We start from the raw sequence: 57671 nt of genomic DNA on the forward strand, positions 1-57671 counted from the left end.
CTCTAGAGTACGATACAATTTAAAGAAGAGACTTGGGCGAATACTATCTGTTCCACCAGTCCAGACTTTATTAGCAGTTACTTTTGTTTTTGGAACCTCATAAGTGTTGGTTACTTGTGTCTTGTCTGCATTGTAAGAGACGACGTAGTTATGATCGTTAGATGCGACTTTCTCTCCTTCTTTCAAAGGAAGTTCAGTAGTATCTTGAAGCTCACGAACAGAATAGATTAGTTTTGTTCCATCAACATCATACTTAGGAAGTTGTTTCGCCCACTTGTAAGTATAAACACCATTGGATTCTGTCACTTCTGGAGTATAGCTACCAGAAACAGGTTTAGAATCCTCAATAGTCTGTCCTTCTTTATGGACATACAAGCCGAGCTTAACTTTCTTATAATCTGTAGATTTCCCACCTACCCAAGTCTTAGTAGCTTCAAAGTCAACTGTCTCACGTTTGTTAGAGATGTTTAGAGGAACACCCTCTTTTTTCATCTCTACTTCAAACTCTTGACTATTAACGATGTAACCCGACTTCGTTTTCTTTTCTTTGACAATATACTTGCCATCATTGAGGGCCTTTGAGAGAGCAACTCCGTTTTCATCCGTTACTACGGTCTCAACTACTTGATTCTTTGCTTTATCAATAATATCAAACTCAACACCCTTTAGCTTAACCTCTGCATCAGCTTCATCGAATTTTGTGATTTTAATTTTACCAGCAATATCAGCTGTGACTGACGCACCTGCAGCCTTAACCGTTTTCAGCGTTACAGCACTCTCTTTACTTGTATTAATCTTATCACCCCATTTTTTCCACGTTAACTGGGGCTCATTATCAATCAAAAATTGTGCTGAATTCTTAATCTCAGAGGTATCAGCTGGTGAAGTTGTCGCATATTCAAGAAAGAAACTCTTCTTTCCCATATTAGTTGGCATCAGCAATTTAAAACTACGCTTACCATTTGTCAGTGTAAGCAAAGCTGTATTATCAGAGTCCTTTTTATATTCTTCAGGATCAGTCGTTATTTTATAGGGTTTAATTTTCCGTTTAAGATTGGCAAAATTCGTATTTGTTGTATCAAACTCCGCTTCATTTAGTGCAAAACTACCATCTATATAAGAAGCAAATGCCCCTAAACTAATATCATCAGTTATTTCAATGGTTTTATTCTTTAAATCCTGTTGAGATCGGTTAATCCGTACATAATAACCTGCTTTTGCAAGACTTCCGTGATTCCAGCCGCCTTTGTAAATGACCTCTCCTTCAACAGGAGCCTGTTGCGTTTTCAAAGTCTTGAATGTAATTATTTGCGTTTTACCTCCCGGCAAAACGTAGGTAACTATCTTATCTTCTTTTGTGACTGTCTCTTTTGCACTAGCAAAGAAATCCCCACGAATATTCTGTTTATCCTCTACTTCACTATTAAAAGTGAACACCAATCGATGTTTGGCACTCTCTACCCTCACATTCCCTATAGTCTTTCCTGATATTTTATCTTCCAACTTGAGGGTTCTATCCTCTAAACTCAGATTAGAAGGAGCTTCTACTATAAAAAAATCTCCCTCCTTAATCTCATTTGCTGTTACGTTTGGAAATGAAAATTCTCCCGAATACTTTAATGCAACTGTAGTATCATTTTCACCATGATAACCCGTTGACTCATCTCCAGTAGAGGCAATCGCTAATTTCAAGTTCTTAAGTATTACCTTATTTGTAATATCAGTTGCCGCATGTGCTTCACTCGCTGGGAAAAGCATCATCAAGAGGAAAAGAGGGAACACTAGAAAACCGAGATATTTTTTTATCTTATCCATTATGACAAACCTTTCTATTTGTATATCGATAAAAAATTAAGTATTCAATTCTACGTACGCAACACCTCCACAATATAGTGACGTATCCATAATAACACCATGCTCTATTCTTGATAAAATTATATTCACTTACAGCACATAATATAATAGAACTTATCAGGTTTATTATATCATATATATTTTAATTAATTTATTTCATTACTAAAGAATTTATTTACGAAATGTCAACTTCAAAGAATTCATTCCTTTGATATTTCTACTCCCTTTCAATAAATAATGTCCCTTTATTCATAAAACTAAATATAGCCAATTTATTAATCTATATGCTGTTATAAGATTTAATATAGTAGAAATATATTAAAGCAAAAGTTTAGAACATAACAAAAAGTGAACTAAACAGAATTCTGATTGCCCCAGAATAGTTTGGTTCACTTTTTATTTAATCTATTAGATTTTCAAAATTCATAATGAAGAGTTTTTAAAATATAAATCTATTTTGTCCCCATCTCTTCATATCGTAGAAATTCTAATCCTCTTTTTTGCCTTTAGTGGCTACTAGTCCTGCACTCAAACCAAGAAGAGCTAAGCCTGCTGCTAGGGCTGCTTGACTTTCTGCACTTCCTGTATTTGGTAACTGTTCTTTTTGAGCTTGACTAGCTGCATTTGAAGCAATTTCTTTTGTATCTGCTTTTTCTGATACTTGTGGTTTTGTAGATTCTTGAGGTACTGGTTTAGTTGTTTCACCAGCCGTACCCACTTCTACGATGCGATCCTGAGCCATGACTTTATCATAGCTTTCTTTTTCAGTTCGTTTGCCATTTTCAACTTCAATCAAGTGAACACAGATACCTTTTTGACCTTCTTGGAGAACACGGGTTTGACCCGCTGGAAGTTTATCGTTCTTTTGTTCCTGAACCTTGAAGTCAATTGTTTCTTCTTCGATTACAAGTTCTGGTCTGTTAAGGACAAGGTTCTTCACTTCATCTTCTGGAAGGGAGGTTCCTAGTTTCGTTCCAATCAAGACGATGCGGTCTGTCGGAGCTTCTACCACTTCACGAAGTTTTTCTTCCTTACTTCCATCAGGATTAATCGCTGTGAAGATCCGTTCTTTACCAACTTTTCCTTCTTGTTCTACACGAGTTTCACCTAGATACAGTGTTGAATCCTTTTTCTCAACTGTCTTGTAGGCCAAATCTTTTTCAACAAATTCGAGTTTTGGAAGATCTTCTTGTACAGCAGCAACTGTCTTCTCAGAAACTGGTTTTTCCTTAGTCAACTGAATACGGTATTCCTTGACTTGTTTTCCACTTTCTGAAACAAGGCGAACAAGTACTGGAAGGCTATCATCTCCGCTATCTACAACTGTTGAAGCTACTTGATTACTTTCTTCGACTGAGACTTTTGGACGTTGACCTTTATAGGTGATTTGGTAGTCTTGACGATCTTCAGCGAAGTCAGGAAGTTCTTTTCCATCTACAAAAATCTTCGATTGGGTACTTTCTTGAGGCAATTCACTCGGTGCAAGGAAGGTCATCTCAATCATCGCAACACCGCTCTTGTCTGCTTTACGCTCCATACGCCATCTCATGGCTTTGGCTTTGACTGCTTTAAATGTTACATTGATTTCATCACCGGCTTCAATGTCTTTATCCGCACGATAAGGCACAGCTTCCCAATTTTCTGGATTGTTGAATGGATGGGCTGCATCATAGGCTTGGTAATTCGAATAGTAGGTAGGCACTTCAAACTCTGGGCCAATATAGCGTTCCAAAACGAGTTTAGATGGTGCATCCGTACCACTATCTGCAAAGAAATGAAGTTTGGCTTGCGCAACAGTCCGTTCTACAATCTTACCATTTTCACGGAAGATCACACCTGCTGATACTTCTGGATTAGAAGATGGTGTTGGAGACCAGTTTGTCCAACGACGATTTTCTGAATGATCTCCATCATTGATATAGTCTACACGGTCATGTGAACTTGGATCAATATCATTAGTTGCGGAAGCAAAGGCCTGGTTACTGTTTTCATCATAGTCAGGGTTATTTGAGAGTGCTTCACCAAGTTTGTCTGTCACTCGTACAGTGAACTCAGCAACAAGATCACTACCAAGGACACGGCCTCGAACAGTAAATTGACCTGCTTTTGTCAGATTTTCTGCTGGAACTTCTTCCCATTCAACTGCCAAGTCTTTTGTTTCGTAACCGTCTTTACCTGTGAAGTAAACAGGAACCTTAGTTGGCAATTCAAGCGGTTGCCCTACTTGTAGCAAGCGAGCTTGTTTGACCGCGGCAACTGGTTTACGAGAGAGCAAATCTTTATTGCTTGTAAAGTGTAGACGGTATTCTCCTAGGATGTCGCCATTTTCAGCCTTCGCGATAACACGAACTGGCTCACCTTCACGAACGCTTGGAACGACGGTAGCGAGACCATTGTTGCTAACACTTGCTGTTACTGCAGGAACTTTTCCATCTACAGACTCAAGATAGTAGTCTGTCAAATCTGGGTTAAAGTTTGCTAAGTCTTTACCGTCAACTTGGATTTTCGTTTGCCCTTGTTTGGCTGCTGCGACTTGTTTTGCAAAGATTTGTACTTCTGTGATAGAAGTTCCTTTCTTGCTATCAAGTCGAACCATACGAATGCGAACCGCATAGGTCTCAACTTTATCAAAGCTGAAATGATTCATTTCTCCAGCTTTTAATTGAGCTGGTGCTTTGAGATTGCTTACCTCTTTCCAGTTTGCAGGATCGTTAAAGGCATGGTTTTCCTCACCTACAAAGCTAGGGTTTTTAGGCGCTGTTGGAACGGTCTTACCGACATAATATTCAATCACATAAGACTTCGGTACACCAACTCCGTGGTCTTCGTGGAATCCGACACTTAGATTATCAACTGAACGTTTGCTCAAAATACCTGAATCTCCGAATAGGACACCAACTGAAGCTTCTGGATTAGTACGGTTCCAGTTTGTCCAACGGTTGGCTGGTCGGTCGTTAAAGGAGATCAATTTATCGTTGACGTTTGAAACAGGATCAGTTGGATTTGAGTCTGAAGCAAAGGCAAGTGGCAATTCTGAACCGGTCCATTGGTCAGAAATGTTTGCACCTTTCTCGGTTTGAGCAGATACGCGAACATGAAGTTTAGTTGTTAATTGCGTACCTTCTAGGTGGCCATTAACTGTAAAGACACCTTCCTTGGCGTATTGGTCTGGACGAATCGTATCCCAAGTAACCTTAGCTGATGAAATGTGGCCATTTGAATCGTAGGTACGAACGCTTTCTGGTAATTGTGGTGCTTCTGCGATTGGTGTTGTCACACTAACTTCTTCAACTGAAACGATACCTTCTACAGAGACTTTTGCACGCGCCTCAAGGTCAAGTCCTTCAACTTTACCTAGAACTTCAAAGGTTTGATAGTGGTCGAGTTTTTCTTTTGGAATGGCTTGCCAAGTGACTTTGTGGGCTTTAGGGAAACCTTTGTCATACTCAACTGTTACTGTTGATGGAAGACTTGGTTCCTGATGCAAATCTGTGACTATATTTACTGGACGGATAGATTGCGCAACCTTCTTCTCAGTATTGGCCTGGATCGTGAGAGCGATTTGACCTGTAGCCCCCTCATATTCTGCTTTGAGAGTGACTGTTCCTGGCTTATGCAACTCAAGCATTCCTTTACGAACTGCGACTTCCCCTTCACCACTTGTAGAGAAGTTCACCTTATCTGCTGGTAATACAGCTTGCGTTCCATCTTGATAGTGTGCAAGGACAGATAATTTTACAGTTTGGTCTTCTTTGAGGCTGTTAGCTTGTTCCACTTGTAGGCTCAAATGGTCAATTTTTGGCGCTTCTTCAAGGAATTGAATTGCATACATTTGAAGAGGGCCACCATCATTTGGTTGAACAAAGATGCTTGCACGCATACCGTTTGCTACGCTTGCTTGCAGCACTGTAACAGAAGCATTTTCAGCACTTGCTGTTACTTTTGGCAACTTAGCTCCATAAGCAAGAGTGCGGTATTGCATTGGTTTTTGAGTAGTAAGACCTGTGACAGCTTCATCACCAACCGTTACAGTTGGTACTGCAGGTGCCGCAGGATCACCTTCTTCTACCACAAGGGTAGCGTGAACAGTCTCACCACCCAGTTGACCAGTCATTTGAATACGTGATCCTGCAACTGACAGTTTAGCTTTATCTGCTTCCGAAATCTCCCACTTATCAACTTCGTATTCTTGTACGCTTCCATCCGTAACAGCAATAGAAACGTATTTATCAACAGCGCTCAAGTCTGTTCCTGGAGCAACACGCTTAACAGTTGGAAGCTCATTTGCGATTGCTAGAATTTCGACACGGGCCTCAACTTCGCGTCCGTCTGCCATACCTTTAACAGTCACAACTCCTGCTTGGCTCACATCAACTGAAGGCCAAGTGACTGGACGTTTTTCACGACTGCCATCACTGTAGATAAAACCGACTGTCTTCGGCATTTTTGGCTCTTTCTCAATAACAGTACGTACTTTTGGTACTTCTGTCCCGAGAACAGTCTTTTCTTGTCCTTCTTTCTTACCTGTGAAGACAGTGACTTGGTCTGATTTCAAGAGATCAGAGTGGGCAGTAAGGGTGAATTTACCTGCTTGTTCAGTTGATTTAACAATGGCAACCCCTTTACCGTTAAAGGCTCTACGGATCCAAGAACCATCTGGTTGCGCCTTGTAGCGTTCACGGCTGGCTTGTTCCCCATTATCGACACCGACCAGTTGACCTTGTCCATGCAATTGGAAACGAACCAAATTATTGGCAGTTGGTACCACATTTCCTTCACTATCTACGATTTCGTAGTAGATGTATGTCAAGTCTTTTCCATCTGCTGCGATTGCGTGTTCTTCCTTGACGAGGCGAACACCTGCTGGTTGGCCTGCAGTCGTGATCTTATCACGTGCAATTTCGTTTCCAGCTTCATCGCGAGCTACAGCTTCTAAAGTACCTGGTTGGTACGCAACCTTCCATTCAAGATAGAGTTCCTTAGCATTGGCACCTTCTTGGTAAGTGCGGCCATCACTGGTTTGTTTTTTGTTAAACTTCTTAACTCCGAGAGATTGACCGTTCAAGAACAATTCTACGCTTGCAGCGTTTGAGTAGGCACGAACTGGAATTTTACCTTCTGAGTCAGCAACATTCGCTTTTAGACTAGGGTCTTCCCAGTTCCAGTGAGGAAGAAGGTGAACCATTGGTTTCTTCTTGGCAGAAACCCATTGGCTTTGGTAGAGATAAAAGTCATGTTTTGGAATACCGGCTGTATCTACGATACCAAAGTAAGAGCTCTTAACAGGAGTTTGGTTTTGGTTGTGCCATGGTGTAGGCTCACCGATATAGTCCGTACCTGTCCAGATAAACTGTCCAGCATAGCCAGCGTTGTCACGGTCAAAGGTCCATGAAGCGGTTGCCGTTTTACCCCAACCCACACGATCATTTCCATAATCTGACTGTTCATAGTTACGATAAGCTTGGTTGCTATGTACCAATTCTTGTTCAGGACGATAATAGCTACCACGTGTACGGGTTGCTGAAGATGTTTCTGAACCATAAATCAACCAGTTTGGATGTTTCGCACGAAGTTTCTTGTAGTTGTCTTCTGAGTAGTTGAAACCAACTGCATCCAGTTCATTAGCAATTTTCTCATGATCACCGCTACCATCACCAAAGCGGAACTTATCTGCTCCCATAGTGACATAACGTGTAGTATCAACATCTTTAATCACTTTTACTAAGCGTTTAACCGTTGCAAGAGAGTGAGGTTTACCATCGGCTTCACCGATTTCGTTTCCGATAGACCACATGAAGACAGCTGGGTTATTTTTATCTCTTTCGACCATGGTACGAAGATCGTAGTCAGACCATTTTTCACCTTTTCTAGCTTCTGGGTGAGTGGCATCTTTTTCAAAGAAACGTCCGTAGTCATATGGTTTCTTGCCACCATACCACGTATCAAAAGCCTCTTCCTGAACCAGCAAACCAAGTTCTGCTGCGATTTGCAAGGTCTGTGGACTTGCAGGGTTATGAGTTGTACGGATGGCGTTAACGCCCATCTCCTTCATTTGTTTGAGACGACGGTATTCTGCCTTATAGTTTTCTTCTGCTCCAAGCGCTCCGTGGTCATGGTGCAAGGAAACACCATGGAATTTAATGCGTTCACCATTCAAAGAGAAACCTTCATTTGGAGTCCAATGATAGTAACGGTAACCAAACAAATCTTTCTTAGCATCGACTAATTGACCATCACGGTAAACACGCGTAATCAATTCGTACAAGGCAGGTTTATCATTTAAAACTGTCCAGAGTTTTGGTTGTTCAACTTCTAAAATCGCATCAAGACTTGTTGACTCATGTGCTTTCAAGGTACGGCTAGCTGTACGAACCAAGCCTGTTACAGCCTGACCACCACGTTCAACGATTTGATACTCTGCCACCAGTTCATGGTCTTTATCATCTGTATTGACGATTTTGCTAGCTACATGAGTTTCAACCTTGCCATGTTGCTGTTCTTCAAGTTTTGGTGTTAAGATAGTTGTTCCATTTTTCTCAACATGGACCTTATCTGTCACTTGCAAGGTCACATCACGGTAGATACCACTACCTGAGTACCAACGGCTACTTGGTTGTTTGTTAACCGCATGGACAGCAATCACATTCTCACGACCATCTTTGTGGAGGTATTTAGTAATATCGTATGAGAACTGGTTATAACCATTTGGATAATGCCCCACTAACTGGCCATTGACATAGACTTGAGAGTCCATGTAGACACCATCAAAGGTCACACGAACATTTTTCTTGAGATCTTTTTCATCAAGTTTAAAGGTCTTGCGATACCAAGCTTCACCACCATTGAGCTGTCCACCCTCGTTTTGGGCAGGTGACTGATGGTCAAAATCGTTAAAGATACTCCAGTCGTGTGGGAGATCCAATTTTTGCCATGTTGATACGTCTGCATCTGATTTCACAGCTTCTTTAGGATTCGCATTGAGTTTAAAGTGCCAATTTTGATTAAAATTCACTTTTCTATCTTCAATCATTTGATTCACTTCTTCATTTGTCGCAGCTTTCAAATCTTCCTTAACAGGTTTTTCTTGACTTGAAGCTTGAGATTCTACCTTTGGAGCTGTTTCTTCAGGTTTTAGTGACGCTTTCTCCTCTTTTGGAGCTACAGGTTCATCTTCTTTCTTCTCGGGTTTGCTTGCTTCAATTTGAGTAGCTTGACTTTGATCTACACTTACAGCCTCGTTATTCTCTACTACTGCTTGATCATGTTTTTCCTCCACTGCTGGACTTTCCTCTTTTGGTTGTTCTACATTGCGCGCAATAGGAGTTTCATCCGCAAAAACTGGTGATTCTCCAACAACACTTCCTCCAAATAGAACCGCACAGGTTCCAATCATGACAGAGCAAGCTCCTACGGCAAACTTACGAATGCTGTAGACTCTTTTACGATTCCAATGGCCTTTTTCCATAAAATCCTCCTTTAGTAACCGCTTCCATTTTCTTGTAAACGTATTACTTTTTCATAGCCTTTTACCCTTATTCTATAAAATAATATAGGAAATTTCAATACCCTAAACACAAAAAATCATATTTTTGATTGTTTTTTCTATAATTTGTAGAAAAGTTTAAAAATCTGAATGTAGATTTAGTGAATGGTTTTACTAAAAAAGGCGGTGGGACAGAAATCGATAGACAAAGTCTCGATTTCGTAGTCCCAGCCTCGCGAGGATGATTAGGAGCTTTTTGGAGTCTAAAAGACGAACAAAAAGTTCAATCAGCTACCGCGTCAAAGTTTGATTGCTAAAAAAGTGAGGTCGGGATCTTTTGTCCCAACCTCTTTTACGGACTATCAAACTGGGATTTCCTTATAGATTATTGACTAGATTTTCCCTTTTCCAAAAGATTGACCATCTCATTTTTACGCTCTTCTAGCTCGGCAATTTGCTGGAGTAAAAGTCCTGAAAAATCACAATTAAGCTCTTCAGTTTCGCCACTATTATACCAATCCAAAGCTACTATGTGATTGTCCTTATCAAAGCAGAAAATTACATCTCCATCACCGATGATAGACAGAAATGAAATATAATCCTCAAAGCCCAGAGCGTGTAATTCCTTGGTTTTAATTCGAATATCTAAGAAATCTGGGATGCCATTTGCAATTCCCAAGACCTTAATACCTCGACAGAAGGTCCAAAATGGTGCTACATCGTAAGCCTTGGCTCTTGGCCATAGCTCTTCTCTGACTTCCATAAAGAGACCTCCCAGAGATGACATGGTGAATTCCCTGAAATCTTCTGGCAGACGAATGCCGTATTGATTTTCAAAATCCTGAACATCTTCTTCCGATGGTTCATTGCCCATGCAGGCGACAACCTGATAAGTTTCCTTATCATAGTGACGAAAATACTCATAAACTTCCTTGAGTGCCATTATTTTAATCCTTTTTACTCAGAAATAGTAACTACAAATCCATCTGGCAATATGACTTGCTGACCATCTTCAAACTGGCAATGACTCGCTAAATCAACTGAATCTCTGTCCAAGATAACATTCTCCTTAGACTGATTAAAGATAGCCTGAACTTCTTTTCCTTCGTAGGTCCATTTCAAGGAAAGAACATATGGTTTCACTTCTTGCAAGCTATAGGAACCATGCTGAATAATGCTTGCAACTTCTTTACGGACTTGGATTAATTTCTTCATGAAATTTAGCATATCATTGTCCTCAGACACACGGTCCCAAGGCATGACACGACGGCAATCAGGGTCTGGTCCACCAATTAGTGCTAGCTCTGTTCCGTAATAGATACAAGGAGTCCCTTTTTGAAGGTAGAGGAAGGTTAAAGCAGCCTTGACATGTTGGAGATTTCCTTTGGCAGTTGTAAGAATACGCTCTGTATCGTGAGAATCCAGGAGATTTAACATAACCTCTGAGATTTGTTGCTTGTAGTACATTGACTGGCTATTGATTTCTGAAATGAACTGCTCTGTCTTTTTATGCTGACGCAAGAAATAATCCTTGATACTTTCAGAGAGCGGGTAGTTCATGACTGCATGGAACTCATCTCCTTTTAGCCAAGGCTGAGACGTATGCCAGATTTCACCTAAAATATACAAATCAGGCTTTTTAGCGAGAACTACCTTTCTAAAATCTTTCCAGAACTGATGGTCAATTTCATTGGCAACGTCCAAGCGCCAAGCATCGATATCAAAATTCTCAATCCAGTAAGTTGCAACACTGAGAAGATAGTCTTTGACTTCAGGATTTGCTGTATTTAACTTAGGCATATAGCTAGCAAAGGCAAAGGTATGATAAGGGAGTTCTCTTGGATTCTGAAGTTTATCCTCTGTAATTGGAAACTCTTGAATATGGAACCAATCTTTATAAGGGGAATTTTCTCCATTTTTTAGAACATCCTGCCATTGGGCAGACTGGTAGCCGATATGATTGAAAACAGCATCTAGCATAATCTTAATGCCACGTTTATGAGCTTCCTTGACTAAATTAGCAAAGACTTCTTTGTCTCCAAAGTGACGGTCAATTTCAAAATAATCCGTCGTATCGTACTTGTGATTGGTCGTTGCTTCAAAAATCGGACATAGATAAAGTCCAGTGATTCCCAAATCTTTTAGATAGTCTAGATGGTCGATAATCCCTTGTAAATCTCCACCAAAAAAGTCATCCCTATTAGGTGCAATGGCAGCATCCCACTCTCGAGCTCCATCTGGAGTCAAATTAGGATTTCCATTAGCAAATCGTTCTGGGAAAATCTGGTACCAAACGGTATTTGAAACCCAGCTAGGAACCTGACATCCGTCGATTTCATGAATATAGGGAAGCTTAAAGCCATTTCCTTCCGCATCCAAGTTTTCTTGAGTATGTTCCACACAACCCTTATCACCGTAGAAAATACCCTGACCTTCCTCATCAAGGAGTTCAAAGAGATACTGAATCCGTGCAAAATCAACCGATACTGTAACCTGCCAATAATCAAATAAAGCATCCGAGGTTGCTTTAGTCATTTCTTTCTTGGCTTCATACTTATCCTCGATGAAGATAAAGGGATCTCCATAATGTAAAATGACCTGCTGGACATCATTTTTCTTGGTTCTGATTCGGATATGTAGCTGACCTTCTTTGTAAAGATAAGCATACTCTGATTCTTGTCTATGATAAATGGCTGTTAATTCCATATTTTGTCTCCTAAATAATCATCATCAACAGAAACGCAAACGTTTTCACAATTGCTATTTCTAGTATACTATTTTAAGATTCGATTTGCAATACTTGGTCAAATTTGACAAGAAAACAGCTCAAAATAAATACTGTAGACTAATCAAGAAATATCAGCACCTATCTATAAAAAGCTCCCAAACTCAGCCTCACAGCCTAGTCAATCCGACAAAGGGCAAGTTCTTTTAATCCTCTGTCGTACAGGAAGGTTAAACAAAAGTTGTCTGTTATATTTTGAAGCTTGTGTTTACTCATTCCTCTAGGCAAGGCTATATCGCACAATTCTCTCGTTGCCAGAGAAAATAGCTTTTGCTTGCCCTTCCAATCATCATTCTTAAGTAGGGGGCTCAGGATAATATAAGGCGAATCCGTAAAAATTCCATTGACACCAGCTTTTTTACCTAAAGCCTTTAAATGTTCAGATTCTAATAACTTTTCGATAATACGACCATCACTAGAGATTTTAACAAGAGCATAATAGTCCATGCCCCATTTATTGACAGAGGTTTGACTTTCTCCAGAGCTAAAGGCATAGAGCTCTTGCTTCCAAGATTTCATACTATCGATTTTAGGACAAAAACTTGAGTTCGTGTCGTGGTGATTTAACTCTTTTTTATCAATATGCGAATAAGTGGTCCACTTCGCCTGCTTTTTCTCTCGATCAAATTCTAAAAGGGCAAAGTTTCTTGCCTGATTTGTATAAACTTGATTTTCAAAACACACGGGTATCTGGTCGCTATCTGATACGATTTGAAAATATCTCTCTTGTGCCTTTTTAGGAAGTATACTTTGCGGATCCTTTATGGCAATAATTTCTGGATTAGAAAAATCACCAGTATAATAGACTATTTCCTTGCCAGCCTTGATGATGCCAATATTTTGTCCATCTGTAAAGAGTAGAGGCTCTTCCTCCCAAACATGGTCACAATACCAAGCATCTATCTCCTTCACACCCAAAGGTGATACTTCAAGCAGACAGTAGAGATTGAAAGCTTCCTTCTCACTGGTCAAGACAAAGGCTCTACCATCATGTAACATGACAGAATTGAAAACACTATTGTAGTCCTTGTCTAGTTCCCATTTATTCAATAGACTTAACTTTAACTTCCCCATTTTCTCTCTCCTAATCCATCACCACTCGTTGATGGCAAATAGAATGGCTGATCTAATATTTCTTAGCAATTGATCTGAAAGTTCATCGTATACTTGACCCAGTCCCTTATCTTGTGCCAGCCATCCAGGTTCATCATTCCAGGATCCCATTCCTCCAAAAACATCCGCTGAGCTTGCAGCTCTAAGTATGCTTAGATGTTGCAGTGGAATTTGAGGTTCTGCCAGCCCTTTACCAGATTCTGGGTCTAGCAAAAAATTTCTAGCAGATTGAAAGACTTTGGCAAAGTTGTCACATTCAATTTTAATTGCTAGATTTTCTATACGAGTCAATATGTCCTTAAATTCTTCGATATTATTTTCATAGTGAGGAATGTCTTGAGAAGACCTTTCCCATTCATACTCGGTGTAGGTAACATCCCAGCCTCTGCCTGGGGAAGCAGATTTCCAATTTGGTAGGAAATAACTTGCCTTCCCATCTTTATCAAAACAGAGAATTGAACTCTGTGTTGTATTGGAGAAGCCTAAAATACCTCTGTCTTCAACTGAAATAGGACAAAATAATTGTAAGTCCTTCAAACCTTTTTCCTTAAGATCTTCAAACCAATCAGATACAGAAAGTTCTGTAGCTTCCCCATTTTTTGACGGCAAAATTTGAAAGCAAATCTTATTGATATATTGGTCAGGATGATACAAGATTGCCTGATCAGTTTTTAAAGCCTTCCTAGCTGCTGCCACGATACAGGCTATTTGGTACATTTGTCCATTCATATGATCTCATCCATTATCCCTTCAATCAGATTTGTAAGGCTTTCAGCCGCATAGATCACCTGGTCAGGATCATGGATGTAGCAAATAACCTGACCTTCCTGAGCCTCCTGGTCTGGATCAAAATCCAGCATAAGATAACAAGAGTCACAATACTGAGCAAAAGGAAGCCATTTTTTATTAAAAAGATAGGGCTTAATTCTACTATCATGCATGTTTTCTAGGTCTTGACTAGAAAAATAGTCGGGAAATTCGGTTAACAGAGCATCTCTATTTTGAAAGTACTTTTTACAAGTCTCAATTTCCTGTAGACTCATGAGAGAAAAAGTAAAATCTCTCTGGTCAATTACACAAGGTAAAATAGAGAGGTATTTACTCCCATTTTTATAGCTATAAAGCTCTTTGAAGTCACTAGGTAGACGAATGCCAAATATTTCCTCAAAGGCTTGAAGCTCTTCCTCAGAAGCACCAGAAATGCCCTGATAATCTTCCAGATATCCTTCCTCTACAGGATCATCCAAATCCCAGTCTTCAAAACACTCACAAATATAAGTTTCTATTTTTTTAACTTGGTCAATTAGTTGCATCATTTCACCATGATTTCTTTATTTTATCTGTCTTCCAATGCTTTTTACCGCTTATAACTTGTTTTTTCTAGGAGAAGGGGTTCAGGATTTTGCTTAATCCAAGCAATAGCTAGCTGACACAGGCGGTCTAGGCGAGGCTCGTCATCAAAATCTTTCCCATGAACTTGAGCAATAAGCTCTTTAGTCTCTTCTAATTCCTGATCTGAAAGGGGGATTCCTAGAGACAAGTATTGAGGGAGAGCTTGAAGCATTTTTCTATAGTCCCTGTCCCAGTTGCCCCCACCATTGCGATCCAGTTCATCTCGAACTCGACCTGGTATACGAATAACTTCTCCCTGAACAGTTTTGGCTGCTCCACTTGAAGGAATCAAGAAAGACCATAGTTCCTCATATTGCTCCTCCCAGCTACCTTCTTTTACGAGAATCGGAGAAACTCCATCGTGGGTTATTCGTTTGGCTACCGGCTTGACATCAAACAAAGCATAAAGTTTTTCTAGACCCTGATCTGCTGCTTCTAGATAGTCGGGATTGATCCCTTCTCTATGAAATTCAAAATCTTTACCGATATTTTCGACCTTTTCTTTCATAGCAGATGTTTTCTTAGCACCTGCATCTAACAGCATAGAGGCAATTTCAGCTATTTGGGCAATATAGATTCCCCGACAGACAGTGAGAACGGAGTCTAGTGGAGTCTGTCCCCTATCATTTTTAGGGTTAACATTTGCTCCCTTTTCTATGAGAAGTGCAACGGTCTTAGGATGAAAAAACTCAGCTGCCATATGCAGAGGTGTATTTCCATAAGTATTGCTTTTTTCAATATCTGCCCCCAATTCGAGCAAGAGTTTTACAGTCTCTCTTCCCATGGTTGCCTGACGGTACAAAGGAGTCGCTCCATAATAATCAGGGATATTGATATCCAAGCCCTGTTCAACAAGCCAGATAACCAATTCATCCGGGACTCCTCCCATATGCAGAGGTGTACATAAGCTAAATCTTCCATCATGAGCGGTTAATTCACAACGGTCATAGACTGCTTTAAGGGCTTCAATATTTCCTTCATCCATTAAATCCTTAAACTCTTTTGGTAATGTAACTCTTTTCTTTGCCATTTTTAGTTTCTTTCTTCTGATTCAGCATCTAGGGCAAGCCAATGAAGTTTGTCAACCGTTTTCAAAGTCAGGACTTGTCCATCATAATCATTTTTCAACTCAAGACCGTTTTGCTCAATAGATATATGATTGTACCAGTGGTCTAGGCTGGCGTATTCCCCCGTATGAATGTTGATGAGCATGCTCGTTATGGGATTCCAAGTCCCTTTCTTAACTGTTTCTGCTAAGAGGTAGTAAGCATCTAAAAATATGAGATTTCTCCCATAGATCCAAAAGGGTAGATCAAGTCCCAACAAAGGCAACTTGGCAGAAAAAATCTCATCACCGTGTGGTGGCACGGTTTCATAATGAAATTCTATCTCACTGCCATAATAGGCAATCAAGGCTCCCTGACATCCGATATTTTGAGGGATTCCCTCCTCAGCTACTATAAATTCCATGACCTGCTCCTTCTATTTTCAATCATAAAATCCGACCAGACTCTGCCAGAATATCAAACTGGACTCATGGCCTTTTCTAGTCATCAAGTGGATGAAGTCACTTTCACAACCCTTCCAAACTGCAGATTGAGCCGTTCCCATGGCTCTAACAAATGCTAGAAAATCTGGTGTCAGCCATATTTTTTCATCATAGGTCATCTCTGCATCAACAGCATAGACTGCCCCAGATTGACAATCCAGCAAAATAGTGTAGGGATCTCCATTTGCAATGATGATCAAGCCTCTTTCTTGTAGAGTCGAGTAATCGTGGTATTCCAAATTGCGATTGATCAGCCAAGTAAGACTAGTGTCGTCCCCATATCCAAACTGGTAACTTAAAAAACCGACCTGCCCCCAGTTATAGGCCAAAATATACTTCCTAAAAATCGGATCCAAATCTTGTATTTGCAGTTGTTTTTTCAAACGATCCAGTTCAGACACAGACACTTCAGTATGGCTCAGGACAATTCCTTCTCTTATCTCAGGGTCAAGCCCTTGTATTGCTTCCTCAATAATGGAAATAATTTGGTCAATTGTCAATAATTCCATTGTCAACCTCCGGCTATACATAGGGCATTATCTAGGGTAAGCTAGCTAGTTTGGGACTTCATTTATCTAATGAACTTTCTTATCTCAATTATACTCCAAAACTATCAAATAGAGATAAACTACCAGTATTTTCAGGGATTATTTTTGATCAACAACTCCTCCTTATTAAAGCAAAAAGCCATTCCTCAAGGGAACAGCTTTCTCACTTATAATTAAAGATTCCCCCTGCCAACTTATCAGCTAGCTTAGGAAAGAGAGTATAAAACTTATGGGCTAGGTTCAATAAAACTGGGAGATTGAGTTCCCGTTTGTTTTTTCCTATGGTTTTGACAATCTTTCTAGCGACTGCATCTGGTTCTAAGAGAAAGCGGTCAACCGACTTGAGGTAGGTCCCATCTGGGTCTGCCTGGTCAAAAAAGGCAGTACGAATCGGTCCTGGATTAACCGTCGTGACATAGACACCGTAAGGCATGAGTTCGAGGCGCAGAGCATTTGAAAAACCAATGGCCGCAAACTTGGTTGCCGAGTAAAGGCTGGACTTGCTAGTCGCTATCAAGCCTGCCATACTGACGATATTGATGATATGGCCTTTTCGGCTTTCTTTCATACGAGCTGCAAGACGACGAGACAGATTCATCAGGGCAAAGGTATTAACCTCAAACATCTGATGAATGTCCTTGTCAGAGATCCGGTCGAAATCTTCAAATATTCCATATCCAGCGTTGTTGATCAAAACATCAATCTTTCCATAACGGAGATAGAGGTCAGCTACCAGAGCTTCTAGGGCTGAGTCATCAATAATATCGATTTCAATCAATTCCACATTAGAATGATTTCCATATAGTTGGGCTAGTTTTTCTTTGTTTCTACCTAGTAAGATGAGTTGGTCATTTGGCAAGAGTTTGACCATTTCTTGGGCTAAGCCACCGCTAGCACCTGTAATGAGAATTGTAGACATATTTATCCTTTCTCAATCTTCTAAATTTCCACTTCTTCCAAGTCTTTAACCACATGGACATTCTCAAAAACAGTTGCTGCATCTTTCTTGAGCTGGCTGATATCTTTTGAGAGGAAACGAGCACTGATATGGTTGAGCAAGAGGCGTTTGGCACCTGCTTCTGCTGCTACTTGTGCTGCCTGCATATTGGTTGAGTGACCGTGATTGCGAGCAATTTTTTCATCTCCTTTGCCATAAGTCGACTCGTGAACCAAGATATCGGCATTGACAGCTAGACGCACACTGGCATTGGTTTTTCGGGTATCACCCAGAATGGTGATAATTTTGCCCGGACGTGGCGCTGAGATATAGTCAGCTGCCTTGATTTCAGTTCCGTCTTCTAAAACAACGTCCTGGCCGTTTTTGATTTTTCCAAAAAGTGGACCAAATGGGACACCAGCAGCCTTAAGTTTTTCAGCATCCAAGGTCCCTTCTAGATCCTTTTGCATGACACGATAGCCAACACAGAAAATAGTGTGGTCCAGCTCCTCTGCATACACAGTGAATTTATCGGTCTCAAGGATTTTTCCTAGAGAATTTTGGTCAAACTCATGGAAATGAATGCGGTAAGGCAGACGAGAACCTGACACACGAAGACTGGTTAAGACAAAGGACTTGATCCCTTGAGGTCCGTAGATGTCCAAATCTGTCTGCTCCTCATTAGCCTGAAAAGCACGGCTAGAGAGAAATCCTGGCAAGCCAAAGATGTGATCTCCGTGCAAGTGGGTGATAAAGATTTTGCTGATCTTACGTGGTCGAATCGTGGTTTCCAGAATACGATTTTGCGTTCCTTCTCCACAGTCAAAGAGCCAGACTTCGTTAATCTCGTCCAAGAGTTTTAATGCGAGACTTGAAACGTTGCGGGCTTTAGAGGGCTGACCAGCCCCCGTTCCTAAAAATTGAATATCCATTCGATACTTTCTAATTAATCAATATATAACATGGCTGTGCGATTTTCCGATCGGAAATAACGCTTGCCAGAAAAAGCAGCAGCTTCTTGCAGTAAATCCTCTTGGCTGTAGCCTTTGAGACGTTTACGACCATCCGCCAAGCTTTCCAAATCAGTCAAAGCTGTGAGACTCTCCACACTAACAACTTCCTCTTCTCCGGCATCCTTCATGTAAATCTTTCCAGATTCTTCAAAGACGAGTTGATGAGGGAAAATTTGTGCAATCTCAAAGAGCAAGTCATCCGAGATTTCCTCTTCATTTTCAGAGAAGATTCGCCCCAAGCCCTCACTCTCATAGCAAAAGCCAAAGGATTTGCCAGATAAATTAAGACGAATAAAAGGCTTATTTTCAAAGGTGAAACTTGGCTCAACATTGTAGAGGTTCAGTTCATGACTGAGTTCTGAAAAATAATCCGTCGCAGCTTCAGGACTCTTTTTCTGGTAAAGTTCAGCAAAGTAGGCATTGACTACACTCGGAGGAGGTGTGATGAGAGCCAACTGCTCTTGCTCTGTTTTGCCAGCTAGAAGTTGATCTAGATAGACCTTATCCAGACTTGTATAACCTCCATACTTTAGAGCCAAAGTTTTAATATCAGTCATAAAATTCTTCTAACCTCCATTTATTTTTCTCGGAAATGTAGCCTGTAATCACTTCTCCATCATCTTGGTAGTCACGTTCTTCAAGAATCGCCACACTTTCTAGATCATGTATCTTGTAAGACTTAGAAAAAGGCACGCGCAGGGTAAAGACTTCAAAAATCTCCTTGATCTTCTCCAAAAACAATGCTTGCAAGTTCTCACGACTATCCTCAGACTTGGCAGAAATGAGGGCATACGGCGTTTGAGTAGGCGTGAAATTCTCCACCAAATCCGCTTTATTATAAAGGGTCAGACGAGGAATATCCTCCATATCCAAGTCTTTCATGATAGACAGAACCGTTTTTTCATGCTCCTCGTGATAAGGATTGCTGGCATCGATGACATGAACCAGAAGGTCTACATGCTTGCTTTCTTCCAAAGTCGACTTGAAACTGGATACCAATTCAGTCGGTAAATCTTGGATAAAGCCAACCGTATCAGTTAAAGTCACCTGTAGATTGCCTCCCAGATGGATGCTTTTAGTTGTCGCATCCAGGGTCGCAAACAATTCATCAGCCTCATACTGGGTCTTGCTGGTCAAGGTGTTCATGATGGTTGATTTCCCAGCATTGGTGTAACCAATCAAACCAATCTTAAAGGTACTCGACTCCAGACGCTTTTCTCTGACTGTCGCCCGATTTTTCTCAACCACCTTGAGCTGGCGCTCGATATCTGTGATTTGATTGCGAACACTACGACGGTTCAGTTCCAGCTGGCTTTCACCAGGTCCACGGGAACCAATTCCCCCAGCCTGACGGCTGAGCATAATCCCCTGACCAACCAAGCGAGGCAAGAGATACTTGAGCTGGGCCAGGTGGACTTGGAGCTTCCCTTCATGGCTTCGAGCCCGCATAGCAAAGATATCCAAAATCAACTGCATACGGTCAATGACCTTAACACCCAGAACTTCCTCTAGATTGACATTTTGCCGTGGTGTCAGACGGTTGTTGACAATGACAGTGGTAATTTCTTCTGCATCCACCATCCGCGCAATCTCTTCCAACTTACCAGAGCCGACGAAAGTCTTGGAGTCATACTTTTCCCGTTTTTGCCTGTAGCTATCTACAACGACTGCCCCAGCTGTCTTAGCCAGACTAGCCAATTCTTCCATAGAGAGGTCAAAATTGTCCATGCCCTGTAATTCCACACCAATGAGTAGGACGCGTTCCTCTTTTTTCTCCGTTTCAATCATCTAAAAACTCCTCTATCTGGCTTAAAATGCGGTCCTGCACGCCAGGCTCTCCTATCTGATAAAAGGTGACCTGCATGCGATTACGGAACCAGGTCAGCTGACGCTTGGCAAAACGACGCGTCGCCCGCTTGAGACTCTCGCTCGCTTCCTCAAGAGTTTGCTCCCCACGGAAATAAGGAAAGAGTTCCTTGTAGCCAATGCCTTTAGCAGCCTGCACATCCGGGTAATGATCAAAGAGCCACTTGGCCTCATCCAAAAGACCAGCCTCAAACATCAGATCCACTCGGTGGTTGATACGCTCATAAAGCTGACTGCGTTCATCATCCAAGCAGATAATCAATGGTTCATAAGGACTTTCCTGATTTTCCAAATCCTGATTAGAATGGGCGATTTCTAAGGCACGCATAGCACGACGACGGTTAAACTGGGGAATTTCAAGTCCTGCTTGCTCCACAAGATGGGCTAATTCATCATTTGTAAAAGCATCCAAACTAGCTCGATAGGCTAAAATCTCCTCACGAGGTGTTTCTCCACCTAGATGATAGCCTTCCAGCAAACTCTGGATATAAAGCCCTGTACCACCCGCGATAATCGCTAGCTTACCACGGTTATGAATATCCTCAATAGCCTTCTTAGCTTCCGAAACAAAATCAAAAGCCGAGTAAGACTCGGTCACCTCTCTGACATCAATCAAATGATGAGGAACAGCAGCTTGCTCCTCTGGGCTAGCCTTGGCCGTCCCAATATCCAACCCTCTGTATACTTGCTGACTGTCACCGCTGATCACCTCTCCACCAAAGCGCTTGGCCACTTCAATAGCAAGGGCTGTCTTCCCAACAGCAGTCGGTCCAACAATCACAATTATTTTTGTTTTCATCTTTTTTCCTTGAAAAATTCCCATTTTTTCGTTACTATTATTATATCACAAAAAGGTCAGTCAGAAAAATGCTACCTCTTGAGGAGCCTGACTGTTCGGGAAGATAAAGGAGGAAGACTCATGGCTAAAGGATTCGCTAAAGGTCTTGTAACAGGTGTCGCAGGCACTGTCGCTGCCGTTGCAGGTGCAGTATACGCAATTAAAAAGAAAGTGATTGAGCCAGAAGAGCAAAAAGCAGCTTTCATCGAAGAAAACCGCAAAAAAGCAGCTCGCCGTCGCGTATCACATTAAAATACAAAAGAAGTTGAGAAATCTCAACTTCTTTTGTATTTTCTTAAATAGCTAGGTCAAACTTCAGCTGTGGCTTAACCGGATCATAGTCAACTAACTCAAAGTCCTCCGCTTTGATGTCAAAGAAATTGGTCCCATCTGGTACATTCAAGACCAAACGTGGTTGGCAGTTTGACGGCTCACGGCGGAGCAATTCCTCTGCTTGTTCAAACTGATTATCATAGATATGAAGGTTGTTGATAAAATAGAAAAACTTCCCAACCTTCCAGCCGAAATGCTTGGCAATCATCATCTGCAAAGCTACGTACTGCATAGCGTTAATGTGGTGGGCCACTAGCATGTCATTAGAACGCTGAGTCAAGGTCGCATCTAGATAGATTTCCCCATCAACGCGACGGACATCAAACATGGTCTGAAAGGCGCATGGAAGGAGGCCGTCCGTCTCCTCAAAAGCTTGGTAATCCCAGAGAGAGATGATATTGCGACGGTTCCAAGGATTGGCTTCCAACTGCTTGAGAATCTTGTTGATGATATCGTGTTTCTTAACGACCGCACCATAGCGCTCACCGATGGTTCCCGTATCTCCCACTTCCCAGTCATTCCAGTAGTGAACATTGTACTTATCATTGAGAACATCTAGGCTATTTGACTGATCTTGGTAAATCCAAAGTACTTCCTTGATGGCTGATTTAATCGCAATGGGACGCAAGGTTGTGATGGGGAATTCCCCCTTAGACAAATCATACTCCGCAAAGGCACCCGTTACGTACTTGGAATTAGCAACTGTCCCATCCTTGTACTTGGGACGAGCCTGCTCAGAAAAGACACCGTCTTTGAGGATTCGTTCAATATTCTCTTTAAAAATCGTATCTGCTTTTGTCATTTACTCTCACCTCATTTATTGTCCTAACTAGTATAGCATAAAAAAAGAAAGGAGGAAAATCACTGGCTTTAAAGTAGTGTTTTTCTCCTTTTATAATCTTATTGCAATACAAGTGATGCCGCTCCGATAACTCCAGCGTCATTTCCTAGAGTTGCAAGAGCCAATTTTGTAGATGTGCGTACTTGTGGGAAGGTATTTTCGTCGTAGACTTTCTGAACACCTTGGAGAAGGAATTCTCCGGCAGCTGATACCCCACCACCGATAACGATTGTTGATGGGTTTAGGATGGAGCCGATATTAGCACACGCGATACCCAAGTAACGTGAGAAGTTACGGTAAACGATTAAGGCAAGGTCGTCTCCTTCTTTTGCAAGGTCAAAGACAGTTTTAGCTGTTACTTCTTCGCCGTCATCAATCAAACGTTTCAAGGCTGCATCACCTTCGTATTCATCTGCATAACGACGAGTCAAGTTGACAATCCCTGTTGCTGAAGCAACTGTCTCAAGACAGCCTTTTTTACCACAGGTACATGCGATTGGTTGGTCAAAGTCAACAGTGATATGACCAAGCTCTCCTGCAGCACCAGCAACACCGTGGAGCAATTTGCCTTCTGCAACGATACCGCCACCAACACCTGTACCAAGTGTCATAAAGACAACGTCCGGTTGGTTTTCACCAGCGCCCATCCAGCGCTCACCAAGAGCAGCTACGTTGGCATCATTATCGATGAAGAATGGAATGCCCAAGGCTTTTTCGATTTTTTCTTTAATTGGTTGAAGAGTTTTCCAGTTCAGGTTGTAGGCACCGATAACAGTTCCTTTCTCACGGTCAACCACACCAGGTGATCCCATTCCAATCCCTCGGAAATCCGTAGCTGACAATCCAAGCAAGTCCAAACGATGCTGAATAGACTCAATCATATCATCTACGATATGGCTTCCTTCGTCCAAAATGTTAGTCTTGATAGACCATTTTTCTTGGATTTCTCCCTCTTGAGTTAAAATTGCGAACTTGATGGATGTTCCACCAAGGTCAATCCCAATAATCTTTTGACTCATCGTCTTCTCCTTTTTAATTGAAAATGCTTACAGATATAGTATAACAGAATCGTCTGTTTTGTGCAAAGGTTTGCATTATTTCCCTAGAATTTGTTTGCTTTATGGTTTCCACAAACCAGAAGCATCCACATAGTAGCGACCACCATCAACCCGCTCATTCTTTGCCATTTTACCATCTGATTTCAAATAGTAATTTCCTTGCCAAGTATTACGAGCGTATGAACCATCTGATTTCAAGTAGTACCAGGATTGATAAGAAGAGTCATATATCCACTCACCTTGTGCCATTTTACCGTTCGCTTTAAGATAAAAAGCGCCTTGCCAAGCATTTTGGGCATAGGATCCATCTGATTTCAAATAATACCAAGCTTGGTATGATGAATCATAAATCCATTCACTTTGAGCCATCTTTCCGTTTGCTTTAAGGTAGTAACTTCCTATCCATGTATTTCGTGCATACGAACCATCCGATTTGAGATAATACCATCCTTTGTAATATGAGTCATATATCCACTCACTCTGAGCCATTGTCCCATCTGATTTGAGATAGTAATCTCCTTTCCAAGAATTTGTTACTGGATTACCATTGTCAGAATAATAATACCAATATCCATCCTGCTTAACCCATCCTCTAGAAGAAACTCTATTCTGTGGATTAGACTGGCGTGGTTTAAAGACTCCCCGAGGTGCATTTGCACGTTCACAAGCTATCCCATCACCATCACGATCTAGTTTAGATGAGTATCCAGGCTCTCCTCTATGAATATCAGAATAGCCATTTTCCCACGCTTCTGTACAATTTGAAAAGTGAATTGTATCATTAGCAAAAGTCGGTTGAGCGAGCATCATCAACGCAGAAAAGCTAGCTAGACCAGCTTTAAAAAGAACTGTTTTTTTCATCATTTCCTCCCATAAAATGATATCGTTTTCCTCTTATTTTATCAAACTTAATTCAACAATTCAACATATCCATTATGTTTTTTAGTTTATGAAGTTTATTTAGAATTCACTTCCAACTCATACAAACCTCTGACTGCGTTACAGCCATAGACAGCTTCTGCTTGGTTCAAGTCTGCCAAAGTCAAGACTTTTTCATCTACCTGTCCTGTTTCCAGCAGATACTGGCGGTAAATCCCTGGCAAAATTCCTAGACTGGTAGGCGGTGTGTAGAGTTTACCATTAATTTTTAAGACCAGATTTCCAATAGAGGTCTCAAGTAGTTCTCCTGACTTATTGTGGTAAATTTTCTCTTGCTCTCCTAGGCTTAAATGTGGTCTATGAGTTGTTTTAAAGTAGGTAAATGATTGATTCAAATCTGCTTCTTGCAGACAAAGTTTGGCTTTGCAGAAACTTGGACTGAGGGGTGTTAAGATTTGGCGACTGAGTTCCATCTCTCCAGACTTGCTGATAGTAATTCGCAAACGATAGTCTTGGTGAGAATCACAAGCTTGACACTCTTCCTCTATCTTTTGTCTCAGTTCTTCTGGGCCAAAAGGAAAGGAAAAATAACGACTCGCCTTTGTCAATCTTTTCAGATGTTGATCTTCAAATAGCAAACGTTTCTGGCTGATTTTCCCTGTAGTAATCAATTTGAAACGAGCTTGTTTACGATAGAGAACAGCCGCCTTTTGATGCACTTCACGGTATTCAGACTCCCAGGTGCTATCCCAAGTAATCCCGCCTCCAACTCCATAAATGGCTTGGCCCTTGTGAAGTTGAATGGTCCGAATGGCGACATTGAAAATTCGTCGCCCATTTGGAAGCAAGAGACCAATCGTTCCACAGTAGACTCCACGCGGTTTAGGCTCCAAGTCCTTGATGATTTCCATGGTCGCAATTTTCGGAGCTCCCGTTATTGATCCACAAGGAAAGAGAGAGCGAAAAATGGCAACCAAGTCCACATCCTCTCGCAACTGACTCTTGATGGTAGAAGTCATCTGCCAAACAGTCGAATACTGCTCCACTTGGCACAGACGCTCCACATGCTCACTACCCACTTCAGAAATACGGTTCATATCATTGCGCAAGAGATCCACAATCATCATATTTTCAGAGCGATTTTTAGGATCTTGCTCCAACCAAGCTGCTTCTTTCAAATCTTCATCGTCAGTCAACCCACGCTTAGTCGTTCCCTTCATTGGACGAGTCGTTAATTCTCGGTCATTTTGTTCAAAAAATAGCTCTGGGCTCATGGAAATCACTGCCATCTCATCATGTTCCACATAGGCATTGTAGCCCGCTTCCTGCTCTACCACCATACGATTGTAGATGGCAAAAGGATTGGCACTCAAGTCTTGCTTGAGTTGGACGGTGTAGTTGACCTGATAGGTGTCTCCCTGACGCAAATGATGGTGAATCTGGGCAATCGCCTTTTCATAGTCTGCTGCAGACGTTACTTCCTGCCAATCATAAGGCAAATTAACTTCATCATAAGTCAGAGGAATAAGCGATGTTTCCACCCTATCATGAACTGTAAAATATAACAGATACTCTGCCAGTAAAGGAGTTTTATGAACTGCTAATTTCTCCTCAAATGCAGGTGCAGCCTCATAACTGACGTAGCCCACTACATAGTAGCCTTGCTCTTGGTAGCTTTCCACTTGTGCCATCAAGTCCACCACTTCTGCTAAATCTCTCGTTTTTAACTCTTTAATCGGCTGGGTAAAAGTGTATCTCTCCCCCAAAACCCTAAAATCAATCACTGTTTTTCTATGCATATCTTAAGTATAGCACAAAAAAGCCAACCTAGAACAGCTAAATCCAGCTTTGTTTACTGATTTCTATAACGAAAAAAATTCTCTACCTTACTTTTTCTACTTTTGGCAATTCTCCATCAGATAGCACCCCTTCTTCTTGTAAAAAAATGGTCTTATTTGGAGTACTTTACACAAAAATTCAACAAAAAAGAACAGAGGAAGTCATGGTATCTATACCATTTTTCCTCTGTCTTTTGCTTTTCTTCTGTTACTATCGAATGATTTTATGACTTTCTGATAGAATCTTCTGGATACTGCGCACGCGCACCTCCGATTAGTTTGGGACGACTAGCTAGAGCCGTTACATGGGCATGCCCAATTTCTCTCAAAAGAGGGCGAATCGGAACCTGAACATGCTTAACATGCATGCCAATCGCAGTATCTCCGATATCCAATCCAGCATGGGCCTTGATAAATTCAATCTCAACTGGATCCCGCATAAACTTGAAGGCTGCCAACTGACCCGAACCTCCTGCATGAAGTGTAGGAAGGACACTGACGATTTCCAGACCAAACTGCTCTGCCACCTGACGTTCAACAACGAGGGCTCGATTGACATGTTCACAACCTTGAACAGCTAGATGAATTCCTTTTTCCTCTAGGATATCTAGGATGGTTTTCACGATGATTTCCCCAATTTCTTGACTGGATTCCTTGCCAATCTGACCACCTATCACCTCACTAGAAGAAAGGCCCAAAACAAAGATGGCTCCTTGCTTCAAATTAGCCTTGTCTATTACATCTTCTACAATCTGGCTTGTTGCTCTTTGAATGTCTTTTTCCTTCATACTTGATACCTCTTTTGTCACTATCTATCATATCTTTTTTTACTGATTTTATCAAGGCCAACTAATCATTCTGATTTTTAAAAGTAAAACTCCCAGAATAGACTGGGAGTTAGCTAATTACTATTTTATTAATGTATATTTCAACTGTCGTCCCTTTTTCGGATGCAGAATTGATCTTCATCTGGTAATTGTCTCCAAAATGAAGTTTGAGTCGTTGGTTGACATTTTGTAGGCCAACTCCCCCACGTTTGAGCTGACTTTGACTACTATCGTCAGGATTTTGGAAACCAACACCATCATCCTCAATGCGGATGACAAGCCCTGTATCCTTTTTCTGAACAGAAACTTTAATATGGCCCTGACCTTCCTTCTCCTTAATGCCATGGTAAAGAGCATTTTCTACAAGAGGTTGCAACACCAGCTTGGGCAAGACTAGGTTACCAAAAGCAGGATCTTCATCAATCTCATACTCCAGCTTATCACCATAGCGTTGTTTCTGGATAAAGAGGTACTGGCGGACATGATTGATTTCATCAGAAAGAGAAATCAAATCCTTTCCTTGATTGAGCGCCAAGCGGAAATAGGTTGCCAAAGACTTGGTCACCTGAACCACTCGCTGACTATCCTGAAATTCAGCCATCCAGATGATAGTGTCCAAAGTATTGTAGAGGAAATGGGGGTTAATCTGACTTGATAGGGCTTGAAGTTCATACTGCCGGGTCGCTTCTTCCTGCCTGCGCACATCTGCCATCAGCTGATCAATCTGATCCAACATGGCATTAAACTGGCGAGTCACTTCTCTCAGTTCATAGGCACCAGCTTCTTTGGCTCGAAGATTTTGTGTACCAGAAGCAATTTCCAGCATGGTTTCTCTCAGATCCTTCAAAGGGGCAATCCAGCGTTTGAGACTGAACCACACCAAGCAGAGACAGGCAAGAAGAGATAAGGCACTGGCCCCAAGCAAGGTCCACATGAGTTGACTCCGAACCTGGTCTAACTTCTCCAACGAAGATACGCCTATAACCGTCCAATCAGTACCTGGAATCTGTTCCTGACTGACGTAGGATTGGTGATCTAACGTATAGCCCTGCCCCGTCTCGATGTAGGGTTTCATGGCCTCCATTTCACTCGCTGAGCTATAGACAGTACGTTTAGGATGGTAGACAAATTCATGGTTTTCATTGATGATAAAGGCAAAGCCCTGCTGGCCCAACTGGAGTTGGTTGAGATAGGCTTCCAGAGTTTCATAGGAAATATCCAAACGAAGTACGCCAAGATTGGCTCCCTTTGTATCGACAAGTTCCTGAGTGACAGAAATGACCCACTGACTGTCTGATTTACGAGCTGGTGTCAAAACTGGCTTAGCTCCCTGATGAATAGCTTTTTGGTACCAATCCTCAGCCATCATATCTGAGGAAGTTTTCATCTGCACACTATCATCTGTAGAAATAACCTGACCGGATTTGGTGACCAGTACCACCGTTTTCAAGTCCTGGTCTGCCTTTAAGATCGTCAAAAACAGATCTCGGATTCCCTTGACTTGGTCTTGGTTAGGATTCTCAGCATAGGCCAACACATCCTTCTGCTGGGTCAAACTGGTAGAGGTAGTTTCTAATTTTTTGATATAAGACTGAATAAAGTGGCTAGTTTGGCTAATGGTCGTTTGACTATTGCCCTCAATAGTGGCCTCAATAGCTGATGAACTAGATTGATAGTAGAAAGTCCCAACCAGAGCTAGGAGAATAAGAAATACCAGAAAGATGGAAATAACCATTCTGACTAAAAGAGAAGAACGCTTCATCGACCTTCTCCCTTCTTAAACTGACGAGGTGTCACACCTGCAATCTGTTTAAAACGTTGGGTAAAGTAGTTCATATCCTCAAAACCAACCTTTTCGGCTATCTGGTAAATCTTTAAATCTGTGGTCAAAAGCAAGAGCTTGGCTTGTTTGACACGCTCTCTCACCAGGTAATCCTGAAAAGGCAACCCCAACTCTTTCTTAATCAAGGAGCTCAAATAAGTCGGACTAAAGCCCAATTCACTGGCTAAAGACTTTAAACTAAATTGACTATCAGCCAGATGAGACTGGATCTTCTGAGCAATATTTCCCTCAAACTGATCAGTCAATAAATCTTGTAACTGCTCTTCCTTTTCTTCCTTGTCTAGTTTTTGCTTGATTTTCCCTAACATTTCCTCAATATCCTGACGAGAAAAGGGTTTGAGCAGGTAATCATCTACACCGAGTTTGACAGCAGACAAGGCATAATCAAAATCATCGTAACCTGTTAAAAAGACCAAATGCACTTGTGGATAGGTTTCTCGTACCAGACTGGCCAACTGGATGCCATTTAGCTGAGGCATGTTGATATCGGTTAAAATGATATCTGGCACCTGCTTTTGAATCAAGTCCCAAGCCTGTCTTCCATTTTCAGCCTGACCGATGATTTCCATATCGTAGGCTGCTACATTGACTAGCTTGGTCAAGCCTTGTCTTACCAGATACTCATCTTCTACGATTAAGATTGTGTAGGTCATGCTCCGCTCCTTTACCACTTACTAGTATCAGTATAGCAAAATTCTCCTCTAACTGCTTAGGAAAGACTTCTTAATCAACATAATCTAGTAAATAGGCATAGCCTTTTTCTGCCATTTGGTCTTTGGGAATAAAGCGGATAGAGAGACTATTGATACAGTAGCGCAAGCCCCCCTTGTCCTGTGGTCCATCCGTAAAGACATGGCCAAGGTGAGAATCCCCAACTCGACTTCTCACTTCCATGCGCGTCATATTGTAGGACTTATCTTCCTTGTAGGTAGCAACATCTGGACTGATTGGTTGGGTGAAACTAGGCCAACCACAACCAGACTCAAACTTGTCCTTTGATGAAAAGAGAGGTTCGCCAGTGGCCACATCTACATAGATACCGGATTCAAATTTATCCCAATAGCGGTTTGAAAAAGCTCGTTCTGTTTGATTTTTCTGGGTAACGGCGTACTCCTCAGGTGACAAGGTCTTTTTCAATTCCTCATCACTTGGTTTAGGATATTTGCTGGCATCAATGACAGGATAGGCAGCTTGATTGACATTGATATGACAGTAGCCATTTGGATTTTTCTTGAGGTAGTCTTGGTGATAATCTTCCGCCACCACAAAATTCTTCAAGTTTTCCTTTTCAACTGCCAGAGGTTGGTCATATTTTTTAGCAACTTCATCAAAGACTTGGTTGATTACTTCCAAATCCTTATCATCTGTGTAATAAACACCAGTACGATACTGGGTCCCCACATCATTTCCTTGTTTATTTTTGCTGGTTGGATTAATGATGCGGAAGTAATGAAGCAGAATTTCCTTGAGGGAAATTTGATTGGCATCATAGGTGACATGGACAGTCTCTGCATGTCCTGTTTGGTTAATCAATTCGTATTTGGTTGTTTCCCCTCTACCGTTTGCATAGCCTGAAACGGCATCGGTTACTCCAGGCACGCGTGAGAAGTATTCCTCCACTCCCCAGAAACATCCCCCAGCTAGATAAATTTCGTGCAAGTCTGCGTCTTTACTCACTTCTGTTTTTTTCACTGTTTTTCCTCCTTGGCTAACGGACGCTTTCTCAATTTGCGAGCTATCTGTTTGCCCTGCATTTCGCATCAATAGAAAATAGAAACCGGTTATGGCTAGGAGAATGACCCCTGCCAAGACAAAAAGTTTTACTTTATCATTCATAGCCTTTCTCTACCCCATTTCTTTCAATTCTTTCAAAATCATATCCTTATCCATAAAACCTGGTTGCGTTTTGACCAGCTTGCCTTCCTTGTCTATAAAGGCTTGAGTCGGGTAAGAACGGACACCATAACTTTCCAAGAGTTTACCTGATGGATCAATTAAAACTGGGAAATTTTTATAATCCAAGCCCTTGTACCAGTTCTTAAAGTCTGCTTCAGATTGCTCCCCCTTGTGTCCAGGAGACACCACTGTCAAGACCACATAGTCATCACCAGCTTCTTTAGCAATTTCATCCGTATCTGGAAGGCTGGCTAGACAGATGGAACACCAAGAAGCCCAGAATTTGAGATAGACTTTCTTGCCCTTGTAATCAGACAAACGATAGGTCTTGCCATCTACTCCCATCAGTTCAAAATCAGCAACCGCCTGACCTTTAGTCGCAGTTTGCGAACTGACTTGTTCTGTTTTCGTTTGCTCCTTCATAGTAGACTCGTCTGCCATATTTTTAGCCGAACAGGCTGCCAAGCAACAGATTGAGCCTACTCCAACGAGACATGTTTGCCATTTTTTCATTTCTTTTTCCTCTCTATTCAAATAATGTAGTCAAAATGGAAGCATTTCCCAAAAGCACCAAGATTCCCATCACGATAATGAGGAAACCACCCACTTTTTTGAGGATTCCGAGGTAAGGATGCAGTTTTCGGAAATGTTTCAAAACATAGCTGGAGGCGAGAGCTAGGACTAAAAATGGTAGCGCCAATCCCAGCGTGTAAACCAACATGAGACCAGCTCCCTGCCAAGCTCCTGAACCACCTGAAGCCGCCAAAGCCAAAACAGACCCCAGAACTGGCCCCACACACGGCGTCCAAGCAAAACTAAAGGTCAACCCCAGTAAAAATGCCTGACTATAGCCGTTACCCTTTTGCCCCTGTCTCTTTAATTGTAGCCTTCTTTCCTTGTAGAGTCCCTGCAAATGTAAAACTTCCATCTGGTGCAAGCCCAAGAGAATGATAATCGTACCCGTCACATACTGAAACCAAGAAGCATACAGCAAATTGCCTAAAAAACCAGCTCCATAACCCAGTAAGATAAAGATAAAAGAAATCCCCGCTATAAAGGCCAGAGTTCGCAATAAACTTACAACTGAGATTGAAAATTTTCCACTAGAATCCTGAGCACCATCTTTGTCATCAAGTAAGACCCCCGCATAGACAGGTAACAAGGGTAAGATACAAGGAGAAAAGAAGGAAAGAATTCCAGCAAGAAAAACACTGATAAAAAAGATTACATTGTCCATTGCCTTCCTCCATTCTTTGATTTGATAGGACTATTATAGCTCCAAAACTCCAGAAAAAACAGGGACAATGATAGGGAAAAATAGGAATTTAATCAGTTTATTTAGAAATATGGCACAAAAAAAGCCAGACAAGGTCTGACTTTGGTAGAAACAGAAAAGAGAATCACCTGTCCTCCCTACTTATCTGATAATAAATAAGGTCCGCAACGTAGTCTTTTCTCTCCACACCATTGGCAATGGTTTTTAGATAGGACATTCCAGCCTTCTCCATCACACGGCCTGAAGCTGAGTTAAGACTGGCGTAACGAGCTCTGACTTTTTGAAAACCTGCTTGATTAAAACAGAAGTCTAACACAGCTTTCAGGGCCTCCGTCATCATACCACGCCCCCAATAGTTTTTTCCTAAAACATAGCCAATTTCACAACAAGAATCAGTATCATTCATCTCAACGATGCTGATATCTCCTATCACATGCTCTGGGTTTTCTTTGAGACAAATGGCCCATTTGTAATAGTTGGGATTGGTATAGGATGCAACCCAATTTCGAATCGAGTTCCGAGTCACCTCAACATCAGGATGAGGATCCCAAGAGACATAGATTAGATTCTCAGCAGACGAAGCCCAATTTTGAAACATGGCTTCCGCATCACTCTCCACAAATCTTCTCAAGATTAAACGTTCCGTCTCTAACATTTGCGTACCGATTGCTTTCATAATGTTACCTCGCTTTCTAAGCTTAAGGCTCAGGGTAAAAAGACTATACTCAGTAGTAGCTAGGAAACAAGTGTTTTATCTAATCCCTTGACGCAGTCGCTGTCTGGTTTGAAATGCGCTTTACCAAGCTTTTTCAAACCTAGTCATCGTTGCGGGGGTGAGACAACGAAATCGAACTCTTAGAGTTACCGATTTCTGTCTCACTCCCAAAAGTCATCAAATACGGTGATTGGTAGGTGGCGTTTGTGTTGGCCTTTGTGCCACCAGTTTTCGATAGTCGCTTGGGCTTCTGGACTGATGGTTTTGCCTTCGAGGTAATCATCAATTTCATTGTAAGTGACTCCGAGGGCGACTTCGTCTGCAAGTCCAGGTTTGTCTTCTTCCAAATCTGCTGTTGGGATTTTTTCATAAAGGGCTGGGTCTGCACCAAGCTCCTTCAAGAGTTGTTTTCCTTGGCGTTTATTGAGGCGGTAAAGAGGGAGAATATCCGCACCACCGTCACCAAACTTGGTAAAGAAACCTGTGATATTTTCCGCAGCATGGTCTGTTCCAATGACCGCTCCGCTATGGGCACCCGCAAGGGCATATTGAGCAATCATACGACTACGCGCCTTGATATTTCCCTTGTTGAAGTCTGAAACAGTGCTTCCTGTCGCTTCGACTGCAGCTGTCATGGCATCAGCTGATTCCTTGATATTCACCACCAAGCTGACATCTGGCTGGATGAAAGCAAGAGCTTTTTGAGCATCTGCCTCATCAGCTTGCACGCCATATGGCAGGCGGACAGCGATAAATTGGTAGCTGTCATCTCCTGTCTCTGCTCGCATTTCTTCCATCGCTAATTGCGCTAAGCGCCCTGCTAAGGTTGAGTCCTGACCTCCAGAAATTCCTAGTACAAAAGTTTTAAGGAAGGGGTGTTTTTTCAAGTATCTCTTTAAGAAATCAATCGAACGACGGATTTCTTCCTGAGCGTCAATCACTGGCTTGACACCCAGTTGCTGGATAATGGTCTCTTGCAAACTCATTCTTCTTCTCCTTCACCAAGAGCTTCCTTGCGCATCTTATCAATCAAATCCATCTTATCTTGCCAAATATCACGCGCCAAGTCTACTGGATAGTGCTGTGGATTGAGCACGCGTTTATACTCATCCCAAAGCTTGTCAAATTCTTTGCGAGCATAAGCCTGAATCTCAGTCAAACTAGGCAAGTTGTAAACTAATGTTCCTGCTTTGAAAATATCCACCAAGAGAGGAACGGCATCAAAATTACGAACGGTTTTTTTGATATAGGTATAGGTCGGATGGAACATCTTGATTTCAGTCATGCCGCTCACATCCACACCATCATAAGTGATGTAGTCACCTTCTGACTTGCCTTTTTCACGACTGGTAATGCGCCATACCTGCTTCTTACCTGGCGTAGACACTTTTTCCGCATTATTAGACAGTTTGATGGTATTGCGCATCTGACCATTCTCATCTTCAATAGCTACAATCTTATAAACTGCCCCAAGAGCTGGCTGATCATAAGCTGTAATCAGCTTGGTTCCCACACCCCAGACATCAATCTTGGCCTTTTGCATCTTGAGATTGAGGATGGTATTTTCATCTAGGTCATTAGAAGCATAGATCTTAGCCTCTGTGAATCCAGCCTCGTCCAGTTGCTGACGGACTTTCTTAGAAATGTAGGCAATATCTCCAGAGTCAATCCGTACACCCATAAAGTTAATCTGGTCACCCAGCTCACGCGCCACCTGAATAGCAGCTGGCACGCCGATGCGAAGGGTGTCATAGGTATCCACAAGAAAGACACAATCACGATGGGTTGCCGCATAGGCCTTGAAGGCTTCATAGTCGTTTCCATAAACCTGTACCAAGGCATGGGCATGAGTCCCCAAGACTGGAATATCAAAGAGCTTACCAGCACGCACGTTGCTGGTTCCATTGGCACCACCAATCACAGCTGCGCGTGTTCCCCAAATAGCTGCATCCATTTCTTGCGCACGACGTGTCCCGAACTCCATCAAGGGTTCATCTTCAATGACCGAACGAATACGTGCTGCCTTGGTCGCTATCAAGGTTTGAAAGTTAACGATGTTTAAGAGAGCCGTTTCAACCAATTGACATTGAGCTAGAGGACCTTCCACCTGTACAATCGGTTCATTAGCAAAAATCAAGTCCCCTTCCTGAGCAGAACGAACCGTCAACTCCAACTTGAAATTGCGGAGGTAGTCTAAGAACGCCCCATGATAGCCAAGCGACTCCAAGTAGGCAATATCGCTATCTGAAAAGCGTAAGTCTTTAAGATAATGTACAATTCTTTCCAAGCCAGCGAAAACTGCATAACCGTTGTTAAAAGGTTGCTGGCGGAAATAAACTTCAAAGACCGCCTTTTTATTGTGAATTCCTTGGTCAAAGTAAACTTGCATCATATTGATCTGGTACAAGTCCGTGTGCAATGTCAAACTATCATCTGGATACATCTGTTTTCCTTCTTCCTACTTTACAAAGGTATGAACGTATTCTACCACTTTCACACCGTCCGATAAATTAGTACTATTATAACACATTTTACCGAGATTGATAAAAAGATAACAAGCTATTCTCCACTCTCCAGTTCATCCATATCTCGCTCAAACTTTTTTTGGGCCCATTCGCCATAACTTTTAAGGCCGAGATTGCCGATAAAAACCCAAGGAAGGTAAATCAGATAAGTAATACCCCAAGCAGACAAGTATTTAACGTTCAAAGGATTGTACTGATAAATTTCGATATTGAATTGATAATTCTGTAACATCAAGAGAGTCGTAATAGCAAGAGTTACCAGCAAACACCCTCCAATCGTAAAATGAAAACGACTATAGTAGGTCACTCCAAGTTGTCGTGCACGATTGAAAAAGAAGAAAATTCCTAAAAGAAGAGTAACTAGAAGAATATTAGGATTAAAAAGAGCAGGTGCTAATACAACCACCAAATAACTTAACAAAATGAGCCCGATAAACATATAAAAAGACTCTGTCCCAGCTTTGTTAATCAGTTGTTCTTCCCTTTCGTCTAATAATTGATAATAAAAAAATCTATTTTTCATCTTCTTCCTCCCAAAATAATTGATCTAAAGTTTTGCCTAAACATCTGCAAATGGACTGACAGAGGGAGAGACTAGGATTGTATTTCCCAGCTTCAATCAAGCCTATAGTCTGCCTAGTAACACCCACAGCTTCTGCCAAATCCCCTTGTGTTAAATCACGCTCCACCCGAGCTAATTTTAATTTTAAATTTTTAGCCACTAGCGTCCTCCTTCACATTTTTAAAAAGTTGCGCTTCTTTTAAAAACATTATACCATATATCTAACTTAATGCAATATATAAATGTCATTTTGTAAGATTTTGTTAACAAAAACTCTCTATCACAAAAAATAGAGAGTGTTACCTTTAAATGTAGGATTTCAAAATATCGACGACATCACTTCTTTTCTTGACCTGATAGGCCCTAATGCCCAATTTCTCAGCTGCGTTTGTATTGTCCTCAATATCGTCTAGAAAGACACAGTTTACGGGATCTAGCTGATATTTATCGAGAATCCCCTTAAACATTGCCAAATCAGGCTTTATAGCTTTTATATCACAGGATAGGACAAAGCCATCTAAAAGTTCTTTTAAGGGAGACAGTTGCTCTTCTAGCAAGTCATAAAATACCTTTGAGGTATTGGACAAGACAAAGATGTGATGCCCCTTTTTCTTTAGTTCTGACAAGACAGGAAAGACTTCCCTATAAATATCAATGTAGCTAGGCCAATTCCAGATAACTTCTTCAACCTTCTTTTGATAGCCCCTTCCAATCATCGACACAACTTTTAGCACCAACTCCTCTCTCGTCATGGTCCCAAGATCTAATCTTAACCAGAGCCCCGACTGAAAAATAGCTTTATCTAAAACCAAATATTCTTCCTTCGTATCCGAAACGCCTTGCAAAATCTTATCCTTGTTCCATTCTAACAAGACGTTACCCATATCTAGTATGATATCCATTAGCCCACCTCCATAGTGATGTGAAGATTTCCTCTTTGCTTTATACTTTCATATTCAGCTTACAAATCCTTTTGGTAATAAAATCTTTGACCTGTATAGGGATAGTTTTGCAAGGTAAAGACTTCCTTGTAGCCATGGCTTAGATAAAAATCTGGCGCTTGAAACTGGTAAGTATTGACGAAAGCAAACTGACAGTTTCGATTCTTAGCTTCATTTTCAGCTTGCTCCAATAGTTTTGAACCGATTCCCTGTCCTCGCAATTCCTCTTTCACAAACAAATACTCGATTTCCAGCCAATTTCCGAAAGTCTCTGCTACTAAGCCTGCCAAGAGATTACCCTTTTCGTCTTCGACATAAAGATTCAGTGGCTCGCTTTCAGACTCTTCTCTTTTGGAACGATTATAAGCACGAATCAAATTCCCTATTTCTTGCGCTTTCTGGGACGCTTTATTTTCCAATCTAACGTGCATCCAAACCTCCTAATAAACTACTACAGCTTGATTATAATCCTATTTCAATAGACTGTCAAACTAGAAAAAAACTCACCAAGCAGAGTTGATGAGTCCATGAGTTATTTTCTAAATTTCCACTGGCTATAAATTCCGAAAACGATAATCCATATAGCTGAACCAATTGCTCCCATAAAGGTAGATTCTTGTAAAAAGAGGGTTACAAAGACAAAGATAAAGAAGAGCATGGTTAAAGGATTTAGAAAACGATAATGGGGCATGAGGTAGCCATCCGCCATGAAGTCTTGTGACTTGCGGTATTTTAGATGAGCCACCATAATCAAGATATAAATCGCGATGTAAACACCTGATGAGGATGCTGTTATCAAAGCAAAGGCATCTGAAACACCTGGTAGCACGTTGATAAAGGCAGCCAGAGCAATCAAGATCGCTGAGGCGATGATGGCATTTTGAGGTACATTGTGGCGAGAAAGGGTATCGACCTTGATGGCCTTTAAGAAACGATTTGGCGAATCATGGGCAATCTGATATAAGTGTCTCCCTGTTGAGTAGAGAGTTGAGTTAAGAGCAGACGCCGCTGATGTCAAGACAACAAAGTTGATTAGAGCCGCCGCCCACTTGATCCCCGCCAGTTCAAAGACCGTTACAAATGGAGAATCTGAAGAATTAAGATAAGACCAAGGAATAATGGCCATAATCGCAATGAGAGCTCCCCCGTAGAAGAAGATAATTCTGAGAGGAATTTCCTTAACAGCTTTGGGCAAGACCTGACGAGGGTTCTTTGTTTCAGAAGTTGTCACCCCGATAAACTCAATCATCAGATAGGCAAAAAATACCATTTGAAAGGCCATGACAAAGTTCATAACTCCGTTTGGAAAAAGAGAGAACTGGTCGCTGATATTTGCCAAGCTTGCAACACCATGCGGTGTCTTAAAGCCTGTCAAAACCATAAATACCCCAGTGGCAATCATGGCTAAAATCGCCACAATCTTGACCATAGCAAACCAAAACTCGACTTCTCCAAAGAGCTTAACCGCAATCAGATTGACCAAAGCCAAAATCGTTAAAAAGACAAGCTGAATCATCCAGCTAGGCCATGTGGGAAACCAGAAGCGGACATAGTCTGAGATAGCAGTGATTTCTGCCATACCGATAAAGACAACTGACAACCAATAAGACCAAACTGAGAAATATCCCCAGCCTTTCCCCAAATGACGGGTGATAAAGTTGATAAAGGTATGTTGTTCTGGATCCTGATACAGCATCTCTCCAACAGCCCTCATCATCAAAAACATAAAGGCTCCTGTGATCATATAAATCAGGATGATAGAAGGTCCTGTAAGGCTGATAGAGCGACCAGCACCTAGGAAAAGTCCTGTTCCGATTGTTCCCGCAATGGCCATCACCTGAACATGGCGATTGGTTAAACCACGCTCCATTTTATTTTTTTTCTTATTTGAACTCATATAGTCTCCTATTTATTCAAAAAATCAAAAAGGAGTTGAGCAAGTCAAGACCTCCACTACTCCATTTTCATTCTATTTAGGCTGTTTTCTCAACCTTTAAAATTTTGACATCGTAACTACCAACAGGTGTCTCAATCGTAACAATATCGCCTGTTTTTTTGCCGATCAAAGCTTGTCCAATCGGACTTTCATTTGATACCTTCCCAGCGAAAGCATCCGCACCTGCAGAACCGACGATGATGTAGACTTCCTCTTCCTCTTCACCGATTTCTTGGATGGTTACGGTCTTACCGATAGCTACCTCATCTTGGGCAACTGCATCGCTATTAACAATTTCAGCATAGCGAATTTTGGTTTCTAGACTTGAAATTTGTCCTTCAACAAAAGCTTGTTCATCCTTAGCTGCTTCGTACTCGCTATTTTCTGAAAGATCCCCGTACGAACGAGCAATTTTGATACGCTCTACTACTTCGGGGCGACGAACGAGTTTCAATTCTTCTAATTCTTTTTCTAACTTTTTCTTTTCTTCAAGGGTCATTGGGTAAGTTTTTTCTGCCATTTTTTCAACTTTCTTTTCTATTACTTTTTTAAAACAAAATTATGTGGAAAACCACATAATTTTAGTTTGAACTACTTGATTGTGTTAATTTACTATTGATATGTTCTGCAACGTTTTGGTCATGCTCTTCTTTTGTCGTTGCAAAGTACACTTTACCGTCTTCAACATTTGCTACAAAGTATAAGTACTCACTCTTTGTCTGATTTACACTTGCTTCAATCGCATCGAGGCTTGGACTATCAACTGGTCCGGGCATGAGGCCAAGATGTGTATAAACATTATAAGGTGAATCAATCGTAGTATCAATTGCAGTATCATCAGCCAAGCTAATCTTTTGGCCAAGTTTTCCTTCAGCATACAAGATAGCAATGTTGCTTTGAAGTGGCATACCAAGATTCAAGCGGTTATAGAAGACTCCCGCAATCAATTTACGATCTTCGGTCTTAGCACCTTCTTTTTCGACAAGAGAAGCAATACTGAGCAATTCATTAACTGTCAGATTCTTTTCTTTGATCGTAGTGTAATACGGTGACATGGCCTTGTCCATAGCTGCTAACATATCATCAATCAAGCTTTCAACTGTGGTGCTGTCTTTGATAGTGTAGGTTGCTGGGAAAAGGTAACCTTCAAGGCGATAACGAACGCCACTGTCTTTTGTTGGAAGACTTCCAAGAAGGTTTGGATACTTGGCTACTAGTTGGGAGATGAAGGTTTCATCTTGAGCTTTTGCCATGAAAGCATCCGCTGTAAGAGGTTCTTTAAAATCACCTTGGAGTTGACCTACTGTCTGAGCAATTTGCTCTAAGGTGTAACCTTCCGGAATAGTTAAGTTTGCAAGCACTGGTTCTTGAGGTTCAGGAGTTCCACCTTTTTGCAATTCCTGAATCAAGTCATCCGTACTCATGCTCTTCTTCAAATTGTAATAACCTGACTTCAAGTCTGAACCCTTATACTTAGCATAAATACTAAAGATAAGTCCATGTTTGACTAAACCAGATTTTTCCAAAGTGCTCCCAATTTGTTGCACATTTGATCCTTCTGGAATTTGAACTGTCATATACTCCTTAGAGCTCGCATCAACAGGTTTCAAAGAGTCTTGAACATAACCGTACCCAAAGTATCCACCAGCAGCCACAAGCACCAAGAGAACTAAAAAGGTTACTAGGAAACCTTTGGCTTTTGATTTTTTCTTTTTCTTGGTTGTTTTTTTACCTTTACGGCGACGGTTACGACGTGATTCCTCCGTTAATCTGTCTGAGGATCCAGTTGAAGCTAGCGCTTCAGCTTTATTCTCAGAAGAAGCAACTGATGTATTGGCCTCTTCTGTCTTATAAGTCACATCTATCTTGGTCGGAGTATCGTTAAATTCTTTTTCTTCAGGTTCAAGTTCAACTGGTTCCACCTTAGGTTGAACGGACTCCACTACAGGTTCTTCAGCTGGATGAATCGGTTCTACTAGAGGTTCCTCAGATTCTACAACTTCAATCTTGTCAATGACAGGCTGTCTAATCTCTTTCTCTTCTTTTTCATCCGTTTTATCAGCTTCAGCACTCGAAAGTGGAGGAACACTCGGCGCATTCTTTAGAATTTTATCGACAACAGATAGGGAATCAGCCATCAACTCTTCTGTCGAAGTATCAGATTCAGGATTTGCAGGAGTTACTGAACTAGCTTGAGATGATGAAGCTGTCAGATTTGGAATGTCTACTTCTTTCTCTCTTTTATCTTGTTCTTTTACTCTCTCTAAATCACGTAGAATCTGCTCTTTAAAGCTTAATTTTTCTTCTTCTCTTGATTTTTCAGTCAAAAGCATTACCTCCTTGTTGACAATCCATAATATTATATCTTAAAAGTTACAGAAAAGCAACAAAACATCCCTTTCTATAGCTATGATTCTCATTTTTTAAGGTTGCCAAACCATATCATACCAACTTTCACCCGCAAAGCTTGACTGGGATACCCCTTCATTCACAAATCCATTTTTTTCATAATAAGGGATGAGATAGTCATGACAGGTCAAATTGATACCTTCTCGTTCATGTTCTAAAGCGACTTCTTTCAGAGCCCTTAACAGTCTTTTTCCCACGCCCAAGGCTTGTGCCTCCTTAGCTATGGAGAGACAGGTCACAGAGATATAGCCTCCAGGTCGATGGCTATAGTCTTTTATCTCTTCTGTAAAGGACTGATCTTGTAGATGACGATGTGGGACGACTGGACCTTCGATATACCCAAGGATACGTCCCTCCTTTTCAGCTACGAGAAAACTGGTCTGAATTTCACGTAAGTGCGCCTCAAAGACCGAACGAGGAATGGCTTCTTCAAGGGAAAAATTCTCCAGCTCTATCTCTAAAATTTGATCTAAATCCGAAAATCTTGCGTGTCTGATTTTCATACTTCCTCCTGATAAAAAGGATTGGCCCAAATCAGATTCCATCCCGAAAATCTTGCGCATGAAGCTTCTGGCGCTTCTTCCTCAACAAAGCCATTCATCTCAAAATAAGAGAACAAGTCATCAGGACAAGTCAAACGAAGATACTCATACCCTCCTTCCACTGTCACTTGTTTCAAGCTAGCAAGAAGAAGGGTCCCCAAACCTTGCCTGCGATGGTCAGGATGAATAGCAAATGATCTTATTTCTATCCATGTGGGATGAAGAGACTGAGACTCTCCTAAAACATAGCCCACGAGCTGGTTTTCATCTCTAGCTACAAGAAAGGTATCCGCAATCTTACGGATACTCTCTTCTAAAAACTCGTAGCTTACTATTTCTTCTGAGGATAAACAAGATTCTTCAATTGCTACAATTTCTTCTAAATCCGATAAAGTAGCCCGTCCTATGGTGATTGGAATTTCCATTCTTTTTTCTTATTGGACGTTACTTGTCAAATTAGACAAGAGACGTTCGAATGAGTACTCATAGGTTTGGATATCTCCTGCTCCCATAAAGACATAGACTGCATTATCATGCTCAAGGAGTGGTGATACATTTTCAACTGTGATGACTTGGCTTTTCTTCTTAATTTTATCTGCTAGGTCTTCTACCTTGACGTCACCATGGTCCACCTCACGGGCTGATCCATAGATTTTCGCCAAATAAACAGCATCTGCCTGGCTCAAAGCTTTAGCAAAGTCGTCTAATAGGGCAATGGTTCTAGTGAAAGTATGTGGTTGGAAGATTGCAACAATTTCCTTGCTTGGGTATTTCTGACGAGCCGCATCTAAGGTCGCAATGATTTCCGTTGGATGGTGGGCGAAATCATCAATAATAATGGTACCATTGACAACCTTTTCAGTGAAACGACGCTTGACACCAGCAAATGTTTTCAAGTGTTCACGTACCAAGTTCAAGTCAAACCCTGCTGTATAAAGTAAACCAATAACGGCTGTCGCATTCATGATATTGTGACGACCAAAGGTTGGAATGTGGAATTGACCCAACTCTTGTCCGCGGAAATGAACTGTGAAGGTCGAACCAGTTGTAGAACGTAGAAGGTCGCTAGCTACAAAGTCATTTCCCTCAGCATCAAAGCCATAGTAATAGATTGGCGCATTGGCTGTAATCTTACGCAACTCAGCATCCTCACCGTAGACGAATAAACCTTTGGTAATTTGTTTAGCATAGTCATTAAAGGCATTGAATACATCCTCTAGACTCGTAAAGTAGTCTGGATGGTCAAAGTCAATATTGGTGATAATAGAGTATTCTGGGTGGTAAGGCATGAAATGACGCTCATATTCGTCAGATTCAAAAACAAAATACTTAGCATTTTCAGAACCTCGACCCGTTCCATCCCCAATCAAGAAGCTAGTGTCTGTGATGTGAGACAAAACGTGAGACAGCATCCCAGTCGTTGATGTCTTACCATGCGCTCCTGCAACCCCCATGCTGACAAAGTCACGCATAAAGCTACCTAGGAATTCATGGTAACGTTTGTAGCTGATACCATTTTTGTCGGCATAGGCGATTTCAACATTGTTATCTGGACGAAAGGCATTTCCAGCAATAATTTCAAGATCCCCTTGCAGGTTCTTTTCATCAAAAGGAAGAATCGTAATTCCTGCCTGCTCTAGTCCACGTTGAGTAAAGTAGTATTTTTCAACGTCTGAACCTTGAACCTTGTGTCCCATTTGATGCAACATCAAGGCTAGGGCACTCATCCCTGATCCCTTGATTCCAATAAAATGATATGTTTTTGACATGCTTTTCTCCCTTACTCAGTAATTCTTGTCAGATTCAACTCTTGGGCAACCTGACGTTCCTGTTCCGTTTGCTTATTCTTTTTATTATAGATTTGACTTTTCTTTAGAAAATCATAGTTGTTCTTTTTAGCCTTTTCCGTTTGAGATTTCGGAGTTGGAGTCACTACCTGGCCAGCTTCCTCGGCTAGAATATAGTGGGACTGGCTCAAGTTTTTACTAAACTTGGCAAGCTCACCTGGATTTTCCTTTTGAAATGGTGCTGTTGGTTGGTTTCCTTGACGAACAAGTGTTGAACCATTGTGTCGTCTAGTATGACTAACATCCTGAGTCAAATACTTGGCCGAACGTTTCTTCTTCAGATCCGCACGCGCCTCTTCTCGAGCCAATTCAGCATACGTTTTTTCAACTTTTTTAGGTTCTGGGCCTGGTTTTGGTTCCTTGCTAGCTACCGAAGGAGTTACAGCCTGTTCCTCATTGATAGGAGACCATTCCAAATAGTTCTTATCGCGGTAATCACCTTTGATATTGCTAATAAAGTCTGACTCATCGTACAAGTCCATGACTGGCATTTTGGTCAGCATGATCTCATCATCTGACACCAGTGGAAATCGATCTTGTTTCATTTTGTATTTCCTTTCAACACTTCATTATAGCGTATTGTCTTGATTTTTCAAGTGCTGGCTTCAGAAATTCCTAAAATTTCTCGAATTTCTGCCAGACTAAGACTCGCACGCGATTCCGTCCCATCCAAAACTTGGGAAACCAGGTGTTTCTTCTGTTCTTGGAGTTCTTGAATCTTTTCTTCAATGGTTCCTCTAGTAATCAAACGGTAAACCTCTACCTTCCGCTCCTGTCCCATTCGGTGAGCTCGTCCGATAGCCTGAGCCTCGACAGCAGGATTCCACCAGAGGTCCACTAGGATGACGGTGTCAGCTCCTGTCAGATTGAGACCGACACCACCTGCCTTAAGGGAGATGAGAAAGATATCCCTTTCCCCTTGGTTAAATATTTTAGTCATCTCTTGTCTGTCTTGAGCAGGAGTTGAGCCCGTAATTTTAAAGGAAGTCAAGCCCAAATTCGGGAGCTCTTGCTCGATTTTTTCCAACATTCCTTTGAACTGCGAGAAAATCAAGACCCGATGCCCACCATCTGCCACTTGTAGCAATAAATCTCGAAGGCTATCCAATTTACCACTGGCTCCATGGTAATCGTCCATGAAGAGAGCTGGCGTATCACAGATTTGACGCAAACGCATGAGACCAGATAAAATTTCTACCCGACTTCTCTGGAATTCTTGGTCTGTCACTTGGGCTAGACGGTCTCGCATCTGTTGCAACTGAGCCAGATAGATGGCCTTCTGCTGATCTTCCAGTTCATTTTTATAGACGACTTCGATCAGATCAGGCAGTTCTGTAAGAACTTCTTCTTTCTTACGCCTCATGACAAAGGGCTTGATAAACTGCGCGACTCGGTCAGCCGGTAATTTCATAAACTCCTTTTTACTTGGTAAGAGCCCCGGTAGCACAATTTGAAAGATAGACCACAACTCTCCTAAATGATTTTCGATGGGCGTACCCGACAAAGCAAAGACTGCCGGCACCACAAACTGGCGCAAACTCTGAGCAATCTTAGTCTGGGCATTTTTCATGACCTGGGCTTCATCTAAGAAGAGAAAATCAAAAGCCATCTCTTGATAAAGCTCGCTGTCTTGACGAAAGGTTGCATAGCTAGTCACATAGATTTGGTGATTTTCAGAAAGAATCGCTTCTCGATTCGCTTTCAAACCATGAACGACAGCCAAATCCAACTGTGGTGCAAATTTTCTAAATTCATCTGCCCAATTGTAGATCAAACCTGACGGTGCTAAAATCAAGACCCGACTTTCTTCGGTCACCTGACTGGTCAAAAAAGCAATAGTTTGCAGTGTTTTTCCCAGTCCCATATCATCGGCTAGGATGCCACCAAAGCCATAGCGGTGAAGCATCTGAAGCCAACGGACACCCTTTTCCTGATAGTCTCTCAAACTCGCCTGCACCTGTATATCTCCCAAAGGAAAGTCCTCTGGATGGGTCAAATCATGAGCCAAATGCTGAAATTCCTCTGTGAAGGAGATCCTATCTCGACCTTCAAAAAGCTGAGACAGACTGTAAGCTAAGGATTTCCGAGCCTGAAAAGAACCATCTTTTAGCTCAACCCCCAATTCCTGTAAATTTTGACGAATCTGCTTGGTTTCCTCATCAAAAAAGTACACTTGGTCAGAAGAACTGATATAGAAATCCTGATTGCTGGTCAGGGCTTTGAGAGCTTGATCAATCTCTTCTTGGGCAATCCCTTGGAAATCAAATTGGATTTCCAACAGTCCTCCCTTGGACTCAATCTGAACCTGAGGAGCTTGGACGCTGTAGAGCTGATTCATCTCATCAGATAAGAAGACCTGACCCAACTTCTCAAAAGCTGGAATCGTATGGTGAAAGAAAGAATAAACTGCCTCTGGCTTCAAAGCCTGTCTCCAAGACTGAAAATCAGCCTCAAAACCAGCCCCTAAACAGACTTGAAATAGCTGGTTTTCCAAGACAGCATCACTTGAAAAAGGTAATTGTTCCAGCTGTTGACGACTAGTTACCTTAACCTCTCCATAGTCAAACTGGATATTCAAGCGGATGCGGCCGTCATCCTCCCTATCAAAGTAAAAGATTGGTGAAAAGGGTCTGATTTGTAAGCGCTCAGGAGCAGAAACTGTGCCCAGCTGTCCAAACAAAGGCAGACAGGCAGCCAGACGGTCACGATCACTGTTGTCAAACTGGAGGCATTTTCTCCCTCTCTCCTCCTGAGAAAGCTCCTTGATTTCCTTTAGGAGGCTGATTTGCTTAGGATTTAAGAGATAAAGATTCCCCTTACGAAATAGAACTGCCCCTCCATAGAATACGTTAACTCGCTCACTTTCAGAAATCTCCATTTCAAAATAATCGGGATACTCCTGCACTGAAAAAGAGAACAGTTTCGCATCGGGATCTAAATCATGAAAGAGAAGATTTTCATAACTATCGATCTGGTGTTCAAAATGAAAATCCTCCAAATTTATCAGCAACTCCACTCCCTGCTCAAAAAAGGTCAGAGGGAAAAAGAGGTGACGACCTTGATTGGGGAAAAAGAGGTCTTGACTCAGTCCCTCCTCAATCAAGCCACATAAAAAAGTAAGAACTTCTTGACTAGCTGTATCAAAAGCATCCCAAGACAAGTCATTTTCATAGTGTTTCCCAATCATATATGGCTTTCGATGGACTAAGACCTTCAAAAAGAGAGGGATGTCACGAATGACATAATATTTTTGACTATCAACTAAACCGATTCGGAGAGTCCAAAGGAGACGATTGGTTCCAGCTTCCACCTGACCTTGAGCTGACAAAGTGTAGATTTTCTCTCTCTTCTGAGGTTGGATACGCTCCAAAAAACTACCACCAAAACTAACCTTGGTTTCGACCTCTTCTTGCTCTTCATGTCCTTTTTCTAAGGCTTGTAAAATCACCTGGCCTTCTTCATCATTTTTCAGATAATGCTCAAGCGCTGCGAGGTGAACACAGTAACCTCTTTTTTGAAAAAAATCACAAGCACAAAAAACCAGATCATCCTCTAAACTGTAGCGCAAGTCTTCTCCCGCCACACGAGTATAGAGGCGATTCCCTTTTTCCTTGATAATCTCAATGTTGCCCGTTTCATAGAGAGTAACACCCTCCATGCGCAACTTTCCTGGAATCAATTTAGCCATAGTTACCCCTTTATCTTATCTTTTCATTATACCACATTTTCCCCTACGAAAATAGCCTTCTAGGAAGACTTTTCTCCTAGAAGGCTGGATTTTTAAAGTGTAGAAAAAGTGGTCACGATGCGTTGGCAAACCTCTTCCAGTACTGACTTCGGCATAGCTACATTGAGGCGGGCATGAAGAGCTCCCTCCTCCCCAAAGTCCAAACCTCGGTTCAAGATAACCTTGGCTTCATTTCTCAAAAGCTCTTGCAAGCGGTCATCCGTTAGATCATAGGCTGAAAAATCAAGCCAAATCAAGTAGGTACCTTGCGGTTTCATGACCTTAATCTTGGTTTCGTTGCCCAAAACATCCACTACATAGTTAATGTGGTCCTCAATGACTTCTTTTAACTCTCCTAACCAGTCCTTGCCATAACGGTAGGCAGCTTCTGTTGCCAAATACCCCAAGCCTGAGATTTCATGCTGGTTATTGGCCAACTGGCGTTTCTGGAAAGCAACTCGAAGCTTTGGATTTTCAATAATTGCATAGGAATTCTTGGTCCCCGCAATATTAAAGGTCTTAGTGGCACTGCTCAAGATAAGGGCAAAGTCTTTAAAGGCGGGATCAATGGTGTTGAATGACTGATGTTTGTGACCAAAGAGAGCCAAATCTTGGTGAATCTCATCTGAAACCAACAAAACACTATGTTTTTGGCAGAGATGACCAATCTTTTCTAACACTTCCTTTTCCCAAACACGTCCACCAGGATTGTGAGGATTGCAAAGGATATAAAGCTTCACATCCTCTTCCACCAAATCCTTCTCCAACTGGTCAAAGTCAATCTCAAACAGACCATTCTTTTCCACCAAAGAATTGGTAATCAATCGGCGATTGTTCAGTTTGACACTGCGAGCAAAAGGTGGATAGACCGGTGTGTTAATCAGAACCGCTTCGCCTTCTTTTGTGAAGGCTTGAATAGCTGTTGAAATAGCTGGTACTACTCCCTCGATAAAGACGAGAGAATCCTTGTCAAAGTGATACCCGTGTTGTGTGGCTTCCCAGTCCTGAACCGATTCAATCAAAGCATCGCTAGCATAGGTATAGCCATAGACCAACTGATCTGCGTAGGCTTGTACAGCTTGTCGAACTTCAGGCAAAACCACAAAGTCCATATCTGCTATCCAGGCTGGTAGAACTTCTCGATCAGCTTCCGCTTCTTTCCATTTATAGGTATGATGCCCAAAACGATTGGGCAGACTTGTAAAATCATATTTCCCCATATCTGTCTTATCCTTCCAAAGCTTGGCGCAAGTCCGCAATCAAATCCCTAGCATCTTCAATCCCGATTGACAAGCGCAGGAGGTCATCTGTTAAGCCATAGGAATGGCGCACTTCTGCTGGAATATCCGCATGAGTCTGAGTTGTCGGATAGGTAATCAGACTCTCTACCCCACCCAAACTTTCTGCAAATGAGAAGACCTTTAAGCTATTTAAAATATGAGGAATACGCTTTTCATCCACTACTTTAAAGGAAATCATCCCCCCACGTCCTGTATAGAGAACTTCCTTGACAGCAGGTGAATCCTTCAAAAAAGCAACCACTTCTTGGGCATTGGCTGTAGAACGCTCCATACGAAGAGGTAGAGTTTTAAGACCACGAATCAACTGATAACTATCAAACGGTGATAGGACGGCACCTGTCGTATTCAAATTGTAGAAAAGTTGCTCATATAGTTCTAAACTATTAGTCACAACCACCCCAGCTAAGACATCATTGTGCCCTGCTAAATACTTGGTGGCAGAATGAAGAACGATATCCGCACCTTCTTCAATCGGACGTTGGTAAATCGGACTGTAGAAGGTATTGTCTACCACTACCTTGGAACCCTTGGCATGAGCTAGTTTGGCTAGTTTTGCAATATCAAATTCCAACATCAAGGGATTGGTTGGTGTTTCGATATAGAGAACATCCACATCTTTCTCCAACTCAGCGATCAGCTCTTCTTCTGTATTGGCATAGGTAAAATGGAACCGGCCTTCTTGCTCCACTTGGTTGAACCAACGGAAAGAACCCCCATAAAGATCTCGCACAGCCAAGACTTTACTCCCTACTGGAAAAACACTAAAGGCCAGTACAATCGCAGCCATACCTGAGCTCGTTGCTAGGGCATAGTCCGCTGATTCGATTGCAGCCAAAACCTCCTCCGCCTTACTGCGAGTTGGGTTTTTAGTACGGGTATAGTCAAATCCCGTAGACTGACCGAACTCTGGATGCTGATAAGTGGTTGAAAAATGAAGCGGCGTCACCAAGGCACCTGTTGCCTCATCTGACTTGATCCCTGCCTGGGCCAGAATTGTGTTGATGTGTAGTTCTTTGCTCATACAATACCTCCAAATCTATAGTAACTATTGTACCACTTATTTTCACTAACTTATTTTCTTGTTTTCAAGAGCTAGTTATAGTTTCAAACTATATAAAAACGATAGCTTCCTGAGAAACTATCGTTTTTCCTGTTGAATAGACCGGTTATTTAACGTGTTTTGCCAGTTCTTCTTGGGCTTTTTTATTTGATTCTTCTTTTTCTTTCAGCCATTTTTCTTTAGCTTTTTCATACTCATCAGCCGTTACAGTCTTATCTTGCAACTTGAGGTACTTGTATGATTCGACACCCTTATTTCCAGCTTGTGAGAATGGCGATGAGAATGGAACTGTCTTTCTCAAGGTCGGTGTTCCACCTTGAGAAACGTTTGGAATAGCAAGGGCGCTATCAACGAGCCAAGCTTGAACTTCAGCATATTTTTCATAACGTTTTGCTGGTTCTTGCTCCTTGTTCGCTTCTTCTAGCATTTGAGTGTAAGTATCCAGACCAACTGCCTTAGCCTTGTCATTGACCTCACCTGGTTCTAGACCAAGGTTTTGCAACATACCACCGTTATTGACATTTAGGATATCTAGATAGCTTGATGGATCCAAGTAGTCAGCACTCCAACCGCCATTATAGATATCAAAGTCTTTTTGAGCTGCCGTTTGAGCGAGGTAGCTAGAATTATCGTAGTCATCTGTTGATAATTGTTGGATATCGATAACCACATTTTCAGCTCCTAGGACAGATTCGATGGATTGTTTCAAAGAGCTTGCTTCAAGTACCCCTTTTTTAGCTGATTGATCTACAGATACATCCAAGTGGATTGGGAATTGCACCCCCTTAGCTTCCAATTCTTTCTTAGCTTCTGCAAATTTAGCTTTAGCCTTGTCAGGATTGTAGTATGGATCTTGAGCGTCTGCAAAGTTGATTCCTTGCCATTCTTGGCCATAGTTGACCATCTTTTCTGAAACAACATCGCCAAAGTCTTTCCCGTTGATACTTACAAATGTTGGAGGTACAACCAAGTTACGAATAATCTTTGTTGCTCCGTCTTCACCTTGAGATTGTGCTCCATAGGCTGTACGGTTATAAGCATAGTTGAAGGCTTGACGGAAGTTTTTATTCAGAACTGCTTCTTGGGTTGATTTCTTTTCGATATCTGAGGACTTAGAAGTGAAGTTATAAGATTTTCTGTCCAAGTTGAAGTTCAAGTAATAAGAAGTTGCGGTTTGCATACTATAGATGATGTTATCCTTGTTCTTCTCTTTAATGCCTTCAAAGCTTGAGCTATTTGGATAGAGACGTGCGTAGCTGTATACTCCTTCTACAAAGTTACGAGCTAGGGCATCTTGGTCACTACCATCATAGTAAGTCAATTTCACATCGTCCACAAAGACATTTTTAGCATCCCAGTAATTTGGATTTTTCTTGTATTCGATAACAGATTTTGAAACAAACGATTTCATCAAGAAAGGTCCACTGTACAAAATACTAGAAGGATCTACCTTACCAAAATCATCTCCTTTTGATTTCAGGAAGTCTGCATTGACAGGGAAGAGAATGGTTGAAGTTGTTTTAGAGTTCCAATAAGATTCTGGACGTGTCAAAGTGTACTGAACTGTTTGGTCATCAATCGCCTTAACACCGACAGTTGAAAAGTCAGTTGTTTTCCCGTTGATATAGTCATCCAAACCTGCTACAGAGTCTTGAACTAGGTACAAGGCTTCGGATTTTTTATCAGCAGCATATTTCAACCCAGTGACAAAATCTTGGGCCGTTACAGGGGCGTATTCTTCACCCTCATAGGTATACCATTTTGCATCCTTACGCAATTTGTAAGTATAGGTCAAACCGTCCTGAGAAACAGTCCAATCCTCTGCCAACGATGGAACATAGTTACCGTATTGGTCATTTTCCATCAATCCATCTACCAAATTGGTCACGATGTCATTGGTTGTTGCACGGTTTTCTGCAAAATAGTTCAAACTAGATGGATCGCTCGAATAAACATAGTTATATGTTTTAGAAGCGCTACTTGAGTTTCCACATGCGCTCAGTAAGATACCTGCGCTTAACACGACACTTGCAAGTGTCAGATACTTGGCCTTAGACTTTTTCATTTCCAGAACCTCCTGTTTAAAAGTTTTGTCTTATTATACAGCTTTGGTTTTATTTAGTCAAGTAATTTCTGAAGAAAAACTTAAAAAACATATTTTTCTACTCTTAATTTTAGAAAAAGTTCTCCTTTTTTAAGAAAAATGTACTATAAAAACCTTTCTATTAAAGAAAGGTTAATTCATTGCTTTTATTTATAAATCTTCTTACGATATTTTCAATCGTGTCCGTAGTCGGTCCGCTTGGGCTTTACCTATTATCTTGTCTAAGAGTCGTGTTCGTAGGCTCATCAGACCATACAGACATCCTCCAAGCCCTCCGATGAGAGCTACGTAAAGGAAACTCCAGAAACGTCCACTTGGTTGGAAGACAAAACCGAGCAGCCACTGCAAGAAGCCAACTAGGATGAACATGACAAGGGTTAAGATGGTAATCAAAATGGTTCGCTTCAAGATTATCTTTCGACGAGTACCCGTTACCTGGCAGATGTCTCGGTACATCAAGACATTCGGAATAATTAGTCCGATGGTCGTTGAAATCAAAGGACCGTAGCTGTGGAAAACAGCAATGGTTGGCAATTGCAAGACGATCTTAGCAATGGAACCATAGACAAAATAAAGAACTGCCTTGCGATTTCGGAACATGGCCTGAAGCATAGGGGACAAGACCATATACAAACCTAGGATGGTAGACTGCAAAACTGCAAAGACAAACAAGCCCATGGCCAGACTATCTGGCTTACCGTAAAAGACTGTGTAGAGCGGTTCTCCTACCATAACAACCCCAACCGTTGCTGGTAGCAAGAATAAGAAGAGCATGGTGAGGCTATCTTGGACTAAGCGAGCCGCTGCCCGCAAGTCGCCTTTTACATAGTTTTCCGTCAACAGTGGCAAGCCGACACTCCCAATCGAAACTCCCACAGAGATTAAAATCATGGTAATTTTATTAGGATTGGCAGAGAAATAAGAAAACATGACAACCAAGTCTTCGTTGCTATAGTTGGTAAACCACTTCATACTATTGATAAAAGTCATCTGGTCTAAAATCTGAAAGAGTTGAATGGCAGACCCTGTCAGGATAAAAGGAATGGCTTCCTTGATGGTATCAACTAGGAGTCGCTTACTATTGATCTTATCTCGTGTTTCAAAGACTCTTTTAAGCAAACCTTCTTGGGCAAGGAAATAAATCAAAACTGCAAAACTTGCCACCATCCCCACAAAGGCCGCAAAGGTCGATTGGGTAACGGCTGATAGGTAGTCACCAGAACCCATCTTCATAATGAAGAAGGTTGCCATCAACATCCAGATAACACGGATCACCTGCTCAGCGATTTGGCTCATAGCATAGGGTTTCAGATTGTTCATCCCTTGGAAGAAGCCCCGGATGACACTCATAGACGGGAAAATCAAGACCGCCCAAGCCAAACTCTGCATGATAGGAATCAGGTCTTTCCCCACACCTGACAAATCTGCTAACCAAGGAGAAAAGAGATACAAGACCAAAGCAAAGACTAAGCCCAAGCCCGTCATAAAGCTTAGGAAACTCCGAATCAAGGCAAAGCTGTGCTCTTCTTCTCGCATGGTATTGTACTTAGCCACTTGTTTAGCGACCGCAACGGGGATACCCGCTGTCGAAATCAGCAAGAACCAGGCGTAAATATTATACCCCATGGTAAAGAGTCCATTTGCCTTGGCAGCATAGGTCCCCATCCAGATATACCAGGGAATAATGTAGATTGCCCCAAGGAGGCGACTAATAAAGTTACTAGCTGTTAGCCAAGCAGTCCCTCGCAACATCTGGGCTTGCTGGTGATTGTTTTCGTTAGACATAGCTTCCTCATTCAATTTTAATAACTAGGAAATTTTCCTCATCTTCCATTATAAACTTTTCCTTGTTACTTGTAAAATTCAGACTTTCGGTTTACAATAGAAAGTATGATAAAGATTGAAACCGTATTAGATATATTAAAGAAAGATGATCTCTTCCGCGAGATTATCGACCAAGGACACTACCACTATAACTACAACGAAGTTGTTTTTGATAGCATCAGTTACGACAGCCGAAAAGTAAAAGAAGGCTCTCTTTTTTTTGCAAAAGGCGCTGCCTTTAAAAAAGAATACCTTCTTTCTGCTATAACTCAGGGCTTAGCCTGGTATGTTGCCGAAAAGGACTACGAGGTTGGTATCCCTGTCATCGTTGTGAACGATATCAAGAAAGCCATGAGTTTGATTGCTATGGAATTTTATGGTAATCCGCAAGAGAAACTAAAAATTCTTGCTTTCACAGGGACAAAAGGAAAGACAACATCTGCCTACTTTGCTTACCACATCCTATCTCAACGCTACCCAACAGCTCTCTTGTCAACTATGAATACAACTCTAGATGGCAAGACCTTCTTTAAATCTTCCTTCTCAACGCCTGAAAATATCGATCTTTTCGACATGATGGCTCAGGCTGTTAAAAATGGAAGAACCCATCTTGTAATGGAAGTCTCTAGCCAAGCCTATCTTGTTCATCGAGTCTATGGCCTGACCTTTGATGTAGGAGTCTTTCTCAACATCACACCTGACCATATCGGACCGATTGAGCATCCTAGCTTTGAAGATTACTTCTACCACAAACGTCTCTTGATGAAAAATAGCCGAGCAGTTGTCATTAACAGCGACATGAACCACTTTTCTGTACTGAGAGAACAAGTGGAACATCAAGAACATGACTTCTATGGTAGCCAGTCAAGCAATCAAATCGAGAACTCCAAAGCCTTTAGCTTTTCAGCTACCGGTAAACTCGCTGGTGATTATGATATTCAACTCATTGGCCACTTCAATCAAGAAAATGCTGTTGCTGCAGGACTTGCCTGTCTTCGTCTAGGTGCCAGTCTAGAGGACATCAAAAAAGGGATCGCTGCAACCCGCGTTCCTGGACGTATGGAAGTTCTCACTCAGAAAAATGGAGCCAAGGTCTTCATCGACTATGCCCACAATGGTGATAGTCTGAAAAAACTGATTTCTGTTGTTGAAACTCATCAAACTGGAAAGATTGCTCTGGTTCTCGGTTCGACTGGAAACAAGGGTGAAAGTCGTCGCAAAGACTTTGGACTCCTGCTCAATCAACATCCTGAGATTCAAGTCTTTCTCACCGCTGATGACCCCAACTATGAGAATCCAATGGCCATTGCAGATGAAATCAGCAGCTATATCAGTCATCCTGTTGAAAAGATTGCCGATCGTGAAGAAGCCATTAAGGCAGCGATGGCCATCACAAATCAAGAACTTGATGCCGTGATTATTGCAGGTAAGGGAGCCGATTGCTACCAAATCGTCCAAGGAAAGAAAGAAGACTATCCTGGAGATGCGGCCATCGCAGAACGTTATCTATAAAAAAAATCAAGGGAAACATTCCCTTGATTTTTTTAGTCTTCTTTCTTAAATGAATTTTTAAGACCTTCAACGGCACCTTCTACAGCACCTTTAGCATCTTCAACAACTTCTTTTGCTTTCGCAACTGTTTTTTCTACAGCACCTTCTACTTCTGTCTTGCTATCGCCAGTAACTTTACCAAATTCTTCTTTGATAGCACCAGTTGCTTGATCCAATTTATTTTCAAGTGACATAGCTCTGTCTCCTTTGCTTTTAATACGATAAACGTTATCGCTTACATTCAGTTTATGCTTATTCTTTAGTAAAGTCAAACAATCTGCTCAAAATGAAGCCATTAAGACAAATAGAAAGTCAACCGTTCCTTATCAAAATCAGCAGCTAACTCATACTTTCCATCTTCGTTTTGCACAACATAGCCCAAGACGACTAGACTCTCAACGAAGATATCACGGCGTTTCTGCATCAGTTGGTCTTTTTTGAGGAATTTTAACAAAAAAGTCGTCATATATTTGAGGGCATACTCAGGGTTAACATCTCCTAAAATATCATAGAGTTTCTGCTGATCTTCTGTCAGTGGATACTGGTTCTTAACTTTATAAAAATAATTAGACAAGGTCATTTTTTGCCTTGCAAAGTCCGTATGTTCGATTAAAATGGCTGCATTGGTTTGATTGCGCAATTCCGTCTCAAAAGTCTTCTCCAGCAAGCCTTGATAGACTGGACTGTCCTCTCTGATAAAAATCTCTTGATCAAGGGCTAAATCATCCGTAGATTCTAAAAAAGGGAAATTGAGTGAATAGTGTTTATTTTCCCTTAGAATCAAGCCTGCCTTTATATACTCTTCCATAAGCTTATCAACTGATACATCTGGAAACTGGGCCTTGATTTCTCGTAGAATCACATCGTCATGCTGGTCCAGATAGTCAACCAAATCTATAAAAAATAGTTGTCGAGTCAAACGGGAGGGATTAAAAATCTGAATCATGAAGATTCCTTTCTTTACATTTTAAAAGAGGGGATGCTGCTAACTGACTAGGATTGGTCCCCGGCTGGTTCAGAGGCACAGCTATTCCTAGTTCTCTATAGTATTTATTCCAGAAATCACTAATCTCCTGCTCCCCGTCCCCAAATTGCATTGGAATAGTCTCAAAAATAGGCAGGATTTTTGCGATATACTGGGAGCAATAAAAGCCATTCCCATCCGGATAAAAAGAGGCATTATAGGGTGCACCTAAATGTTTGCTAGCTCTCTCCTTTACCAAGTCAGCTTCCAGCTCTGGATAGACATAAAGGTCGTAAAGATGAGTCAGTTCAAAAAAATCAGCTGGTTCTTGACAGATAACACCAACTTCACCAGTTGCATGATAAACAAAACCGTCCAAAAAGATGGCTACATGACTATAGTTCCCAGTAGAATCCTGGATGGCCTGCCCCATATCTGAAAAATCCTTCACAAAAATCAAATCACCATTTTCTAACATCTTTCTCTCCTAGAAAAAAAGGAGTTAAAACTCCTTTCGATATAAGACAAACTAGCCTTTCCTATTTTGAACTGACACTCAGGATCTTAAGCATTAAAGCTTTCAGTCAACTGAGGCACCACTTGTTTCTTACGTGAAACAGCACCTGGAAGGAAAGCGTGGTTGTTTTCAAGTTTGAAGTTAAAGGCTGCTTCCACCTTGTCCATGTTTGATCCAAGAGCCAAAATTTCTGAGTTTGAGTTGACGATGTCTGTAATCATCAAGACAAAGTCAGAGTAGCCGTTTGCTGCATTAGCCGCTTGCATTGCTGCTTCGATTTCAGCTTGGCGTTCCAAGACTTCAGCAATATCAACTGTGTTAACCTGAGCTACACGAACCTTATTTCCGTTGAGTTCAAAAGTCTTAGCATCGATGTCAATCAATTCTTCAGCAGATTTACTAGCCAAGTTTGTACCAGCCTTGAGCATAGCAAGACCGTACTCTTCCAAGTTGACACCAGCTAATTCAGCCAATTCAGGAGCAATGACTTTGTCAGATGGGTGTGTTGTTGGTGATTTCAAAAGAAGGGTATCTGAAATCAAACCTGAAAGCATCAATCCTGCGATTCCTTTAGGAACAGCTACACCATGTTCTTTGAACATGCGGTAAACAATAGATGAAGCTGATCCAACTGGTTCCAAACGCATGTAAAGTGGGCTTGCAGTTTCAAAGTTAGCCACACGGTGGTGGTCCACAACTCCGTAAACTTCTACTTCAGCGATATCTGATACAGATTGTTGGAATTCATTGTGGTCAGTCAAGATGACTTGTTCTGCACCTTCTGCTTTAGCAGATGTGATGACGCGTGGTGCTTCTACACCAAAATAGTTCAAAACAAAGGCTGTTTCTTCATTTGGAGTACCGAGAGCTACTGCTTCCGTGTCTAATCCATAAGCCTCTTTTGCAAGATAGGCAAAGGCTACAGATGACCCGATGGCATCTGAGTCTGGATTTTGGTGACCAAATACTAGAATCTT

50 protein-coding genes (1 of these 50 running past the window's edge) are annotated in these 57671 nt (G+C 41.6%); 2 read left to right on the forward strand and 48 right to left on the reverse strand.

What is annotated here, in order from left to right:
- From HMPREF1149_RS09210 to miaA, 15 genes are all read right to left on the reverse strand, one after another.
- The coding region (locus HMPREF1149_RS09210; RefSeq protein ID WP_000357895.1) for a SpaA isopeptide-forming pilin-related protein at nucleotides 1-1815 on the reverse strand (1815 nt) is incomplete at its 3' end.
- Nucleotides 1816-2341: 526 nt separating this feature from the next.
- Nucleotides 2342-9319, reverse strand: a complete 6978-nt coding sequence (bgaA, locus tag HMPREF1149_RS09215; protein ID WP_000410712.1) for an LPXTG-anchored adhesin/beta-galactosidase BgaA — start codon at nucleotides 9317-9319, stop codon at nucleotides 2342-2344.
- Between the two features lie 403 nt (nucleotides 9320-9722).
- Entirely contained in the window at nucleotides 9723-10280 is a 558-nt protein-coding gene (locus tag HMPREF1149_RS09220; protein ID WP_001185403.1) for an SMI1/KNR4 family protein, read from the reverse strand.
- 14 nt (nucleotides 10281-10294) lie between these two features.
- A complete protein-coding gene (locus HMPREF1149_RS09225; RefSeq protein ID WP_000423964.1) occupies nucleotides 10295-12043 on the reverse strand; it encodes a glycoside hydrolase family 13 protein in 1749 nt (582 codons plus the stop codon).
- 196 nt (nucleotides 12044-12239) lie between these two features.
- On the reverse strand, nucleotides 12240-13196 hold the full coding sequence (locus HMPREF1149_RS09230) for a hypothetical protein (RefSeq protein WP_000517237.1): 957 nt from the start codon (nucleotides 13194-13196) through the stop codon (nucleotides 12240-12242).
- Between the two features lie 18 nt (nucleotides 13197-13214).
- Nucleotides 13215-13964, reverse strand: coding sequence for a hypothetical protein (locus tag HMPREF1149_RS09235; RefSeq protein WP_001014342.1), 750 nt, complete (start codon nucleotides 13962-13964; stop codon nucleotides 13215-13217).
- Nucleotides 13961-14548: an SMI1/KNR4 family protein gene (locus HMPREF1149_RS09240; RefSeq protein ID WP_001175979.1), complete on the reverse strand. Its 588-nt coding sequence runs from the start codon at nucleotides 14546-14548 to the stop codon at nucleotides 13961-13963. Before HMPREF1149_RS09240 ends, HMPREF1149_RS09235 begins: the two co-directional genes overlap by 4 nt.
- A 44-nt stretch (nucleotides 14549-14592) precedes the next feature.
- A complete protein-coding gene (locus HMPREF1149_RS09245; RefSeq protein WP_001085625.1) occupies nucleotides 14593-15657 on the reverse strand; it encodes an ankyrin repeat domain-containing protein in 1065 nt (354 codons plus the stop codon).
- 2 nt (nucleotides 15658-15659) lie between these two features.
- Nucleotides 15660-16097, reverse strand: coding sequence for a hypothetical protein (locus HMPREF1149_RS09250; protein WP_000394429.1), 438 nt, complete (start codon nucleotides 16095-16097; stop codon nucleotides 15660-15662).
- Nucleotides 16098-16115: 18 nt separating this feature from the next.
- Entirely contained in the window at nucleotides 16116-16685 is a 570-nt protein-coding gene (locus tag HMPREF1149_RS09255) for a hypothetical protein (RefSeq protein ID WP_000422116.1), read from the reverse strand.
- Between the two features lie 202 nt (nucleotides 16686-16887).
- A complete protein-coding gene (locus HMPREF1149_RS09260; RefSeq protein WP_000104111.1) occupies nucleotides 16888-17643 on the reverse strand; it encodes an SDR family NAD(P)-dependent oxidoreductase in 756 nt (251 codons plus the stop codon).
- Nucleotides 17644-17663: 20 nt separating this feature from the next.
- Nucleotides 17664-18593, reverse strand: coding sequence for a ribonuclease Z (rnz, locus tag HMPREF1149_RS09265; RefSeq protein ID WP_000354313.1), 930 nt, complete (start codon nucleotides 18591-18593; stop codon nucleotides 17664-17666).
- A gap of 14 nt (nucleotides 18594-18607) precedes the next feature.
- Entirely contained in the window at nucleotides 18608-19231 is a 624-nt protein-coding gene (locus HMPREF1149_RS09270) for a hypothetical protein (protein ID WP_000129700.1), read from the reverse strand.
- Entirely contained in the window at nucleotides 19224-20462 is a 1239-nt protein-coding gene (hflX, locus tag HMPREF1149_RS09275; RefSeq protein WP_000573176.1) for a GTPase HflX, read from the reverse strand. Before hflX ends, HMPREF1149_RS09270 begins: the two co-directional genes overlap by 8 nt.
- Nucleotides 20455-21339 (reverse strand): tRNA (adenosine(37)-N6)-dimethylallyltransferase MiaA, encoded by an 885-nt coding sequence (gene miaA / locus HMPREF1149_RS09280; protein ID WP_000850164.1) that lies wholly within the window; start codon nucleotides 21337-21339, stop codon nucleotides 20455-20457. Before miaA ends, hflX begins: the two co-directional genes overlap by 8 nt.
- A gap of 120 nt (nucleotides 21340-21459) precedes the next feature.
- Here miaA and HMPREF1149_RS09285 point away from each other — a divergent pair, with 120 nt between their 5' ends.
- Complete coding sequence (locus HMPREF1149_RS09285; protein WP_001051782.1) at nucleotides 21460-21630, forward strand: DUF3042 family protein; 171 nt, start codon at nucleotides 21460-21462, stop codon at nucleotides 21628-21630.
- Nucleotides 21631-21673: 43 nt separating this feature from the next.
- Here HMPREF1149_RS09285 and HMPREF1149_RS09290 read toward each other — a convergent pair whose 3' ends face one another.
- The 29 genes from HMPREF1149_RS09290 to HMPREF1149_RS09430 form a co-directional block, all read right to left on the reverse strand.
- The gene (locus HMPREF1149_RS09290; protein ID WP_000158626.1) at nucleotides 21674-22513 is read right to left on the reverse strand and encodes a thymidylate synthase; all 840 of its coding nucleotides are present in this window, start codon (nucleotides 22511-22513) and stop codon (nucleotides 21674-21676) included.
- A 98-nt stretch (nucleotides 22514-22611) separates the two neighbouring features.
- Nucleotides 22612-23571, reverse strand: coding sequence for an ROK family glucokinase (locus tag HMPREF1149_RS09295; RefSeq protein ID WP_000078551.1), 960 nt, complete (start codon nucleotides 23569-23571; stop codon nucleotides 22612-22614).
- A 99-nt stretch (nucleotides 23572-23670) separates the two neighbouring features.
- The gene (locus HMPREF1149_RS09300; RefSeq protein ID WP_000754427.1) at nucleotides 23671-24471 is read right to left on the reverse strand and encodes an excalibur calcium-binding domain-containing protein; all 801 of its coding nucleotides are present in this window, start codon (nucleotides 24469-24471) and stop codon (nucleotides 23671-23673) included.
- Nucleotides 24472-24566: 95 nt separating this feature from the next.
- On the reverse strand, nucleotides 24567-26288 hold the full coding sequence (gene pabB / locus HMPREF1149_RS09305) for an aminodeoxychorismate synthase component I (protein WP_002878872.1): 1722 nt from the start codon (nucleotides 26286-26288) through the stop codon (nucleotides 24567-24569).
- Nucleotides 26289-26551: 263 nt separating this feature from the next.
- Nucleotides 26552-27115: a TIGR01440 family protein gene (locus tag HMPREF1149_RS09310; protein WP_000659497.1), complete on the reverse strand. Its 564-nt coding sequence runs from the start codon at nucleotides 27113-27115 to the stop codon at nucleotides 26552-26554.
- A gap of 109 nt (nucleotides 27116-27224) precedes the next feature.
- Nucleotides 27225-28916 carry a cache domain-containing sensor histidine kinase gene (locus HMPREF1149_RS09315; protein WP_000831087.1) on the reverse strand — a complete coding sequence of 564 codons (1692 nt, stop codon included), beginning with the start codon at nucleotides 28914-28916 and terminating at the stop codon, nucleotides 27225-27227.
- The gene (locus HMPREF1149_RS09320) at nucleotides 28913-29650 is read right to left on the reverse strand and encodes a response regulator transcription factor (protein WP_000222609.1); all 738 of its coding nucleotides are present in this window, start codon (nucleotides 29648-29650) and stop codon (nucleotides 28913-28915) included. The genes HMPREF1149_RS09315 and HMPREF1149_RS09320 overlap by 4 nt, the downstream gene beginning before the upstream one ends.
- 70 nt (nucleotides 29651-29720) lie before the next feature.
- Nucleotides 29721-30833, reverse strand: a complete 1113-nt coding sequence (gene msrB, locus HMPREF1149_RS09325) for a peptide-methionine (R)-S-oxide reductase MsrB (protein ID WP_000998582.1) — start codon at nucleotides 30831-30833, stop codon at nucleotides 29721-29723.
- Between the two features lie 9 nt (nucleotides 30834-30842).
- Nucleotides 30843-31406 (reverse strand): redoxin family protein, encoded by a 564-nt coding sequence (locus tag HMPREF1149_RS09330; RefSeq protein WP_000759271.1) that lies wholly within the window; start codon nucleotides 31404-31406, stop codon nucleotides 30843-30845.
- Nucleotides 31407-31419: 13 nt separating this feature from the next.
- Entirely contained in the window at nucleotides 31420-32130 is a 711-nt protein-coding gene (gene ccdA2 / locus HMPREF1149_RS09335; protein WP_000370901.1) for a thiol-disulfide oxidoreductase-associated membrane protein CcdA2, read from the reverse strand.
- 163 nt (nucleotides 32131-32293) lie between these two features.
- A complete protein-coding gene (locus tag HMPREF1149_RS09340; RefSeq protein ID WP_000643821.1) occupies nucleotides 32294-32845 on the reverse strand; it encodes a GNAT family N-acetyltransferase in 552 nt (183 codons plus the stop codon).
- Between the two features lie 200 nt (nucleotides 32846-33045).
- Nucleotides 33046-33870 (reverse strand): ammonia-dependent NAD(+) synthetase, encoded by an 825-nt coding sequence (gene nadE / locus HMPREF1149_RS09345; protein ID WP_000058062.1) that lies wholly within the window; start codon nucleotides 33868-33870, stop codon nucleotides 33046-33048.
- Entirely contained in the window at nucleotides 33867-35327 is a 1461-nt protein-coding gene (locus tag HMPREF1149_RS09350; RefSeq protein ID WP_000283139.1) for a nicotinate phosphoribosyltransferase, read from the reverse strand. Before HMPREF1149_RS09350 ends, nadE begins: the two co-directional genes overlap by 4 nt.
- A gap of 116 nt (nucleotides 35328-35443) precedes the next feature.
- Nucleotides 35444-35932, reverse strand: coding sequence for a DUF6773 family protein (locus HMPREF1149_RS09355; protein WP_000797151.1), 489 nt, complete (start codon nucleotides 35930-35932; stop codon nucleotides 35444-35446).
- Nucleotides 35922-36131 carry a helix-turn-helix transcriptional regulator gene (locus HMPREF1149_RS09360; protein ID WP_001107502.1) on the reverse strand — a complete coding sequence of 70 codons (210 nt, stop codon included), beginning with the start codon at nucleotides 36129-36131 and terminating at the stop codon, nucleotides 35922-35924. The genes HMPREF1149_RS09355 and HMPREF1149_RS09360 overlap by 11 nt, the downstream gene beginning before the upstream one ends.
- Nucleotides 36132-36276: 145 nt before the next feature.
- Nucleotides 36277-36873: an HAD family hydrolase gene (locus HMPREF1149_RS09365; RefSeq protein WP_000351392.1), complete on the reverse strand. Its 597-nt coding sequence runs from the start codon at nucleotides 36871-36873 to the stop codon at nucleotides 36277-36279.
- A gap of 59 nt (nucleotides 36874-36932) precedes the next feature.
- Nucleotides 36933-37343, reverse strand: a complete 411-nt coding sequence (locus HMPREF1149_RS09370; RefSeq protein WP_000558469.1) for a GNAT family N-acetyltransferase — start codon at nucleotides 37341-37343, stop codon at nucleotides 36933-36935.
- Nucleotides 37344-37444: 101 nt separating this feature from the next.
- On the reverse strand, nucleotides 37445-38809 hold the full coding sequence (locus HMPREF1149_RS09375; protein ID WP_000097709.1) for an amino acid permease: 1365 nt from the start codon (nucleotides 38807-38809) through the stop codon (nucleotides 37445-37447).
- Nucleotides 38810-38885: 76 nt separating this feature from the next.
- Nucleotides 38886-39368 carry a transcription elongation factor GreA gene (gene greA, locus HMPREF1149_RS09380; RefSeq protein WP_000818770.1) on the reverse strand — a complete coding sequence of 161 codons (483 nt, stop codon included), beginning with the start codon at nucleotides 39366-39368 and terminating at the stop codon, nucleotides 38886-38888.
- Nucleotides 39369-39429: 61 nt separating this feature from the next.
- On the reverse strand, nucleotides 39430-41181 hold the full coding sequence (gene mltG / locus HMPREF1149_RS09385; protein ID WP_000927552.1) for an endolytic transglycosylase MltG: 1752 nt from the start codon (nucleotides 41179-41181) through the stop codon (nucleotides 39430-39432).
- 90 nt (nucleotides 41182-41271) lie between these two features.
- Nucleotides 41272-41760: a GNAT family N-acetyltransferase gene (locus HMPREF1149_RS09390; protein ID WP_000702016.1), complete on the reverse strand. Its 489-nt coding sequence runs from the start codon at nucleotides 41758-41760 to the stop codon at nucleotides 41272-41274.
- A complete protein-coding gene (locus HMPREF1149_RS09395) occupies nucleotides 41757-42224 on the reverse strand; it encodes a GNAT family N-acetyltransferase (protein WP_000405303.1) in 468 nt (155 codons plus the stop codon). The genes HMPREF1149_RS09390 and HMPREF1149_RS09395 overlap by 4 nt, the downstream gene beginning before the upstream one ends.
- A gap of 9 nt (nucleotides 42225-42233) precedes the next feature.
- Nucleotides 42234-43568, reverse strand: a complete 1335-nt coding sequence (gene murC / locus HMPREF1149_RS09400; protein ID WP_000048097.1) for a UDP-N-acetylmuramate--L-alanine ligase — start codon at nucleotides 43566-43568, stop codon at nucleotides 42234-42236.
- A gap of 11 nt (nucleotides 43569-43579) precedes the next feature.
- A complete protein-coding gene (locus HMPREF1149_RS09405; RefSeq protein ID WP_000806752.1) occupies nucleotides 43580-44191 on the reverse strand; it encodes a hypothetical protein in 612 nt (203 codons plus the stop codon).
- Nucleotides 44192-44238: 47 nt separating this feature from the next.
- On the reverse strand, nucleotides 44239-47334 hold the full coding sequence (locus tag HMPREF1149_RS09410; protein WP_001096263.1) for a DEAD/DEAH box helicase: 3096 nt from the start codon (nucleotides 47332-47334) through the stop codon (nucleotides 44239-44241).
- 92 nt (nucleotides 47335-47426) lie between these two features.
- A complete protein-coding gene (locus tag HMPREF1149_RS09415; protein WP_000521337.1) occupies nucleotides 47427-48593 on the reverse strand; it encodes a MalY/PatB family protein in 1167 nt (388 codons plus the stop codon).
- Between the two features lie 7 nt (nucleotides 48594-48600).
- Complete coding sequence (locus HMPREF1149_RS09420; protein ID WP_000031950.1) at nucleotides 48601-49695, reverse strand: cystathionine gamma-synthase; 1095 nt, start codon at nucleotides 49693-49695, stop codon at nucleotides 48601-48603.
- 145 nt (nucleotides 49696-49840) lie between these two features.
- Complete coding sequence (locus HMPREF1149_RS09425; protein ID WP_000748536.1) at nucleotides 49841-51799, reverse strand: peptide ABC transporter substrate-binding protein; 1959 nt, start codon at nucleotides 51797-51799, stop codon at nucleotides 49841-49843.
- A 201-nt stretch (nucleotides 51800-52000) separates the two neighbouring features.
- Nucleotides 52001-53623, reverse strand: coding sequence for a putative polysaccharide biosynthesis protein (locus HMPREF1149_RS09430; RefSeq protein WP_000064207.1), 1623 nt, complete (start codon nucleotides 53621-53623; stop codon nucleotides 52001-52003).
- A 105-nt stretch (nucleotides 53624-53728) separates the two neighbouring features.
- Between HMPREF1149_RS09430 and HMPREF1149_RS09435 the strand changes: the two genes are divergently transcribed.
- The gene (locus HMPREF1149_RS09435; RefSeq protein ID WP_000590267.1) at nucleotides 53729-55174 is read left to right on the forward strand and encodes a UDP-N-acetylmuramoyl-L-alanyl-D-glutamate--L-lysine ligase; all 1446 of its coding nucleotides are present in this window, start codon (nucleotides 53729-53731) and stop codon (nucleotides 55172-55174) included.
- Nucleotides 55175-55206: 32 nt separating this feature from the next.
- On the opposite strand, the gene HMPREF1149_RS09440 is transcribed toward HMPREF1149_RS09435, so the two are convergent.
- The 4 genes from HMPREF1149_RS09440 to HMPREF1149_RS09455 form a co-directional block, all read right to left on the reverse strand.
- The gene (locus HMPREF1149_RS09440; protein WP_000051177.1) at nucleotides 55207-55407 is read right to left on the reverse strand and encodes a CsbD family protein; all 201 of its coding nucleotides are present in this window, start codon (nucleotides 55405-55407) and stop codon (nucleotides 55207-55209) included.
- Between the two features lie 101 nt (nucleotides 55408-55508).
- Nucleotides 55509-56159 carry a DUF1803 domain-containing protein gene (locus tag HMPREF1149_RS09445; RefSeq protein ID WP_000614466.1) on the reverse strand — a complete coding sequence of 217 codons (651 nt, stop codon included), beginning with the start codon at nucleotides 56157-56159 and terminating at the stop codon, nucleotides 55509-55511.
- Nucleotides 56143-56655 carry a YiiX/YebB-like N1pC/P60 family cysteine hydrolase gene (locus tag HMPREF1149_RS09450; RefSeq protein WP_000892218.1) on the reverse strand — a complete coding sequence of 171 codons (513 nt, stop codon included), beginning with the start codon at nucleotides 56653-56655 and terminating at the stop codon, nucleotides 56143-56145. The genes HMPREF1149_RS09445 and HMPREF1149_RS09450 overlap by 17 nt, the downstream gene beginning before the upstream one ends.
- Nucleotides 56656-56741: 86 nt before the next feature.
- Nucleotides 56742-57671, reverse strand: the 3' portion of a protein-coding gene (locus HMPREF1149_RS09455) for a manganese-dependent inorganic pyrophosphatase (protein ID WP_000036055.1). 6 nt of this gene lie beyond the right edge of the window; the window shows 930 of its 936 coding nt (coding positions 7-936); its start codon lies beyond the right edge, outside the window — the gene reads right to left on this strand; it ends in the stop codon at nucleotides 56742-56744.

Origin of the sequence: Streptococcus sp. BS35b (genome assembly GCF_000286475.1) — a bacterium.
Lineage (GTDB): Bacteria > Bacillota > Bacilli > Lactobacillales > Streptococcaceae > Streptococcus > Streptococcus oralis_W.

What these genes read in the sequence shown, in the direction of transcription:
- hflX (WP_000573176.1), bottom strand. Translation starts at nt 20,462, where the DNA reads ATGATTGAAACGGAGAAAAAAGAGGAACGCGTCCTACTCATTGGTGTG.
- HMPREF1149_RS09370 (WP_000558469.1), bottom strand. Translation starts at nt 37,343, where the DNA reads ATGCACGTTAGATTGGAAAATAAAGCGTCCCAGAAAGCGCAAGAAATA.
- HMPREF1149_RS09435 (WP_000590267.1), top strand. Translation starts at nt 53,729, where the DNA reads ATGATAAAGATTGAAACCGTATTAGATATATTAAAGAAAGATGATCTC.
- HMPREF1149_RS09415 (WP_000521337.1), bottom strand. Translation starts at nt 48,593, where the DNA reads ATGGGGAAATATGATTTTACAAGTCTGCCCAATCGTTTTGGGCATCAT.
- HMPREF1149_RS09240 (WP_001175979.1), bottom strand. Translation starts at nt 14,548, where the DNA reads ATGCAACTAATTGACCAAGTTAAAAAAATAGAAACTTATATTTGTGAG.
- HMPREF1149_RS09220 (WP_001185403.1), bottom strand. Translation starts at nt 10,280, where the DNA reads ATGGCACTCAAGGAAGTTTATGAGTATTTTCGTCACTATGATAAGGAA.
- HMPREF1149_RS09365 (WP_000351392.1), bottom strand. Translation starts at nt 36,873, where the DNA reads ATGGATATCATACTAGATATGGGTAACGTCTTGTTAGAATGGAACAAG.
- HMPREF1149_RS09445 (WP_000614466.1), bottom strand. Translation starts at nt 56,159, where the DNA reads ATGATTCAGATTTTTAATCCCTCCCGTTTGACTCGACAACTATTTTTT.
- HMPREF1149_RS09405 (WP_000806752.1), bottom strand. Translation starts at nt 44,191, where the DNA reads ATGAAACAAGATCGATTTCCACTGGTGTCAGATGATGAGATCATGCTG.
- HMPREF1149_RS09440 (WP_000051177.1), bottom strand. Translation starts at nt 55,407, where the DNA reads ATGTCACTTGAAAATAAATTGGATCAAGCAACTGGTGCTATCAAAGAA.
- mltG (WP_000927552.1), bottom strand. Translation starts at nt 41,181, where the DNA reads ATGCTTTTGACTGAAAAATCAAGAGAAGAAGAAAAATTAAGCTTTAAA.
- HMPREF1149_RS09450 (WP_000892218.1), bottom strand. Translation starts at nt 56,655, where the DNA reads ATGTTAGAAAATGGTGATTTGATTTTTGTGAAGGATTTTTCAGATATG.
- HMPREF1149_RS09270 (WP_000129700.1), bottom strand. Translation starts at nt 19,231, where the DNA reads ATGACTGATATTAAAACTTTGGCTCTAAAGTATGGAGGTTATACAAGT.
- HMPREF1149_RS09420 (WP_000031950.1), bottom strand. Translation starts at nt 49,695, where the DNA reads ATGAGCAAAGAACTACACATCAACACAATTCTGGCCCAGGCAGGGATC.
- ccdA2 (WP_000370901.1), bottom strand. Translation starts at nt 32,130, where the DNA reads ATGGACAATGTAATCTTTTTTATCAGTGTTTTTCTTGCTGGAATTCTT.
- HMPREF1149_RS09290 (WP_000158626.1), bottom strand. Translation starts at nt 22,513, where the DNA reads ATGACAAAAGCAGATACGATTTTTAAAGAGAATATTGAACGAATCCTC.
- miaA (WP_000850164.1), bottom strand. Translation starts at nt 21,339, where the DNA reads ATGAAAACAAAAATAATTGTGATTGTTGGACCGACTGCTGTTGGGAAG.
- bgaA (WP_000410712.1), bottom strand. Translation starts at nt 9,319, where the DNA reads ATGGAAAAAGGCCATTGGAATCGTAAAAGAGTCTACAGCATTCGTAAG.
- HMPREF1149_RS09330 (WP_000759271.1), bottom strand. Translation starts at nt 31,406, where the DNA reads ATGAAAAAATGGCAAACATGTCTCGTTGGAGTAGGCTCAATCTGTTGC.
- HMPREF1149_RS09395 (WP_000405303.1), bottom strand. Translation starts at nt 42,224, where the DNA reads ATGGAAATTCCAATCACCATAGGACGGGCTACTTTATCGGATTTAGAA.
- HMPREF1149_RS09375 (WP_000097709.1), bottom strand. Translation starts at nt 38,809, where the DNA reads ATGAGTTCAAATAAGAAAAAAAATAAAATGGAGCGTGGTTTAACCAAT.
- HMPREF1149_RS09235 (WP_001014342.1), bottom strand. Translation starts at nt 13,964, where the DNA reads ATGAATGGACAAATGTACCAAATAGCCTGTATCGTGGCAGCAGCTAGG.
- HMPREF1149_RS09295 (WP_000078551.1), bottom strand. Translation starts at nt 23,571, where the DNA reads ATGAGTCAAAAGATTATTGGGATTGACCTTGGTGGAACATCCATCAAG.
- HMPREF1149_RS09225 (WP_000423964.1), bottom strand. Translation starts at nt 12,043, where the DNA reads ATGGAATTAACAGCCATTTATCATAGACAAGAATCAGAGTATGCTTAT.
- murC (WP_000048097.1), bottom strand. Translation starts at nt 43,568, where the DNA reads ATGTCAAAAACATATCATTTTATTGGAATCAAGGGATCAGGGATGAGT.
- HMPREF1149_RS09300 (WP_000754427.1), bottom strand. Translation starts at nt 24,471, where the DNA reads ATGAAAAAAACAGTTCTTTTTAAAGCTGGTCTAGCTAGCTTTTCTGCG.
- pabB (WP_002878872.1), bottom strand. Translation starts at nt 26,288, where the DNA reads ATGCATAGAAAAACAGTGATTGATTTTAGGGTTTTGGGGGAGAGATAC.
- HMPREF1149_RS09350 (WP_000283139.1), bottom strand. Translation starts at nt 35,327, where the DNA reads ATGTATCCAGATGATAGTTTGACATTGCACACGGACTTGTACCAGATC.
- HMPREF1149_RS09315 (WP_000831087.1), bottom strand. Translation starts at nt 28,916, where the DNA reads ATGAAGCGTTCTTCTCTTTTAGTCAGAATGGTTATTTCCATCTTTCTG.
- HMPREF1149_RS09260 (WP_000104111.1), bottom strand. Translation starts at nt 17,643, where the DNA reads ATGTCTACAATTCTCATTACAGGTGCTAGCGGTGGCTTAGCCCAAGAA.
- HMPREF1149_RS09230 (WP_000517237.1), bottom strand. Translation starts at nt 13,196, where the DNA reads ATGGGGAAGTTAAAGTTAAGTCTATTGAATAAATGGGAACTAGACAAG.
- HMPREF1149_RS09320 (WP_000222609.1), bottom strand. Translation starts at nt 29,650, where the DNA reads ATGACCTACACAATCTTAATCGTAGAAGATGAGTATCTGGTAAGACAA.
- HMPREF1149_RS09310 (WP_000659497.1), bottom strand. Translation starts at nt 27,115, where the DNA reads ATGAAGGAAAAAGACATTCAAAGAGCAACAAGCCAGATTGTAGAAGAT.
- HMPREF1149_RS09410 (WP_001096263.1), bottom strand. Translation starts at nt 47,334, where the DNA reads ATGGCTAAATTGATTCCAGGAAAGTTGCGCATGGAGGGTGTTACTCTC.
- msrB (WP_000998582.1), bottom strand. Translation starts at nt 30,833, where the DNA reads ATGAATGATAAAGTAAAACTTTTTGTCTTGGCAGGGGTCATTCTCCTA.
- HMPREF1149_RS09430 (WP_000064207.1), bottom strand. Translation starts at nt 53,623, where the DNA reads ATGTCTAACGAAAACAATCACCAGCAAGCCCAGATGTTGCGAGGGACT.
- HMPREF1149_RS09250 (WP_000394429.1), bottom strand. Translation starts at nt 16,097, where the DNA reads ATGGAATTTATAGTAGCTGAGGAGGGAATCCCTCAAAATATCGGATGT.
- HMPREF1149_RS09340 (WP_000643821.1), bottom strand. Translation starts at nt 32,845, where the DNA reads ATGAAAGCAATCGGTACGCAAATGTTAGAGACGGAACGTTTAATCTTG.
- HMPREF1149_RS09355 (WP_000797151.1), bottom strand. Translation starts at nt 35,932, where the DNA reads ATGAAAAATAGATTTTTTTATTATCAATTATTAGACGAAAGGGAAGAA.
- HMPREF1149_RS09255 (WP_000422116.1), bottom strand. Translation starts at nt 16,685, where the DNA reads ATGGAATTATTGACAATTGACCAAATTATTTCCATTATTGAGGAAGCA.
- HMPREF1149_RS09245 (WP_001085625.1), bottom strand. Translation starts at nt 15,657, where the DNA reads ATGGCAAAGAAAAGAGTTACATTACCAAAAGAGTTTAAGGATTTAATG.
- HMPREF1149_RS09285 (WP_001051782.1), top strand. Translation starts at nt 21,460, where the DNA reads ATGGCTAAAGGATTCGCTAAAGGTCTTGTAACAGGTGTCGCAGGCACT.
- rnz (WP_000354313.1), bottom strand. Translation starts at nt 18,593, where the DNA reads ATGGATATTCAATTTTTAGGAACGGGGGCTGGTCAGCCCTCTAAAGCC.
- greA (WP_000818770.1), bottom strand. Translation starts at nt 39,368, where the DNA reads ATGGCAGAAAAAACTTACCCAATGACCCTTGAAGAAAAGAAAAAGTTA.
- HMPREF1149_RS09390 (WP_000702016.1), bottom strand. Translation starts at nt 41,760, where the DNA reads ATGAAAATCAGACACGCAAGATTTTCGGATTTAGATCAAATTTTAGAG.
- nadE (WP_000058062.1), bottom strand. Translation starts at nt 33,870, where the DNA reads ATGAGTTTGCAAGAGACCATTATCCAGCAACTGGGTGTCAAGCCAGTG.
- HMPREF1149_RS09425 (WP_000748536.1), bottom strand. Translation starts at nt 51,799, where the DNA reads ATGAAAAAGTCTAAGGCCAAGTATCTGACACTTGCAAGTGTCGTGTTA.